This window comes from Neglectibacter caecimuris, assembly GCF_034335015.1.
GTDB classification, from domain to species: domain Bacteria; phylum Bacillota; class Clostridia; order Oscillospirales; family Acutalibacteraceae; genus Acutalibacter; species Acutalibacter caecimuris_A.
In genome coordinates this window covers 346,029-402,467 of the sequence record NZ_JAWXXK010000001.1, presented here as the reverse complement: position 1 = coordinate 402,467, position 56,439 = coordinate 346,029, and the positions used below count along the sequence as shown (strand labels likewise).

The window sequence follows — 56,439 nt, the reverse complement described above, 5'->3', positions numbered from 1 at the left end:
TTTTCTCTCTGTCCTCATCGAAATCGTACAGCTCCTCCGCGCCGAAGGCCTCTGTGCTTTCCGAGGCCTTAAAGAACACGGTGATGGTTTGGAAGATCAGCTTCAGATCCTGCCAGATGCTGTAATTTTCAATATACATCAGGTCCATGACCAGCTTGTCCTTGGGGGAGGTATTGTACTTGCCGGAGATCTGGGCAAGTCCCGTAAGCCCCGCCTTCATGCGCAGGCGATAGGAAAATTCCGGCAGCTCACCCGTGTATTTTTCCACATTTTCCAGCATTTCCGGGCGAGGGCCGACGACCGTCATATCTCCCTTCAGGATATTGAGCATCTGAGGCAGCTCATCGATCCTGTATTTCCGAAGGAGCTTTCCCACCTTCGTAATGCGGTCGTCGTCAGCCGTAACGGATTTGTGAATGGAATTTTCTTCCTTCATGGTGCGGAACTTGTACACCTCAAAGACCCGGCCGTATTTGGTAAGCCGCTTCTGCTTGTAGAACACCTTGCCACCGTCCTCCAGCTTAATGGCCAGAGCACAGCCCAGCATAATGGGGCTGGTGAGGATCAGAGCGATCAGGGAAACGCCGAGATCCATCAGGCGCTTGACGATGCGCTGCTCCATGGTCAGATCCTTGGCAACGTGCATCACCAGGGATTTGTCGTCCAGGGTCATATATTTTGCGCCCTGAGAGACCACATCGGACATTTCAAAATTGTAGTAGATGTTCTTCTGCTTTTGATAGCAGTATTCCGTCAGCACAATGCGTTCCCGCACCGGCACGTCATAGAGGAACACCGTGTCGTTTCGGGCGATCACGTCCAGCACGTCCGGCGCGTCAAAACGAATGATCTCGTCCACCTCGTACTGCTTTTTGAATTTATTGATCTTGGGGATAATGTTCCCCAAACTCTGCCGGGAGGAGGAGATCACGCAGCATTTTTCCGGCGGCTCCAGAGAGAAGTATACAAAATTGCCGAAATAGGCAAAAAAGATGATCACAAGCACCTGCAGCACAATGACCAGCAACAGCAAATGGGGCGTTTCATAAACAAAATAGGGATTGTTTTTTTCACTGGTGTTCATAATGGAAAGCTGCAAATGTGTGACCAGATCCGTGATGATCGCCGCCAGAGACATGGAATACACAATGGGCTTGCTCTTCTGTGTGCCAATGGCATAACCGCCGTACACGGACATCAACGCAATGCCCAAAACCGCGAAGGTGAGCATGGTGACGCCGGTGGTACGGTTCAAATTGAAAAGCCAGGGGTTGTTGATGCCGAAAATGCCGAAGAAGATGCCGAACAGGGAAACAAACAGGGCCAGCTTCAAAATAAATACAATGGTTCGCTTCAGCTTTTTGATAGTACGCAAAACGATCCACCTCGTTTCAAAAAGAATGCCTGCAAGGAAATTTTTCCCGAAAAGAGCGCGGGTTCTTTGCGGCTATCATAGCATAAGCTGGAAAAAAAGTAAAGCGCAGGCGGCGGGCAAAGGGCAATTAGAAATTAGGAATGAGGAATGAAGGGCAGAAGTAGAGCGGTAAATTATAGTTTAGCGAACTAGTCGTTAGCTATTAGTTGTTAGTCGTTAGAGAGGGGCGAGTTCTCACTTTTGTCATTCTGAGGAACGAAGAATCTCGTCCTTCATTTCCTGAATAGAAGGGAAAAGGGCGAGATTCTTCACTTCGTTCAGAATGACAGGAGGAAAATAAGCGAATCACTATTGGTCGGGTCAGAAACCGATTTCCCGCACCAAACAGCTTCACGAGTGGGTGCAGCGGTACGCTGCAAATTCCAATTTATCGCTCAGTTTGCGGTCGGGTCAGAAACCAAACTTCCGCACCAAGTAGGGACACGAGTGACGGCGCCTCGCCGCCGCAGGCAAAGTGAAACTCCGGCGCGGCAGAGAAGCCGCGCCGGAGTTTGCGTTGTGATTTAAGAATTCTTGGAAATATCCCGGCCGAAGTACTTTTCGGAAAGCTCCGTCAGCTTTCCGTTCCCGCGCATTTCCTCCAGCGCGCCGTTGATAGCTTCCAGCAGGGTGGCGGTGTCTTCGCCCTTGCGCACGGGAATGGCGGTCTCGTCGGCCTCCTCCGTCATGACGGCGATCTTGAGATCCGCGTCGGGGTGGGCCTTCATGTAGTCGGCATAAGTCAGCTCGGAATTCAGGGTGGCGTCGATCCTGCCGCTTAAAAGCAGCTCAAAGGTCTGGTTCAGATCATCCACACCGGTGACCTCCGCTCCATAATCCTCCGCCACCTTGGCATAGGTGCTGCTTAAAGTATTGGCGGTCTTTTTTCCCTGTAAGTCGTCCAGGGTCTGGATCTCATTGTTGCCGCCCTGCACCACCACCGCGGTGTGGTCATAGGCATAGGGGGTGGAAAGGCTGTATTTTTCCCGGCGCTGATCGTCCACGGTCATGCCGTTTATCATCACATCGTACCGCCCGGATTCCAGGCCGGCCAGCAGACCGTCCCATTCGCCCTCCACGAAATTGGCCTTTACGCCGATATAATCGGCGATATACTGGCCGATCTCCACATCGTAGCCCACCAAGGCGTCGTTTTCATCGTGGTAGGTCCAGGGCGCCCAGGTGCCCTCCATGGCAATGGTGATCTCCCCTTTTTCCTTGATCTGGGAAAGCAGATCCCCGGCTCCGGTTTTTCCGCTTTGAGCGCAGCCGGACAGCGCTGTAAAGCAGATCAGTAGTACCGTGAGAAGCAGAGCCGCAAAATGTCTTTTCATAAAAATGATCTCCTTTTGCAAAGATTTATTCGGCGGGCGTGATGCCGCCCACCATTTGCAGGAAAGCCCTGGTGCGTTCTTCCCTGGGGGCTTCAAAAAGCTCTTTGGAGGGGCCGGCCTCCACCACGACGCCGTCCTCCATAAAAACCACCTTGCTGGACACATTGCGGGCAAAGCCCATTTCATGGGTGACCACCAGCATGGTCATGCCCTCGTCCGCCAACTGCCGCATGACGGAAAGCACCTCGCCGGTAAGCTCCGGATCCAAAGCGGAGGTGGGTTCGTCAAAATAAATGATCTCCGGCTCTGAGGCCAGGGCTCTGGCAATGGCTACCCGTTGCTGCTGGCCGCCGGAAAGCTGGCTGGGGTAATACTCGTACCGGTCGGAAAGCCCCACCTTATCCAGGCACCGTTTTCCGATCTCCCCGGCCTGGGCCTTTGGCATCTTTCGGGCTACGATCAGCCCCTCCGTTACATTTTGCAGGGCGGTTTTGTTCAAAAACAGATTATAGCTTTGAAACACAAAGGCGGTCTTTTTCCGCAGCCTTGCAATATCCTTTTTGGAAACATGGCCGAAATGAAATTCCTCACCGTCAAAGTTCATCACGCCGTTGTTTGCCGTTTCCAGAAAATTGATACAGCGCAGCAGGGTGGTCTTTCCGGAGCCGCTGGGGCCCAGGATCGCCACTACATCGCCCTTTTCCACCTTCAGGTCCACTCCCCGGAGAACCTGAAGGCTCCCAAAGGATTTTTGGATACCCTTGATCTCCAGCATAACGCGTCAATCCTCCTGCCTCATATGAGCGCTGAGCTTTTTTTCTCCCCAGGCTTGCAGCTTTGTCAGCACTGTGGAGAACAGCAGATAGATCAGGCCCACCTCAATATACAGCGCCAGCGGTTCATAGGTGCGCGATACGATGCGCTGGGTGGCCATGAACATTTCGGTCACGGTAATGTTGGCGGCCAGAGAGGTGTCCTTTACCATGGCGATCACGGAGTTGGCCAGGGAGGGGAAAGCGGTGCGCATGGCCTGGGGCAGAATGATCCGCCGCATGGTTTGAATGTAGGACATGCCCGTGCAGTACCCGGCCTCCAGCTGTCCCTGGGGAACAGCCTCCAGCGCCGCCCGAACGATCTCCGCGCAGTAGGCCCCCTCGTTCAGGGAAAAGACCAGCACTGCCGCCGGGAAGGGGTCGATCAGCAGACCGACGCTGGGGAAGCCGTAAAATACCACGAAAAGCTGTACCAAAAGGGGAGTGCCCCGGAAGATCCAGATATAAAAACGGGCAAGCTGCTTGAGCACCTTTACATTGGCAAACTGTACCAGCGCCATACAGACCGCGATCACCATGGCAATGGAAAAGGCGATCACGGTAAGGGGGATCGTGGTGACAAGCCCCGGCAACAGGATCTTCCAGAAGGAGTCCAGCAGGATCTCCCACAATCTTTGATTTATCATGCTGTCACTGCCTTTCCGGGAGAGGCGGGAACAGGTATGAGGCGTGGGCGGCCCCGTACTTCCCTATAAAAACTCCCCGTTTTTGCCGTCTGGCTAAGCCGGCAAGGATTTCCAATTTATTATCTCAAGCCTATGATACTCTGCGTTTATAAACTTGTCAAGAATTTTTATAAAGATTTTATGGGTTTCACAATTCGAGGGGGAAGGCGCCGCTTTAGAGAGAAGGGATTTGAAAATCAGGGAAAACAAGGCGCATGAACCTCCGGGAATTGGGAAGGATAGCTCCATAAAAACCTGTTCGGAAAGGAGAATTTTTTTGAAAACAGTTTCCAAACAGCAGTATGACCAGCGGGTAAAGCAAGCTTCCCCCAATTCCCCGATAGGAAAGGACTGTCTTCTGGCCTTTTTATTCGGCGGGCTGATCTGCACCATGGGCCAGGGACTGTTTCAGCTTTATCAGGGCTGGGGCCTGGAAATGAAGGACGCCCGCATGGCGGTTTCCATCAGTCTGATTTTTATTTCCGCCACTCTTACCGCCTTGGGCTGGTATGACAATATCGCCAAGCACGCCGGGGCCGGCACGCTGGTGCCCATTACCGGCTTTGCCAACTCCATGGTCTCGCCCGCCATGGAATTCAAAAGCGAGGGCTTTATCACCGGCCTGGGGGCAAAAATGTTCATCGTTTCCGGCCCGGTGCTGGTGTTCGGTATCACGGCCAGCGTGGTGTACGGGCTCATTTTGTTTGTATTTCAGCTATAGGAAAAACCGAATTTTGCGTTTCAGTCCCCAGGTGCCGCGGCACCTGGGGACTGTTTTATGATCCAGGTGTTTTTTTCCAATTTTTCCTATACAGGCGGCGGGTTTTATGATATGCTGTGCAATAGAGAAACAGCCTGTAGCTCAGCGGCTGTGGTCTGCTGAACCATATTGTAACAGGAGGTACATCATGTCGGAAACAGTATCTGAAATACGAAGGGAGCTCACGGAGAGAATTCTTCCCTTCTGGCGGGGCCTGCGGGACGATGAGCGCGGCGGCTACACCGGCCAGGTAGAGTTTGATCTGACCCGCCGCCCGGAAGCGGAGCGGGGCTGTATTTTGAACAGCCGGATCCTGTGGTTTTTCTCGGAAGCGTACCTGCTTTTAAGGGAGCCCGCCCTGCTGGACGAGGCAAAGCATGCCTATGAAATGCTGTGCAAAATGCTGGATCGGGAGCACGGCGGGGTGTACTGGTCCATGAACGCGGACGGAACCGTGGCCGACAGCACCAAGCACACCTATAACCAGGGCTTTGCCATTTACGCGCTGTCCGCCTACTACCGGGCCGGTGGAGAACAGGCGGCGCTGGAGCTGGCCCGGGAACTGTTCCGGCTGGTGGAGGATAAATGCTTTGACGGCGAAGGCTACCTGGAGGCCTTTACCGCCGGCTGGCAGCCCGCCGGGAACGATAAGCTCAGCGAAAACGGTGTGGAGGCTGGGCGCACCATGAACACCCTGCTCCATGTGCTGGAGGGCTATACCGGCCTTTACGAGGCGGGGAAGGATCCCGAGGTGCGGGAAAGGCTTTTCTGGATCATGAACACCTGGGCGGAAAAGGTCTATAATCCTCGGAAATGCCGGCAGGAGGTGTTTTTTGACCTTCAGTACCACACCCTGATCGATCTGCACAGCTTCGGTCACGATATCGAGACCTCCTGGCTGGCGGACCACACCCTGGAGGTGCTGGGCGATCAAGTGCTGACGGAACGGCTTCGCCCCATGCTGCTCAGTATGGCGGACCATACCCTGCGGGCCGCTTATACCGAGGGAAACGGCTTCTCAAACGAAAGCGAAAACGGCAGGGTGGACTTCACCCGGGTCTGGTGGGTGCAGGCGGAGGCGCTGGTGGGCTTTTTGAACGCTTATGAGCATACCCATGAACAGCGCTATCTGGACGCGGTTCGTTCCCAGTGGAAATACATCAGGGAAAAGATAATCGACCCCCGGGAGGGCTCGGAGTGGTTCTGGTCTGTCAGGGAGGACGGCACGCCTATTGAAAAGCCCATTGTAGAGCCCTGGAAGTGCCCGTATCATAACGGCCGCATGTGTATTGAGGTGCTGCGGCGAAATCCGGAGCTGTAGCCAGACGGCCCACAAATACAGAAGGAGTGATCACAATGACCTATCAGGAGCTGAACGAGCGTTATGAAGCGCTGATCGCAAGGAAAAACACGGTGGACGAGAGCCACCACAACGGCATTTACGAGCGCTGGGTAAATCCTGTGCTCACCCGGGAGCATGTACCGCCCTTCTGGGTCTATGACCCCAACCCGGAGACCAATCCCTATCTGCTCCAGCGGCTGGGAATAAACGCCGCCTTTAACAGCGGAGCTATTCTGTTGAACGGCAAATACACCCTGGTGGCCCGTATAGAAGGAAGCGACCGCAAGTCCTTCTTTGCCGTGGCCCAAAGCGACAGCCCCACAGAGGGCTTCCGTTTCTGGGATGAACCCATTCTGCTGCCGGACACCTGCCCGGAGGAGACCAATGTGTACGACATACGCCTGACCCAGCACGAGGACGGCTGGATCTACGGCGTGTTCTGCTCCGAAAGCAAGGACCGCACGGTGGGCGACCTGTCCGCTGCTGTGGCCGCCGCGGGCATTGTGCGCACCAGGGACCTGAAAACCTGGGAACGCCTGCCCAACCTGGTGACAAAGCGCTCTCCCCAGCAGCGCAACGTGGTGCTGCACCCGGAGTTTGTGAACGGCAAATACGCCTTCTACACCCGCCCCATGGACGATTTCATTGAGACCGGCAGCGGCGGAGGTATCGGCTTCGGCCTGTGCGATGATATCACCCACGCCGTTATCGATGAGGAGCGCATGACCTCCATTCGGCGCTACCACACCATTACGGAAAGCAAAAACGGCGCGGGCGCGGTGCCCATTAAAACAGAAAAGGGCTGGATCCATATTGCCCACGGCGTGCGCAACACGGCGGCGGGGCTGCGATATGTGGTCTATGCCTTTGCCACCGCTCTGGACGACCCGGCGAAGGTGATCGCCGAGCCCGGCGGCTTTTTGATCGCGCCCTATGGCGATGAGCGGGTAGGCGATGTGAGCAATGTGGTGTTCACAAACGGCGCCATCGTCGATAAGGACGGCAGGGTGTACATCTATTACGCTTCCTCCGATACCCGCCTGCACGTGGCCTCCACAGACCTTGCCCGCCTGACGGACTATGTGTTCCACACGCCCGCCGATCCCCTGCGCAGCGTGGACTGCGTAAAGCAGAGAGTGGACTTCATTCGGAAGAACCTGGACTATTTGAGGAAGTGAGCTGGCTGTGAGCCGGAAGAGAACCTGAGCCGGCAAAAGAATGAAACGATCACTTTTTGGGAGGGAACCGTATGCTTCGCACCTTAGACCCGTCCATGCTGGGGCTGTCCCAGCCGATCCGGGAATTGGCCCCCTGGGCTGCCAGGTATGGCTTTCAGGCCGTCAGCGCGCCGCAGGAGGTGCTTCGGGATAAGAACGCCGCCCGGGAGGCGGCCGCTGTTATGGCGGACTGCGGCCTTTCCTGGGGCCTGATGCCTATGCCCGCCGATTTTTATCATTGGGAGTTGGACGACGCCGCCTTTGAAAAGGCCCTGGAGACCCTCCGCCGTGATGCCTGCGCCGCCCGGGTGCTGGGCGTGACCCATGCCTATAATCATGTGTGGCCTTGCAGCCCCAGGGAATTTGAAGAAAATTTTTCCTGGGTCGTAAAGCGGATCCGCGCCGTAAACGGAATTTTGCGGGAAAACGGCATTTTCTACGGTTTGGAATTTTTGGGCCCGCAGGAGCTGCGCACCTTGGCGGAGCATGAGTTTATCCACTCTCTTTCCGGCGCTCTGGCCCTGGCCGACGCCGCAGGCGATGGGGTAGGGATCGCCTTCGATGTATTTCACTGGTACTGTTCTCAAAACGGCGCTTTGGACGATGTTGTGCTGATGGAGCGGCAGCTTCACCGCCTGGTGGCCCTGCACCTCAGCGACGCCGTTCCGGGCCGGGAATACCGGCAGCAGCAGGATATGGACCGCCGCCTGCCCGGCGAGACCGGAATCATCAACGCGAAGACGGTGCTTTCCCGGTTCCGCCGCCATTCCTGCAATCCCCTGTATATGGCGGAGCCCTTTGAGCCCTGGCGTACCCGGCTGGGCAACATGACGGCGGAGGACGCCGTGCGCACCGTCTCCCAGGCGCTGACCGGGGTGGAGGAGGCTCCACTTCCATAAAATTCGGCAGTGAGACGGCTTTGTAAATGAGGAATGAGCAATGAAAGGGCAAGGACACCACTGAACTATAAATTTATTGCATTCCTTGCGGTCAGGCCAGAATTGCCCTTACGCGCTGAGCAGGCTCCGCCGCAAAACAGATGTTTTTGTTGACTTCTTCACGATTCGCTCTAACTTGTAGCTTTCCAAAAGCCGGCCCTGCCGCTTAGTGAAAAGTGAAGATTGAATAGGGAAAAAGTAAAAATCGGCAAGTCTCTTTTGAGACTTGCCGATTTTTGGCGCGCTCGAAGAAAAAAGTTCTTGAGCAACGCTCAAGAACTTTTTGGGAGCTTCGTAAACGAAGCTCCATCAAATTAAAAAACGAATCTTTTCCGGGCAGAGATAGCCCTCGAAACCGCTCAATATCTACTGGGCCATTCTTCCATTCAGATGACCGCAAATATTTATACCCATATGGACAAAGAGGACGCCGCTTCCTCCATTGCTCAACTGGAAAATTATCTTTCTGACGGCAGTCAGGAAACCGGAAAAAATCCAGAAAGTAGTCAAAAGGTAGTCAACGAGGGAATTTGAAGGTATTGAGGAAAAAAGAAAACCCTCAGAAATCGCATGATTCCTGAGGATTTTATGGCGCGCCGGAGAAGATTCGAACTCCCGACCTCTTGATCCGTAGTCAAGCGCTCTATCCAGCTGAGCTACCGGCGCACAGGGGAGGAAATGGAACATTTCCTCACAGCTTTATTATTATAGACAGTGTTGTTTCAAATGTCAAGGGGTTTCTGCTTTATTTTGGGTCTCGTTTGTCTTCTGTTTCCAGGGCCTGAGAGAACCTTGTGAGGGAACAGCCGAAGGGGGGAAGAACTCCGAAGGGCTTCAGGGGTTCTCCCAGCAGCGGGGTTCCCGGCTCCTTCGGCAGGGGCAGCGGGGGGATATTCTGGGAGCAGTCGCTGCGGTTGACAAGAAGGACCAGGCTTTCCCGCTTGTTCTCCACGATGGCGAAGCGCTCAAAGGCCAGCAGGTTTCCGTCCGCCAGCAGGGTGCGGTAGCCGCCGTGGCTCAAAATGGCTTTTTGCCCGGCGCGAAGAGCGCCCAGGGTCTCATACCACCGCAAAAGCTCCTGATCCTCACGGCCCCAGGGATAGCAGGCCCGGTTGAAGGGATCCCGGTAGCCCTCCATGCCGGCCTCGTCTCCATAATACAGGCAGGGAACCCCCGGCAAAAGATACTGGATCAGGGAGGCGAGCTTCAGGCGGCGCTTTCCCAGCTCCCGCTGCTCTGCAGAAAGCCGCTGGGCGCTTTGCCATTCTCTGCCCCGGCCTCCGGAGGGCTCGCCGCCCAGAACCGTAAGGGCCCGCTCCGTATCGTGGGTGCCGATATGGTTCATCAGAAGATGCAGGCACTGTGCGGGGTAATTTTCCACCAGGTTTTCCACGATCTCCGCAAAATGCCGGGGGTCGTTTCCCAGAAGAAAGCCGAAAATGGCGTCCCGGAAGGGGTAATTCATCACTGAGTCCAGCTGATTTCCCAGAAGATACCGGCGGCGCACGCCGTAGGCGGACTTGTTGGAGGCGTCCTCCCACACCTCGCCCAGCACCAGGGCGTCCGGCTTTTCCGCCTTGGCGGTCTCTGCAAGGCGGTCGATAAACTCGTCGGGCAGCTCATCGGCCACATCCAGCCGCCAGCCGGAGGCCCCGGCCCGAAGCCATTTGCGGACGATACCGGCTTCGCCGTTGATGTAGCTGTTATAGGAAGGATCAGTCTCCCGCACGTTGGGGAGGGTATCGAAATTCCACCAGCAGTCATAAGAATCCGGCCAGCTGCGAAAGGAGTACCAGGAGGAATAAGGGGTTTCCTGAGACTGATAGGCCCCCGGTTCCGGATAGCGCCCTTCCCGGTTGAAATATACGCTGTCGCTGCCTGTGTGGCTGAACACGCCGTCGAGAATGACCCGGATCCCCAGCTCCTTGGCCGCCGCGCAGAGCTCGGAAAAATCCTGCTCGGTTCCAAGCTGCGGGTCTATTTTGGAATAGTCCGCCGTATCGTACCGGTGATTGGAATGAGATTCAAAAATGGGATTGAAATAAAGGCAGGTAACGCCCAGCTTTTTCAGGTAGGGCAGCTTTTCCCGCACACCCTTTAGGTCGCCGCCGAAGAAATCGGAATTTGTCACCTTGCCTTGCTCGTTGGGCTTCCAGTCCGGCTGATCGTACCAGTCCCCGTGCAGCGTGCGGTCGGAGGGAATGTTCGCCTTCGGGAAGCCAGAGCGGGCGAAACGATCCGGAAAGATCTGGTAGAAGATCCCTCCCGCAAGCCATTCCGGGGTGGAGAGCGACTGGGAATAAACCGTCATTTGCCAGCGGGCTGTGCCGCCGCTGACGGCCTCTCCGGAAAAGCCCCGGGCAAGGCGCAGGCTGCCCCGGCAGGTGCGGGCCTCAAAATAATAGAAATACAGGCCGGGAGCGGAGGGGGTATAATGGCACTCCCACCACTCCTTATCCTCCCCGTTCATACCGCACCAAAACAGGTCCAACCGCTGGGTGCCCACCCCCTCCTGCTCCATGACCAGCTGAGCCGCCGAGGCGGAAAGCTCCCTTGGCAGCGTAATGCGGAAGTGAACGGGAACCCCTTCCGGGGAAGCGCCTACCGGATCTTTATACAGGGGATCTCTGGAATGAAACATACTGGGGAAACCTCCTCATTTTCAAGGGCCGCTGGTATTCAGCGGCCCTTAAGCGTGTCGAAAATTCTTTTCGCCACGCTTAAACTTACTTGAAAAAATCAAGGATTTTTCCAAGTAAGTTGTGATTGAAACGCGAGAGAGGGACCCTGATGGTCCCCTCTCACACTCTTCCCCCTTCCGTTTCTTACGTTAGAGGGTTTAACGACAGTCTGGGGCCGCTGGTACCCAGCGGCCCTTACTTGCAGATGAAATTTGTGGGAGAGCTCACATTACTTTTTTGCCCCGCTGTTCTTTACAGGGGGCACCGGGGAAGCGTGCCAGATATTTCCGGCATAGTCCCGAATGGCCCGGTCGGCGGCAAAGCGGCCCGCGCTGGCGGTATTGATCAAGGACATGCGGTTCCAGGCCTTCTGGTCGGCGTAAAGCCGTTCCGCTTTCTGCTGGGCGCCGCGGTAGGACTCAAAATCAGCCAGGGCCATATAGCGATCCTGATTTAAGAGAGCGTTGTAGATATCCTGGAACTGCTGGCCGTCGATGCCGGAAAGCAGCTCATCCATGGCCCGGTGAATGACGGGATCGTTCTGGTACTGGAACATGGGGTTGTAGCCGGAGCGCTTTAATTCCTCCACCTGAGAGGCTGTCATGCCGAAGAGCAGAATATTGTCGTCCCCCACAGCCTCGTGGATTTCCACGTTGGCGCCGTCCAGGGTGCCCAGGGTAACCGCGCCGTTTATCATAAACTTCATGTTGCTGGTGCCGGAGGCCTCAGTACCCGCCAGGGAGATCTGTTCGCTGATCTCAGCAGCGGGGGTGAGCAGCTCCGCCCAGGTGACGCAGTAGTTTTCTACAAAAACCACCTTCAGCTTTTTGTTGACCCGCTCATCGGCGTTGATTTTCTTTGCCAGCGCGGCGATAAATTGAATGATCTGCTTGGCGAAGTAGTAGCCGGGAGCGGCCTTTGCCCCGAAGAAGTAGGTGTGAGGCGTAAAATCGGCATTGGGATTTTCCCGCAGCCACTGATAGGTGGCAAGGATATTCAAGGCGTTCATGTGCTGGCGCTTATACTCGTGAAGCCGCTTGACCTGCACATCGAAGATGGAATCGGGGTCTACGGTCTCGCCCTGTATTTTTTTCAAATAGTGCGCAAGCCGTTCCTTATTGGAGCGTTTGATTTTTTGCAAACGATCCAGAACAGCGGCATCGTCCTGATATTTCAACAGGCCGGAAAGCTTGTCGGCGTCATAAATGTAGTCCTTTCCGATCAGCTCGGTAAGCAGGGAGGCAAGCTCCGGATTGGATTGGTTCAGCCAGCGGCGGTGGGCGATGCCGTTGGTGACGTTTGTAAATTTCTGCGGCATTTCCTCATAGAAATCGTGAAACACGCTGTCCTTCAGGATCTCGCTGTGCAGGGCGGATACGCCGTTGACGTTGTGAGAGCCGATGACCGCCAGGTTTGCCATTTTCACATAGCCGTCGCTGATAGGGGCCATACGGTAAATTTTCGCTTCGTCCACGCCTTTTCTCCGCATTTCCTCCCAGAAGCGGTGGTCGATTTCCTCCACGATCTGATAGATGCGGGGCAGCCGCATGCGGAACAGATCGCAGCTCCAGGATTCCAGCGCCTCGCTCATGACGGTGTGATTGGTATAGGCGACGGTGCGCTTTACGATATCCCAGGCGGCGTCCCAGCCGTAGCCACACTCGTCCAGCATGACCCGCATCATTTCCGGGATAGCCAGCACGGGGTGGGTATCGTTCAGATGGATCGCGGCAAGCTTCGGCAGGTCGTCTAAGCTGCTGTGGGCAAAAAGATGGCGGCGGATAATATCCTGAATGGAGGCGGAAACCAGGAAATACTGCTGAGAAAGACGCAGGAGCTTACCGTCGGTGTGGTTATCCTCCGGGTACAGCACCTTGGTGATAACCTCGGCCATGGCCTGCTGTTCCATGGCCCGCATATAATTGCCGCCGTTGAAGAGGCTCATATCAAATTTGTTGTTTTCCGCCTTCCAGATCCGCAGAAGGCTGATGCCCTTGCCGTCCATGCCGGCCACGCACAGGTCGTAAGGCACGGCGGTGACGGAGGTGTAATCTCTGTGGCGGACGGAATGATACTGCTCGTGCCACTGCTCTTCAATGTGTCCGTCAAACCGGACCTCCACCGAGTTTTCCGGAACCTCCTGCAGCCACACGGACCCCCCGGGCAGCCAGAAATCGGGCAGCTCAGTCTGCCAGCCGTCTACCAGCTTCTGCCGGAAGATACCGTATTCGTACCGCAGGGAGTAACCCATGGCGGGATAGCCCTGGGTGGCAAGACCGTCTAAGAAGCAGGCGGCAAGACGGCCCAAGCCGCCGTTGCCTAAGCCGGCGTCCGGCTCCTTTTCGTAAAGATGATCCAGTTTAATGCCGAAATCGGACAGGGCTTTTCTGAAATTTTCCTCCAGGCCCAGATTGAACAGGCTGTTGCGCAGAGAACGGCCCAGCAGAAACTCCATGCAGAGATAGTAGACCTGCTTAGTTTCCGTTTTTTCGGCGTTTGCCACAAACTCGGCGCGGCCCTTGGTGAGCAGCTCCCGAACGATGAGCACTACGGATTTGTAGTATTCCTCATTGGTGGCGTTTTCCAGGGAAACGCCGAAGGCATGGGCCAGTTTATCCTGAACAGCCTCCTTGATCTGGGATACAGACATTTTGTAATTCATGAAAAAGCCTCCATTATTGTATAAAAATCCTGAAATGCGAAAATGGAAGAAGAAATTTCCCGCTATAATATAGGCATTATACACTAAAATTTTCCAAAAATCAATCATAAGAAGAAGCGGAAAGCAAAACAATAGATTTTCCGTCCGCGCTTTCTTCTAAGAATAGAATATCACAACCGGAGGAAAAGGACAATATGTATATAGAACAGTTCGGCAATTTTCTGAAAATCCTTTGTGCCTTAGCCAGACGGCGCGAATTTGAACCCGCTGAAAACGGTCAATATATTGCCGCTTTTCAGTTTATCGTCCTAGGCAAAGGCGCAAATGTTCCGCAAGCGGAACATTTGCCTGCCGTCGTCCGGAGCTTGCGAAGCAAGCTTTTTGCGCTGAAAATCGACAACATCTCACCAGTTTTCAGTTCGAAGAAGTTTTGCCGGAGTGGATTTTTGTCCGACCTAGGCAAAAGCGGAGTGAGTCCTTTCAGATTCACGAGTATTTTAACGACGGGCGGGCGAAAATACGCCCGGCAAAACCATGGTTCAAATTTGTGCCGTCTGGCTAGGAGTTCTTCTTTTTGGCGCAGGGAATTTCAGGAATTTTTAGGGGAAAAAGGAAAAGGGACTTCCCGAAATCAGAATTTTGCATTATAATGGATAAAATACCAGCGGGAAAGGATGGATCTGCTGTGGAGAAAAGACGGATCAGGCTGGAGATAAACGGCGTGGTGTGCGGCCTTATCACGCCGGAAAGCGAAGAATACATGCAGTCTTTGGCTGACGAGGTCGGAGCGCTGATGCAAAATATTTTGGAAGCCTCTCCCTATATCACCCGGGAAGCGGCCGCCCTGACCGCCGCTTTGAGCTATTGCGACGACGCCAAGAAAAATGGCAAGCAGTCCTTTGACCTGCAAGAGCGGATCGACGAGCTGGAGGTGGAGGCCGAGATCTGGCAGGAGGAAAAGGAGGAGCTGCTGAAGAAGGGGCCTGCGGGGGAAGTCGCCGCGGAGGATCCCGCTTTGCGGGAAAAGCTCTTGAAGCTGGAAGCGGAAAATACCGCTTTGGCCGAAGCCGCCGGCCGGGTAAAAGAGCTGGAGGAACAGGCGGCCAGGCTGGCAGACGAAAACGCCGCTCTGCGGGAGAACTCCGGCGGCTCTTCAGCGGCGGACCACGGGGAACTGTCCCGGCGGCTGTCTGAGGCTGAGGAAGCGAACCGGGCCTTGCGGGACAAGCTGACGGAAAAGGACGGGGAGCGCCAAAAGGCCGAGCAGGAGAAGCAAGGCGCCATCGCCGCGGCGAAACGCGCGGTGGAAGAGGCGAAAAAGATGGTGGATCAGCTTCGCCTGGAACTGGAGGAAACCCGGAAGGAAGCCGCAGAGGCTAAAAAACGGGCGTCCTCTCCGGCCCTGGACCTGCTGGAAAAGGAGGTTCGGGAGCAGGGAGAGGAAAGAAAGCCCGCCCCCTCCCAGCCTGCTGGAGGGAAGAAACGGAAAAACCCCATGCGCTACGAGGAAGAATATGAGCAGGAGGGCTTTATCAGCTTTTTTGAAAAATCATGAGTGAAAAATCAATAGAAGTGCTGGCCCCCGCGGGAGGGCCGGAGGCGCTGCGGGCCGCGGTTTTTGCCGGGGCTGATGCGGTATATCTGGGCGGTCCTTCCTTTGGGGCCAGGGCTCACGCGAAAAATTTTACCCTGGAGGAGCTGGCGGAGGCGGTAAGCTTCTGCCACGCCAGGGGAGTGCGCGTTCATGTAACGGTGAATACTCTTTTGAAGGACCGGGAGCTTCCGGAGGCGCTGGGGCTGGTTTCTACCCTGTGTAAGCTGGGGGTAGACGCTGTTTTGGTGCAGGATATGGGGCTTTTTTCCCTGCTGCGGGAAAGGGCGCCGGAGCTGCCCCTGCACGCCTCTACGCAGATGGGCCTGCACACGCCCGGCGGCGCGCAGCTGCTTTTTGAGCTGGGCGCCCAGCGGGTGGTGCTGGCCCGGGAGCTGTCCCTTTCGGAGATCCGGGAGATCGCCCAGAGCTGCCCGGTGGAGCTGGAAAGCTTTGCTCACGGCGCGCTGTGCATGTCTCTTTCCGGGCAGTGCTATTTCAGCGCTGTGCTGGGCGGGAGAAGCGGCAACCGGGGCATGTGCGCCCAGCCCTGCCGCCTGCCCTTTTCCGCGCCCGGCGGTACGGGGCACGACCTGTCCCTAAAGGATCTTTCCTTTCTGCAAAGGCTTTCCCAGCTGGAAGAGGCGGGGGTCTGCTCCGCAAAGATCGAGGGCAGAATGAAGCGCCCGGAATATGTGGCCGCTGCGGTTTCCGCCTGCCGGAAGGCAGCGGACGGAGAAACGGTTCCGGAGGAGCTGACCCGAAACCTGGAGGCGGTTTTTTCTCGTTCCGGCTTTACAGAAGGATATCTTACCGGACGGCGGGGCAGGGAAATGTTCGGTGTGCGTACCAGGGAAGACGTCACAGACGCCACGGCGAAGGTGTTTTCTTCTCTGCGGGGCCTGTATCGGGGAGAGCGGCAGAGCGTTCCGGTCAGTTTGGTTCTGGAGCAGCGGGAGGGAGAGATTTCCCTGACTGCCCGGGACGAGGAAGGGTCGGAAGGCACCGCAGTGCTTCCCGCCACGCAGGAAGAGCTTCCCCTTTTGCCTGCGGAGCGGTGTGAGGCTCAGTTGAAAAAAACAGGGGGCACACCCTGCTTTGCAAAACAGGTCGCTGTGCCGAAGGGCGGCGTGCGGGCAGGGGTTTCCCAGCTGAACTTGCTGCGCAGGCAGGCCTTGGAGGCGCTGCTTTCCAGACGTGCCAAAAGGCGGCCCATTCCCTTTTTGAACGCTTCCTGTCAGCCTTTTCCCCGGCACGGGACGCGGAACACGAAAGAGCTTCCGGTGCGGGCTTATTTCCGCAGCCCGCGGCAGGTGTGCGGGGAGGCGCTGCGGTGTGAAAGCATCGCGTTGCCGCTGGACACAGCGCCCGAAGAGCTTCACCGCCTGCGCGAAAGTGGCTTTTCCCGCATTCTGCTGGAACAGCCCAGAGCGTTTTTTGGGGCGGAGGACAGGGTAAAAGCCTTGATGGCCGCCAGAATAGAAGATGGGTTTCGGGAATTCACGGTGGGAAATTTGGGCGGCCTGTGGCTGGGGAAGGAGCTTGGAGCCACACTGCACGGATCTTTTTCCCTGAATATTTTTAATACCGCCGCACTGGAGCAGTTTCAAAGGCTTGGCCTTTCCTCGGCGGAGCTTTCCTTTGAGCTCACCGGCAGAGAGGCTTCCGCCCTGAGCGGAACGCTGCCGAGAGGCGTGATGGTTTACGGCAGGCAGGCGTTGATGCTGACCCGAAACTGCCCCTTGGCCAATTCCCCCAGGGGCTGCCTGCACTGTAAAAGCCCCGGCTGTCTCACAGACCGGCTGAAAAAGCGTTTTCCTGTGGTGTGCACCGGCTCCGGGCAGGCCAGATATTCAGAGGTTCTGAACAGTGTTCCCCTTTGGCTGGGAAACCGGGCCGACGCCTTTGCGGATTTCGGTGTGCTGCGGTTCACTGTGGAAAACGCTGTGGAATGCGGGCAGGTGCTGGAAACCTTTTTTCGACAGGAATCTCCTGGTTTTGACTGCACCCGGCGTATGTTTTCCGAGGGCGTGGAATAACGGTGGAAAACTCTGTGGAAAATGTGAATTGGCAGCGTAAGAAAACTGATTTTTTAAAAGAAGAAAAGGAGTATTTTTATGGGTGAAGGACAAAAGCTGAAGATCAAACGGCTGCGGGAAGAGGCGGTGCTGCCGGAGCGAAAAACGCCGGGCAGCGCGGGCTATGACCTGTGCGCCTGCATTGCCGGAGAATTCACCATAGAGCCGGGGGCGTTGGTGATCCTGCCCACTGGTTTGGCGGCGGAGGTGCCGGAGGGCTGCGCCGGTATGATCTTTACCCGCAGCGGGCTGGGCGTAAAGCATGGCATTACTGTTACCAACGGCGTGGGCGTCATCGACAGCGACTACCGGGGAGAGATCCACGTGGGCCTGCGCAATTCCAGCCAGACCGCCTATACGGTGCGCCCCGGCGAGCGCATCGCCCAGCTGATCGTACTGCCGGTGTGCCTGCCCCAGGTGGAGGAAATACAGGAGCTTTCCGAAACCCAGCGGGGTGCGGGAGGCTTTGGCAGCACAGGGCTTTGAGGGCGTGTAAGGGTAATGAGCAATCAGCAATGCGGAATGAACAATTTAAGGGCAAGGGTACAAGCGTTGTGACCAACACAAGCGTTGTAAGCAACGCTGGTAAATTGGAGTTTGGCGTACAAGTTGTTAGCCATTAGTAGTTAGTTGTTAGAGAGGGAAACGGCCTCCAAATTGTCATCCTGAGTCACCAAAGGTGGCGAAGGATCTTGTCCTTTGTCCTTTTTCCCTGGAATTAAGGACGAGATTCTTCGTCACTATGTTCCTCAGAATGACAGGAGGAGGCTATTTGCTAAATTGGAATTTATTGTACTAACGAATGGCAAAAGCCCCTTGCCTCCCCTGAAAGGGGAGGTGGCGCGGCGAAGCCGTGACGGAGGGGTTCCAGCTTAGTGAACATTCAGATAGAACCTGCGTTTTACCAACTTCCCGGCAAGAACACCTCAGTCATGCTAATAACGCATGCCAGCTCCCCTTTCAGGGGAGCCAAGGGGTGTCATATAAACTATAATTTATCGGTGTCCTTGTGGTCAGGTGAAAAATTATTCTTCCGCACCAAGCAGGGACACGAGTGCCCGCGGCGGCCCGCCGCTGCCTGCGGTGTAACCGCAAAAACCCCAGCGCGACTTTTTGCCGTGCTGGGGTTTGGCATTACTTCAATTTTAAGAACCTGCGCACCTGACTGCTGAATTTTCGGAAATACAGGGCGATCAGGCCGTTCAGGGCCCTGTCGTACAGCACGAAGACCAGGTTTGCCAGAAGCAGCAGTACAAGGGGCGTGGCTTTTCCCAAAAACTCAACGGTTTCCCAGGGGATCCCCAGCACGAACACGGCAAGCAGGGTTTCCGTTACCACGGCGGCGTTGAAAATCAAAAGCTTCAGCACATAGCGGAGCGTTTTGTTTTTCACCCTGTCCAATACGCCTGTCAGCACGGGATAATAGCCGAAAAACAGCAGATAAAGCAGGGCCGCTTCCCGGTCCGGCGCCAGCAGAAAGGAAAGTCCGGCGCACACGGCAAAGGTGCCGAAGCCCCAGGAAATCCCCACCTCAGCCACTACCGGGATCAAAAGACATCCGGCAATTGCGGGCAGAGCCAGAGTAGCTACGGGAATGATCCCTGTAAAGAACATCACCACCGTGGACAGCGCCGCTAAAATACCGCAGAGAGCCGCTTTCATGGAATTTTTCGTAATATCACTTCCCGAAACAAGAACGGCGAGGGCCGTAAAAGCTTCCCTACACCGATCAAAGGATAGGAAACAACAAAGAGAAAGATAAAAGGTTTCTTTCATCAACGACTGCCGCAACGGAAAATCGGAACCCGATTTTCCGTTTTAGAAACTACGCAGCAGCTGCCGCAGTGAAGAAGCCCAGTGTTTTTCGTGAGAAAAACCGGTCGCTTCGTGACCGAGGGCTTCTTCCAAAGCAAAATTCGAAACGAATTTTGCGTTTTAACAATCTTGTAGTAACTGCCGCAGTGAAGAAGCCCGGTGTTTTTCGTGAGAAAAACCGGTCACTTCGTGACCGAGGGCTTCTTCCAACGCAAAATTCGAAACGAATTTTGCGTTTTAACAACACGGAATCAAGTCTCCGCCCATGCACTCGCAGCAGCAATCGGCACAGATCAGGGAGGAACACAGATCGCAGGAATTACAGCTGCCGTCCATGCCCCGGTTGGGGTTATAGCCGCCGTATACGCCGCTTCTCTGGTTCATGGTCTGGTTCAGGGCCGCGCTGTACTCTCCGTTTCCGGGGTCCATCTGGCAGGCCCGGGAAAAGTGGTCCTTCGCTTCCTCCAACCAGCCCCGGCGGTACAGCACCGAGCCCTTCAGGAAATACCATTCCGCGTTGCGGCGCTCCGGCGGCACACCGTTTAAGATCTGCTCGGCGTCGGCAATACGGCCCGCCATGATCAGGCTTCGCACATCGCGGAACCCGGAAGCGGCGTTGTTCCCCACAGGGTTGTACCCGCCTGCGGCATACCCTCTCTGTCCCCCGGCTTTTCGCTGGGCGGTGATGGCGTCGTAAGCCTCGTTGATTTCCTTCATCTTCTCGTCGGCAAGCTCTTTTAAGGGACTTTCGGCATATTGATCCGGGTGGTATTTTTTGGCCAGGTTTCGGTAGGCTTCCTTTACCTGTTCATCGGTGGCGGAGGGCGATACGCCCAGCACCTTATAGGGGTCTGACATGCTCATTCTTACGTTCCCTTTCCTCTCTCATTTCGGACTGCTGTTCAAAAAGCGAATTTGCGTTTTTTCTGATAATCGCAAATCGCGTTTTTTCCTTTTTAGGTTCCTTCTTTTCCGGGGCGCTTCCGCCGTTTTTTCTTTACGTGCAGAAACAGGATCTCCCGTTGTATCTCAGGCAAGCCCTTTTGCGCCACATTTTCTATGATCGGGCCGAAAAGCTTTAAATCGATCAGGTTCAAGGGGGGCAGCAGCATGGCCGCCGTGGCGTTCAGGGCCTCGTTGCAGGCAGCTTCAGCGGACCGGAGTTCTTCTTCCGAAAGCTGCCGCTTTTCAGAAAGGCCCAGCCGAAGCAGGAAGGGGTTGAATTTCCCCTGCCTGGCGTCCTCCCGCAGATCGTCGGAGGCGTCCATTAAATAGACCCAGCGCCCTAAAAAATAACCGAACTGGCCCAAAGCCAGTTTTTGGCCTTGTGCTGACTCTTGGCCCTCGGCTTCTCCGGCAAGCTCCTCAAAAAGCCCCTGCAGCAGCTGGGCAGTAGGCTCCGCGCACTCATCGGGGCCGGCCCTTTTTTCTTCCGCCGCTTTCTGCCCTTCCATGGCGGCTTGCGCAAGCTCCGCCAAAAGGGGATATCGCCCCGCCGCCCTTTTCGCCTTGCGGGAAACCAGCGGCAGCAGCAAGGCGCAGCCGAGAGATTTGAAAAAGCCCTCGTCCTCCCGGTCATCCCGCAGCTTGTGCCAGGTCAGCAACACGGAAAGGGCCGCCGCCTTTTGATAGGCTTCCCCGTCCGCCTTCAAATATCGGCATTTCTTCATGGGGTTCGCCGCGCACCGTCCCGCTTCCTCGCAAACCGTTTGTCCGGAAGCGGCCAGGGCCAGCATGGCGTAAAAGGTACAGTCGTAGCTTAGGGAAAACCGGGCAAGCCATCCGTATTCCTTTCCCAACACCCGGCAGAGCTGGCAATAAATTCCTTTATACTGCTCATATTCCTTTACCAGCAATTCCGATTGGAACGGGCGCACATACCCAAACATATCCCTGCCCCTTTTTGCCGCTGTTGCACGTCACTTGCGGTGGGCGATCGAGAAGCTTCTCTGTGCAAATCGAAGCCACACCGCCCGACTATGACTTTTGCCGTTATTGTACTCCACCTGCGGTGGGCGATCGAGAAGCTTCTCTGTGCAAATCGAAGCCACACCGCCCGACTATGACTTTTGCCGTTATTGTACTCCACCTGCGGTGGGCAATCGAGAAGCTTCTCTGTGCAAATCGAAGCAACGCTGCCCGACTATGACTTTTGCCGTTATTGTACTCCACCTGCGGTGGGCAATCGAGAAGCTTCTCTGTGCAAATCGAAGCAACGCTGCCCGACTATGACTTTTGCCGTTATTGTACTCTATTTGCCCGGGAAGTTGTTGAACACACTGTAAATAATTATAGTCAAAGCCGTAAGAAATCGCAAGGGAATCTCCCTGCGAGCTCTTACGGCTTTTCTTTTTTCCCTATTCTCAGAAAACTGTCTTTTTTCCTCAAACCGGCGGAGCTCCTATCAAAAATTCTCAAAACAGGAAATTGCTTTTGCGTTTTTCTTTCGGACCCGCCTTATTTCGGACGAAAAGCCGGCATTACTTCGGTACCAAAGGCAGATTTTAATTGAGCTTATCCAATTCTTTTTTCATGGTTTCCCAGAATTGTTCTATGAGATCGTTAGAATCCAGTTTTTCCTCCAGCATGCGAAGCCTGCTGATCAGCGCCCTTTCCCGCATGCGCAGATCACCGATCTGCTCCGGCGGATCTACCGGCTTGCGCCTGACCCGGATCCCGATCTCCTTTTCCGGATACTGTTCCGGCTGGAAAAAAGCTTCCAGCGGCAAGTTGAATACCACGGCAAGCTGCTGCAGATCCTCTATGCTAAAGGCACATTTTCCCCCCTCCTTATAAGAGTAGGCGGAGCGGGAACAATCCAGAGCCTTTGCCAGGGAATCCTGAGAATACCCGATCTCCATGCGAAACTTTCTCACGGTTTCGCCAAGTGTTTGCCGATCTACAAATCCCATAATAAGTCATCTCCTTAGTGAACATTCGCCACATTACTGCCATTTTACCCTATTCTGGGGCGGAAGTCAATCTTTTTGGAAAAAATTCAGAGTATATAACTCTAAAAACGCTTTCTTAGAGTTTAATCCGCTAAAATTTTGACGTAAATAATTCCAAAAGGAGGCACCCTACATTGCCGTACAAATACTACGAAAAAATCAGAGAAATGCGGGAAGACAGAAAGCTGAGCCAGCAGGATATTGCCGACCTGCTTCACATCGGCCAGCGCACTTACTCAGACTATGAGACCGGAAAGACCCGTATCCCGGTAGAAAGCGTGATCGCGCTGGCCAAATTTTACGATGTAGATCTGAATTACCTCACCGGAATCAGCCAGGAAAAGAACCCTTTTCCCGAAAAATAGTTGTTGGCTGCAAGTGGCCAGCTGTCAGAAAAAGCAGGGGTGGCATTTCTTGACTTTTCTCTAAAAAGAACTGACTGCTTACAGCGCAATAACTCTAACTCCATGAATAAGAACACCGCCTGATGCTTATATATAAGCAGGGCGGTGTTTTTTATGGGAACAATCCGAAAAAGGCGGGGGCTGTATGGACTGGTCAAGGTGAATTGGAAGGCGGTTTCCGGCGCGTTATTGGGAATTGCGGCAATTTTCGCGGCCCTGTTTACCGTCAGCGCCGCCACAGTGGAGCAGGGAGTGGCGCTGCCTGTGGTGATGTATCATTCTGTGCTCAAGGACGAGGCCTATCACGGAAAATACGTGATCTCCCCCCAGGAGCTGGAAAGCGATATGCTTTATTTGAAAAGCCAGGGGTATACTACTATCTTGCCGGAGGAACTGCTTGCTTACGCCCAGGGAAAAGAGCTGCCGGAAAAACCTGTTTTGCTCACCTTTGACGATGGCTACTACAATAACTATCTGTACGCCTTTGAGCTTGCGAAGAAGCACGAGTGTAAATTTCTGATCGCGCCTATCGGCTACTATTCGGATTTTTATACGCAAACCGGAGAGAAAAATGGGTATTATACCCATTGTACTTGGGAACAGCTTCGGGAAATGGCCGATTCCGGCCTGGTAGAGGTGGGAAACCACAGCTATAACCTTCATAAGGGGAGCGGAAGCCCCGTAGGGGTAAAAAAAGCCTCCGGAGAAACTGAGGAGGCTTACCGGGAAAGGCTGACAAAGGATCTTCTCAGCGCCCAGGAAGCGGTGGAAAAGCACGTGGGGAAAAAGCCCCGGGTCTTTGTATATCCTTTCGGCGCGGTGAGCAAGACCACTCCGGAGCTGGTGCAGTCTCTGGGATTTTCCATGACCCTGACCTGCGAGGAAAAGATCAGCTATGTGACACGGGACCCGAATTCCTTTTATGGCCTGGGCCGGTACCTGCGGCCCTCCGGCATGAGCTCTCAGGATTTTTTCACAAAACGCATGAAACTGGGAAAGAGCTGATTCGGGCCTGATGGAAAGGAGAAAATGATATGGCAAAGCTTTATCTCAGCCTGCCCTCACAGCCGGGAGAGGAATACCCCAACGGTGGAGAGGAGCAATATTGGATCGGCAAGGTTGCCGACAGCCTGGAAGCCGCGCTTTCCAATTCCGGGGTCAAGCCCTTTCGGATCCCCGGAAGCGTGAAGGAAGGCAGATTGCTCCGGGCCGCGAACAGGGGAGAAAACTGCCTGTATCTCATGCTTTGCTCTCAAACGGCTCCGCCGGATTCCGCCGGGCAGAGAAAGGGCTCAGACGTGTATTATCGGGAACAGTGCGGTGTGGAAAAGGCGGCGGCAGAGTTGTTTGCCGCCCGCCTGAAGGAGATCTATCCTCAACCGGAGCTGGCGGGCACCAGACCTGTTTCGGAAACGGAGGAACAGGAGAAAGATGCTTCCCCCACACTTTTGATCAAGCTGGCTTATCGGGATAACCCTCAGGACGAAGCCTGGCTGGTAAATAACACCATAGAGATCGGCGAAAAGCTGGCCCAGGCCGCGGCGGAAGCATTGGGGCTTCCTTTTTTCCATGCTTGAGGCGCTGCGGGACGCCCTGTGGGGCTGGCATGTGCTGCTGCTGATTTTGGCGGCGGGAATCTTTTTTTCCTGCTCCACCGGCTTTTTCCAGCTTCGCCGTCTGGGAAGCTGGCTGAAGGTGGCGGTACTGGGCTCCCGGGAACAGAAAAAACAGGGGGGTGTGACCCAGTTCCAGGCGCTGACAGCGGCGCTGGCCGGGTCCATCGGCACCGGAAATATCGTGGGGGTGGCGGCCGCCATCACAGTGGGCGGCCCCGGGGCTCTGTTCTGGATGTGGGTGTCCTCCCTGTTCGGCATGATGACGGTATTCGCGGAAAATCTTCTGGCCGCCAGGTACAAAAACGCGCCGGGGGCGCTGGGGTATCTGGAAAAGGCTGGAAAGTGGGGAAAGCCCCTGGCAGCTTTCTACGCCGTGGGCTGCTGCCTTTCCTCCTTCGGCATGGGAAACATGACGCAGACCAACGCCTGCGCGGTTTCCCTGGAAAGCTTCGGACTTCCCGCCGCCGTGACCGGCATTTTTTTAGCGGCACTGGTGTTTTTTGTAGCCAGGGGCGGCCTGCGGTTCGCCGTAAGGATCACAGAGCGGCTGGTTCCCGCTATGACGCTGCTGTTTTTTGCGGCCTCCCTGGGAGTGCTGTGGGTCTTTCGGGAAAATCTGCCGGGGGCGTTTCACAGCATTTTGGAGGGGGCGTTCTCCCTGCGGGCCGGTGTGGGAGGAACCGCTGGAGCGCTGCTGGCCTTGAAAACGGGCGTATCCCGGGGCGTGTTCACCAACGAGGCGGGGCTTGGCAGCTCGGCCTTCGCCTATGGGGAGGTAAAGGGGAAAACTTCCATAGAGCTGGGGTACTTAGGGATCTTCCAGGTGTTTGTGGATACCATCGTCATGTGCACGGTGACAGGCCTGTGTATCCTGTGCTGCCGCTCCCCCATGCTGGAGGGGGCGAAGCTTACATTTTTTGCCTATGAATCCGCCTTGGGGCCCATAGGAAGCTGGGCGGTTTCCCTGTGTACGGCGCTGTTTGCCCTGGCTACGGTGATCTCCTGGTGCTGTTATGGCCGGGAAGGCTTATTTTATTTGACAAAGGGGAAGGGGAAAACTTTATTTGCGTTAGCCGCGGCGGCAGCCGCCTATTTCGGCTGCATTCTGCCTTTATCTGCCGTATTTCAACTGGGAGACGCCTTTAACGGACTGATGGCGATCCCCAACATTTTGGCGCTGTTCCGGCACAGAAAAGAGGTGCTGGACGTAGTGCGGGAAGCGGAAACAAACCGTGCCAAAGCTGGAAAAAGGCGGCTTTCACAAAATTTTCAAAAAACCTAGCATTTTTCCCGGTCTTATGCTATACTGAATGCAGAAGGAAGCACATGCTTCGTTTCTCTGTTTCTTTGTTGGTTTCCCCCGGCTGACCCTGCTGCTGGCAGGAGGGCCGGATCGTTCAAAATCCATACGGGCAAAGAAAAGTTTTCCAAACGGCCCGGAAAGGCAGGTATTTTTATGAAACTGATCCTTGCGATCGTAAGCAATGATGACAGCGGCGCGGTGTCCTCCGCGCTGACCCGGGAAGGCTATTCCGTAACGAAGCTTGCCACCACAGGCGGGTTTCTGATGGCGGGCAACACCACCTTTATCTCCGGTGTGGACGATGAAAAGGTGGACGATGTGATCAGCCTGATCTCCAAATACAGCAGCCGCAGAACTCAGATCGTACCCAGCACCTCCACTATGGACGTGGGAATGTATTCCTCCTTCCCTGTGGAGGTCACGGTGGGCGGTTCTACCATATTCGTGCTGAATGTGGACCGCTTTGAAAAGGTCTGATGGATCTTTCCGGTTTTTTAGGGAACGAAGAGGTAAAAGAGGCCTTATCCGCCGCGTTTGCTCTGCGGCGGTTTCCCCATGCCATTGTACTGCAGGGGGAGGCGGGCTGCGGGAAACGCACCTTGGCAAGGCTGATCGCCAAGGCCTTGGTGTGCAGGAACCGGGAAAAGGCTCCCTGTGGGGAATGTCCGTCCTGTATTCGCGCGGACGCGGGCTCACATCCCGATATTCGGATCGAAGAAGGGAGCGGGGCAACCCGCTCCCTTAGTGTTGATACTGTCAAGGCCGTCACCGCCGACGCCTACAGAATGCCGGAGGAGGCGGAGCTCAGCGTGTATATTCTGCTGATGGGCTCCCGTACCTCCGAAGCGGCGCAGAATAAGCTTTTGAAGATCATTGAGGAGCCGCCGAAGGGTGCGGTGTTTCTGCTGGTGTGCGATTCGGCGGAGCAGCTTTTGCCCACCATTCGCTCCCGGGTGCAGAGCTTTACCCTGAAGCCCCCTTCACCGGAAGAGGCCGCGGCCTATGGCAGAGAACATGCCGGGCTGGAAGCGGGGCAGGCGGAAAGGCTTGCCGACCTGTGCGGAGGCAATATCGGCAGAATGCTGGAGGAGGCCCAGGGCGGAACCGCCGCACAGGCCGCGGGCATCGCGGCGGCAATGGCGGCTGGCATGCTGGATAAAAATGGGGACGCTCTCTTAAAGGCGGCGCTTCCCCTGCAAAAGGACAGAAAGCTTTGCGGAGAAGCCTTATCCCGATTGACCGTGATCTTTCGGGACGCCTGCGTTTTGCGGGCGGGCGGGACAAGCCTGCTTTCCGGCGCCGCTGGGGAAGCCGAGCTGCTCAGCGGTCTTCCCATGAACCGGCTGTGTAAGCTGCCGGAGATCGGGGAGGAATTCCGGCGGAAGCTGGAGCGCAACGCCAATATGTCCCTTTTGGTGTCCTGCTTGTGCTCCCGGCTGCGGGAAGCGGCGGGCAGATAAAGGGTGGCTTCGGGAAAACCGGGGTGATCCCTCTTACTTTTATAAAGGAGAATGTGTATGGCCGAGGTAATTGGCGTGCGGTTTAAGAATACAGGAAAGGTCTATTATTTTGATCCCGGCCAGGAAAAGCTTTCCTGCGGGGAGCGGGTGATCGTGGAGACCGCTCGGGGTGTGGAATGCGGCGAGGTGGCTATGGCGAACCGTGAGGTAAACGACAGCACCATCGTGCAGCCTCTGCGCAAGCTGGTACGCAAGGCCACCAAGGACGATCTGCGCCGGGCGGAGGAAAACCGCCGGAAGGAAAAGGACGCTTTTCGGATCTGCGAGGAAAAAATTGCCGAGCGCGGCCTGGAAATGAAGCTGGTAGAGGTGGAATACACCTTCGATAACAGCAAGATCCTGTTCTATTTCACCGCCGATGGGCGGGTGGACTTCCGGGAGCTGGTAAAGGATCTGGCAAGCCAGTTCCGCACCCGGATCGAGCTGCGGCAGATCGGCGTGCGGGACGAGGCGAAAATGCTGGGCGGCATGGGAATTTGCGGCAGGCCTTTCTGCTGCGGCTCCTTTTTGGGCGGCTTTCAGCCGGTATCCATCAAAATGGCAAAGGAGCAGGGCCTTTCCCTGAACCCGGTAAAAATCTCCGGGGCCTGCGGCAGGCTCATGTGCTGCTTGAAATACGAGCAGGAGGCCTATCAGGATCTGCTGCGCACCACTCCCAAGGTGAACGCGCTGGTCTCCACCCCGGAGGGCAAGGGCGTGGTGATCGATCAAAATCTTTTGACCAGAAAGCTCACCGTTCGGCTGGATAAGGACCCGGAGGCCGCGCCCAAGGTGTTCCACGCCTCAGAAGTAAAGCTGCTGCGTGACGGAAGGATCAAGGTGGATAAAAAGGAAGAAGAGCTGAAAAATCTGGAATAAGGCAAAGATCGGCCAGATAGGAGTTGTGCCGTAAAAAATCTTCCTTTTCTACTTGCGGAACCGGGAGATTTGTGATAGGATCATCTTGCGGCACAACAGGATAGAAACACAGTATAAGTGTGTGTGTTTGCTTTTTTGGCAAAAATGCAGGCTTCGTTTAGCATACTTGTACTGTGTGTTATAGTTGTGTCGCAGCAATAGAAGCTGTGCATTTTTCGGTGCGTGGCTTCAGCTGCGCACTTTTTTGTTGCGCAGAAATTTTTTCCTGTAAGGAGAGATGTCATATGAAAAAGATCGTAAGCACGGTTTTGGCTTTTTGCCTGGTACTGAGCTGTCTGCCTGTATCGGCTGCCGCGGCAGGAAGCTTCCGAGATGTTCCTTTCGGCCAGTACTATACCGAAGCGGTCGATTGGGCTGTTGAGAACGGGATCACTTCCGGTACCGGCACCAATACCTTTAGTCCTAATTCCAAGTGTACCAGAGGGCAAATAGTTACATTCCTGTGGCGCGCTGCCGGAAAACCTTCTTCTTCCTATCCAACGCAGTTTTCGGATGTCCATGAAAAGGAATATTATGCAGAAGCGGTAAAATGGGCAGTTGAGACAGGAATCACCTCGGGCACCAGCCGCACTGCCTTCAGCCCGAATGCCGGGTGTACCCGGGCTCAGGCTGTTGCCTTTCTGTACCGTGCCGCCGGTGAACCCGTTTCTGCAGGAACAAATTCTTTTGGAGATGTACCTGTCGGGGCCTATTATTCCAATGCTGTAGGCTGGGCCGTTGAAAACAAAATCACTGCCGGGACAAGCGCTACCTCCTTTAGCCCCAATTCAGGCTGTACCCGCGCGCAGATTGTGACGTTCCTGTATCGCTTTTTAGGCGGCTCGAACGAGCCTGACAAACCGGAGTTGACCCGCAGGGATAGGATTCAAAGGGTTTGCGATATTATTGAAAAGAACGGATTGCTGAGCGCAAACAGACGCCATAAATTTATAGATTTTATGCCGGCGGAAGATGAATATGTAAGTTTAAATTATGACAAAGCGGAAAGCAGCTTTGAGCTCACATATGAAATCAGCCGCAATGACGGAGTGAGCACTGCTGTGTTTGTCCTGTTTGATTTACAGCGTGATGGCGTGGAGGATATATTTTGCGGGATTGAAGATGCAAATGGCAGAAGGACATTTCTCAATCCGCAAATCGAGCTGAGTGATTTTAATCTAAATAGGAAAAACTTTTCTTATGCTATCACCAGTGGCAGCAGCAACGGTTTGGGATGGAGCTTAGCCGATTTACGCAGTTTTGCAGATCCTGCCACAGCTTTAGCCTTCCTTCGGTGGGAATATATGCTTGAAAAGTTGGGATCCAGCTTACAGGATTTCGGATTCAGAAATTACAAAAATATTGGCGTTGAGGAAGGTCCGCTCAGCGGCAACGAGTTTTTGAGTGTCGCAAACTAAGATAAAATGCTCCAACGCAGCGCCCTCCGGTATTTGATAATCCAAAACGCCCTTCTCTAACAACTAATAACTAACAGCTAACAACTGCAAGATAGGTCTTGCTTTTTCCCCGAAATGTGTTAGAATAGGGGTGTAAAAATCTTGTGGAGGTGTTACCCCATGCCTTATGTAATCAGTGACGAATGTATTGCCTGCGGTGCTTGCGCCAGCGAATGTCCTGTAGGAGCTATCTCTGAGGGAGACGGCAAATATGTGATCGATCCCGATACCTGCATCGATTGCGGCGCTTGCGCCGGAACATGCCCGGTAGGCGCTCCTCAGGAGGGCTGATCGGCTTTCGGGCCTTACCTACGGACGAGCCGTCAGGCTGTCAATTCGGAAAAGCGGGATCCAGGGCGGCACGGCGCTTGCCTTGGGTTCCACTTTTTGTTTCTTAGGAAAAAAGGAGGGAAAGCTGGTGTCGATCAGCGAGAAGGAGGCTCGGCCAGCGCCGGAGAATTCTCATTGGGAGCCCTTTGGAAAAAACTGCCGGGTGCTGGTAACAGAGGAACATAAATTTACCACCGATACGCTGCTGCTGGCTTGTTTTTCCATGCCCCGGGGGAAAGAGGATTGCGCCGATATCGGCACGGGCTGCGGAACGATCCCCCTGCTCTGGTGCGCCCGGGGGGAGCCGGGCTTCTGTATGTCGGTGGAGGTACAGCGGGAAGCGGCTCATCTGGCCCGCCTGTCCATTGAGGAAAACGGCTTTGAAGGCAGAATGTATGTGGTATTGGGGAATATCAGGGAGTATAAGCTGCTGTATACCCACCAAAGCCTGGATCTGATGGCCTGTAATCCACCCTATTATCCGCCGGAAAGCGGATATCAGCCCAAAAAGCGTTCCAGGAAGATCTCCCGCCACGAGGACCAGCTGACTCTGGAGGTTTTGGCCGCCGCTGGGAAATACTGCCTGAAGCACGGCGGCAGGCTTTGTATTTGCCTGCCCACAGAGCGGCTGACGGAGGCCATGGGGCTTTTCCAGAAATACGGGCTGGAGCCAAAGCGGCTGCAGCTGGTGCAGTCCAAGCCCGGCAAAGCCCCCTACCTGTTTCTGCTGGAATGCCGCCGGGGCGGCAAGCCGGGCCTTGCGGTAGAGCCCACCCTGATCATCACGGACGAGCAGGGAAATTACACCAGGGAGATGCAGGAGATTTACGGGGATTACCGAGAAAAGGAGTAAGAAATGCTTGTACAATGAGGAATGAGCAATTAGCAATGGCGAGCATGGTCAAAGCGGCAAATTATAGTTTAACACGCAGTTCCCACCTGTCATTCTGAGGAACGAAGTGACGAAGAATCTCGTCCTTAATTTTCCGAATAAAAGGGGAAAGGACGAGATCCTTCGCTTCGCTCAGGATGACAGGAGAGAGGTGAGCGAATAACCGGTATATTCCAATTTATCGCTCAGTTTGCGGTCGGGTCAGAAACCAAACTTCCGCACCAAGTGGAGACACGAGTGGCCGCGGCGCTTCGCCGCCAAATTCTGATCTTGCTCTTATAATTGGTCAATAGAAACACTTTCACAACGAAAAAGGAGATCGCCATGGAGCAAAAAGCGCTGGAAAAAGGGGCGCTGTATGTGGTGGGAACGCCCATCGGGAACCTGGGGGATTTTTCTCCCCGGGCCAAAGAGACCCTGGAGCAGGCGGATTTTATTGCCGCGGAGGATACCCGGGTCACGATGAAGCTTTTGAACCACTTTGCTGTCAAAAAGCCTCTTTTGAGCTATTTTGAACACAACAAGCTGTCCCACGGGGAGCTGATTTTACAGCGCCTTCGGGCAGGGGAGACCTGCGCCCTGGTTTCAGACGCGGGTATGCCCGCCATTTCCGATCCCGGTGAAACGCTGGTTGCCGCCTGCGCAGGGGAAGGCATTCCGGTTTACGTGGTGCCCGGCCCCACGGCGGTGATCTCCGCCCTGGCGGTCAGCGGGCTGCCCACCGGGCGCTTTACCTTTGAGGGGTTTTTAAGCGTGAACAAGCGCGGCCGCCGGGAGCACCTGCTTTCTGTAGAGCGGGAAACCCGTACCATGGTGTTTTACGAGGCTCCTCACAAGCTACGGAAAACCCTTTCCGATTTTGAAAAAACCTTCGGAGGAGATCGAAAGATCGCCGTGGTGCGGGAGCTGACAAAGCTTCACGAGGAGGTCTGGCGCACTACCTTGAAGGAGGCCGCCGCCCATTACCGGGAGCGGGAGCCGAGAGGGGAATATGTGCTGGTCCTTGCCGGGGCGGAAGCTTCTTCCCCGGAGCGGGAGGAGTACACCCTGGAAGACGCCGCCGGCCTTGCCCGGGAGCAGATGGAGCGGGGCCTTTCCGCCGCCGACGCGGCAAAGGAGGCGGCAAGGCTGACCGGACTGAAAAAAGGGGAAATTTACCGGCTTTTAAGTGGAAAATAACACGGCAGGCTTTTCTGAACGATTGGAAAGCCCAGCTGTTTTGTGATAGAGGAAAAGGGAAATGGAGGAATTTATGTGAAAAAATTTTTGATTGCTATTATCCTGGCAGGGCTTCTGCTGCTGGAGCTTTCCGCCTGCGCGCTGCTGGCCCGGGCCCCCGTACCGGACGCCTCCGGTACGGAAAGCGCAACTGCTCCCGCGGCGGAGAGCGCTTTGGAGCTGACCCTGGAATTTTCCTTCGGAGAGCGCACCGGCAGCTATCGCGGAGAAGTAAAGGACGGCCTGCCCCATGGGCAGGGCTCCTTTACTTCTCAGAATGCCGATGGCGGAGCCTGGACCTATACCGGAGAATGGGACATGGGCCACTGGAACGGGAAAGGGCGGTCAGAATGGGAAGACGGCACCTACCATGAAGGGGAATATCAAAACGACGTAGCTGAGGGACAGGGCGTGCGGGGCACGGAAACCGAACGCTATGAGGGAACCTTCCGAAACGGCGTTATTGCGGAAGGAAAGTATTATTATAGAAACATACCTCAAGTTACCTGCTGTTAAAACCCTTTAATTGCAGGGTTTTCGAGGTAGTTAGAAGTGGTTGCAAGTCGAGAAATGTAGGTAATTTGTGCATTATTTCTATACTACTTCTACACCTATATTCCTACAAAATAAAGAAGCCTCTTCATTGCGGGGGTACCTTCGGGTGCTCCTTCTTTGAGGAGGCTTTTTCTTTGAGGAGGCTTTTTCTTTTATTTTACAAGCTATTTTATTTTTTCCATTTCCGTCTTCAACCATTCGAATTCTCTCTGAGTATATACCTTTTCAGTGATATCAGAGATCTTATGCCCAACCATGTACTTAATAGCATACTCGTCAAGTTTATATTTCTTAGCCATTGTAACAAAGTGCTTACGACCATCATGAGGTCTATGATCCGGATTGAGATTCAATTCGTCTCTAATCATTGCAAAGCTCTTTTGATAGCGAGCATAAGTTAACGCTGTACTCTTCAGACGAGCATTTGGGTTGACATAGTTAAACAAGTACAGGCTACCAAGCTCCTGAGCCTCTTTATATTTACGCTCTACCAGATGTCTTATTCGAGAATGAATAGGCACTACTCGTCCGGTACCAGCATCAGTCTTCATACCACCACTGAAAGTCCAGTTCTCTAAATTCACATCTTTCAATTCAAGCAAACCAATTTCTTGTGGACGCCAACCCGAATAACATTGAATAAGTAGTACATCAACCATCATTTTATCATCTACATGCTGCCAAAGCAAGTCCATCTCCTCGTCTGTGAATGGGATATGCTCCTGCTTAACAGTTACAATCTCTTTTATTGTTTCCTCACTGAGATTGAATGTACGAGAGTAATTGCGGTCTACAAGTTCATATTCAAGTGCGTAATCCAGCATCAGGTTAAACAATGACTTAATTTGGTTCTTCATTGATGCCGTAGGAGTTCGAGTCTCACCTCTATAAGTTGATGTACCCTCTTCCATACAACCTTTGACATGACGAGCTCGTAGATCCTTAACTCGCATATCGTACACAGCCGTGCAATAAGACCATGCTGATTCAATAGCTCTGGTGCTCTTCACAGTCTTCTCGTATTCCGGAAGCCATTTGTCGTAGAGTTCTTTTACCGTTATAGACGGCTCCAGGTCATATGGATTCTTGTTATATTCTACGAGTGCAGCGTAAGCGTCATTGTAAGTAGGAAAATACGACTCTGGTTTAAGAGGTTTGCATATAGGTCGTCCGTTCGCGTCCTTACCCACGCTTACCATGGCTCTGAAAGGATTGCGGAGATTCCTATTCTTAATCTCGCTAATCTGTCCGAAACCATTTGGCAATCTACGACGTTTGTTGTTCTTATTTCGAGGTTTCCTTGGTTTTATATTTGGCTGCAATGGAAAACCACAATGCGGACAGGTTATAGCTTTATCGCTTACTTGCAATTCGCATTCGGGACATTTCATAAGCATTGTTTATCACCTTCCTATTGATTTGCTATTAGTAATCATATATCATTATGTAGGAATTGTCAACTCCTACACTAACTTTTTTTAATTAAACGAAAAGAGATGCGATATGATTAGCAATAACGAATCAATCTGCCCTAAATGCGGCGGTGAACTTAAATACTATGATAGCGTGAAAAGAATCGTAAGGACAAAATACGGGCGCAAATCTAAAGTGAACATCAGGCGTTTTCGATGCAAACAATGTGGATCTATGCACCGAGAATTGCCTGACTTTATATTTCCATACAAACAATACGAAGCCGATATCATTATCGGTGTTATAGAGGGTTTAATTACTTGTGAAACTTTAGGTTTCGAAGACTATCCATGCGAGATGACTATGTTTCGTTGGCGCCTACTTCCACCGAGGTTGTTTTTACTAAAAGCAGTTTCTAACCTAGAATAGCGGTTGAAAGGAGGCGAAAGCCAATGAATGAAATAACATTCGCATCAGGATCTGTCCCGGTAGCCGTTGCAGCAAGAGTTTATGGTAAGGATGCATCCTGGATAAGAGCCGGCATAGTGTCGGGATGGCTGCCAATCGGTAAAGCCACAAGAAACGGTAAGTTAGTTACCAAGTTGGAGGAAATGAATTCCAAGTACGGGCGCATCAACTTCTATATTTCGCCCAAGCTTCTTTGGCAGGAAACGGGTTTCATATGGAGGGGTGAACGAGCATGAGTACATCAATCAGACCTGAATTATCTCCTAAAAACTGCTACTGGATTGAGAAGCATCGTTATTACGAGTTAAAACACTTCTGTCTTCAATACCCTACTTGGAGGCGTAAGTACAATTCGTTAATATGCTATCCGAGCGGTTGGCCTCAACCAGTACCACCAACAAAAACCAATGTTATCAATGATCCGGTTACCAAGTGTGTTGAAGAGCGTCTATTCTATGCTAATCGTATGGATATGCTGGAGCGTGTAGCCAAGGAAACGGATGAAGAGCTTGCCAGTTATATTCTCAAGGCTATAACCGAGGGCATATCTTATGACCACATGCGAGTAAGAACCGACATACCTTGTTGTAAGGATACTTACTACGATTTGTACAGACGCTTCTTCTGGCTTCTGAGTAAGGAGAGACAATGATGAAAATAGTGGATATTGCAGTTAAGAAAGTCTATCGCTTCAACTGTCCGAATTGTCAGAGCAGACTTGAAGCAGATAGCAGCGAACTCTTAGACATAGGCGGTAAAGTGAATAAGTTCTACTGCCCCGTCTGTAGGAAAGACCGTTATATTTCTTGGTCAGATCTGAGGAAGAAGATAGTGTATGAGGGTTCGCAGAATTAACAGGCTCCTTTATGAAAGGAGTGGATAATCATGAACAAAATTATTAAAGGCTGTATTACTGGAGCTTTGATTATTGGAGCATTTGAATTGGGAGGAAAATTTGGAACAGGTCATGCATTAGGATGTATGGCAAAATCACAATTATCCGCCAAGGAAATACTCCAAGACTTAAAAAAGTCCAATAAGCTTTCGGCATGGTTTGTTTGTGATGTTGCAGAATTTATTGAGAAGAAGGAGTCCTAACACGGGCTCTTTCTTTTTATATTTCTAACCTAGATTAAAATCCGGACGAAGGTGACCAAAAAAGATGCTAAATTTGTATTTGGAAAAATTCCCGGGTTGAAATTTTTGAAAAACATTTTAGAAAGGAGGTCCACTTATGGAAATCGTAATTGGTATCATTGTAGGCATCATTGTAGGCATCATTATTGGAGCAGTTCTTACTTGTCTGATATTTGGTGCTTTCAGTGTAGGCAGCCTGCGAGTCGATCAGTCCATTCCGGAAGACGAACCGTATTTGTTTCTTGAGCTGACAAGGAATGTAAGTACGATTCTTCGGAAAAAGTTTGTGATGCTGAAAGTACGAGCTGAAGATTTTATTCCGCACAAATAACACTTCCTTTTATGGAACCCAGAATATAACGAAAGGAGAAATGAATATGGGCGAAGAAATTAAAGAATTGTTGGAGGAAGAAATCAAGTCTGAAATTGAAAACTTGAGTTCTCTCGAAGCTGGAAGTCAGCAACATTCCGCAGCAGTGGAAAGTTTGGCTAAGCTGTACAAGCTGAAGATCGAGGAAGACAAATCATCGATGGATTACTATGAGAAAGAGGAATCCCGTAACACGGAGATCGACATCAAGCGTAATCAGATGGATGAAGCTGTTAAGGATCGTTACTTCAGACTCGGTATTGCTGCCGCTGAATTGATATTGCCGCTGATGTTCTATGGCATCTGGATGAACAGAGGATTTAAGTTCGAGAAGGACGGAACTTATACTTCCCAGACATTCAGAGGTTTATTCAGTCGATTCAAGCCGACAAAGTAATAGGCCGGTTCTAATGCGGAGAGATCGTGTATAACGCATGGTCTCTTCGTTTTTGCCCTGCGAAATTTACAATCTCTATTGTGAGAGATGTAAAAGTGCTTTTTATCTCTTGATAAATTAGTAGTGGTGAGTATACTTAAAGTGCCACACAATCATCAAGGAGGTAATTTGCAATGAGCTTTTTTAACGATGCGCAGAAAGACGCTTTACTTACAGGACGGTATGTTTGTAGTGAATGCGGGGCCCTCATGGAATTTGAGGATGAATGGGAAGAAGTATTGATCTGTCCCGAATGCGGTCATTCCGTAGATTTAGAACATTATGGATTCGAGAATGACGAGGCATATGAAGCACTATATCCGTCTAAGGAAGATGTCTGCGAAGACTAAATAAGATTATTAGCAAGGGGAAGGAGTCCTGACGAGGGCTCTTTCTCTTTTCTTTTTATAGGTGGTATATATGCGTTATCATTTTGACAAACCAGCAATCTATCTCTCAATGTATGGTTCTCGATATGTATGTGAGCATCCTGTATACGATAGTTGCACTTTATATTTAATAGAGGATAAAGGTCTTGCTGTAATTCAGCAGCGTTTTGACCCGAATACAAAAAGTACATGGTGGAGTGAGGTTGACCCATGGATTACTGATGCTTTATATTTGCATCCTGACTTCAAGGAATACTTCAATAATCGTGCCGGGACTTGTACGGACGGACTCTACCCTACTGTAACTGTCCGACAAATAATGTGGGCTCTTAAGATGAAACCCATTAAGCGAGAACGCTGGGAAACAGTATTTGATAGACGAGATATTTAACCGCTAAAATCACATCGCCCTTTATGAAAAACCAAAGAAAATTGAAGGGAGATACGAGAATGAAAACTTGGAAAAATAAACTATCTGCTATTACATTATTAGGATGTGGGTGCATGGGCGTACTCATTGATAATGATGCTACGGCATTGGTATTCTTTATCATGGTTGCAATTCCGCTGTTCTTTGCAAAAGAAAATTGGATTTACTAAGATTAGGGCCGCTAACAACGGCTCTTTTCTTTTTCGCCAAAAATACATCGTCCTTTATGGAAACAACTTGAAAGGAGTTAAAGGAGTATGGACGAAATGAAGATTGGATCTAAATTCACAACGGGCATCATTTCGAAGTTGGTGAGTATGGTAATCCGAAAGAAGCTTGGGTATGAAGTAGAACTCAAACTTAACGAGGTTAATGCCACAGTTATCGATGGAAAAACGCATGTTCATCTGGATGTAGATGCCGAACTCGACAAGGAAGAACTCATGAAGATTCTTACGAGTATTGGTTTATAAGATTAGGGCCGCTAACAACGGCTCTTTTCTTTTTGCCGCGCGAAATTTACAACTCTCTTTATGAGAGACGGGTTAGCTCAGTTGGTAGATCACCACACTTCCGTGGAGGTCGTCGGTTCGATTCCGATACAGTCTCTCTTACTTTTTATTTTAACGAAAGGAGAAACCATGAGCATCGAACAGCTTAGACTTATTCTTTGCGACATGTACCAAATGGACCTATGGTACCCGCCGTTGTTTGGAAAGTGGTCCGATGAATTCAAGAAAGCGAGTTACTCGCAATGGGCTGTCGACGAGCTCTTAGATTATATCGCCGAGCATATTTACCCTCGTATGAACGGGTCTGTAAAAGAATTCTGTGAATTAACACACGAATTTATGATGACAACGGCTCGATATTCAAGGGTAAACCCTAAAACACGCCAGATGTTTCAGACTGCTAGTAATATAGCTTCTGATATTTTGGACCTCTTGCACGCTATGCAATAAAGCATGAAAGGAGATGTGAATCTTGGTGGGAGGTTATTACACAGCCATTGAAACCGTAAAAAACTATGGCTACTACATTGAAGATCTTTATGATTCATGTCCATTAGAGTATTCATTTGACGAAGTGAGTTATTCGAAATGGGCAATATCCATGCTTTTAGAGCGACTTGAATATTGCTTGCCCGGTGAAGAACTATTAACTATGGAAGCATTTGGTCATGAAATGGTCGAGTATGCTCGTTTGAATCAAAGAACCAGTCGCATATTTTTAGTTGCGTACGATGTTGTATGCAATGCGATTGATTTATACATGTAACGAAAGGAGAAAAGAAACATGAGTAAGAACCAAGCAATCTCAACGGTGTTGCACAAGTCGGGGCTTTATATTAGGAAATATTCTCCTGTAGCCCTATCTTGTATAGCATCTGTAGGTGTTGTGGTGACTGCTGTCGTGGCTGTTAAGGCTACTCCAAAAGCTGTGGTTAAGATCTACGCTGATAGCCGAAAAAATCACGATGGCGATCCATATGCCTACACCAAGAAAGAAGCTGTTGCATCAGCATGGAAATGTTATATTCCGGCTGTGGCAATAGGAGCTTCTACAATCGCCTGTATTATGGGTGCGAACGCTTTGAATAGGCGTCAGCAGGCAGCACTCACAAGTGCCTATGCACTCGTCCAGAATTCCTATAAGGAATACAAGGATAGCTATCAGAACGGTCCCAACTGTTCTTAGGATTACGCATACCCTCGACAACGATCTCATACTGTGCGGGGGACATAGTTACAAATTTTTCAATTTTCAGCATAACGATTTCCTTTCTTTGAAATATAAAAAGTGCCCTAAACTGCTTTTACACAATTTAGAGCACTTATTTTTTTGTTGCTGACATTAGAACTCCAGCTCAGTAATGTCGCTCCAGATGTCCTTCAGAGACTTTCCATCGAAGAAGTTAATATCCATAACCTTATCGATAGAGTCCACAGTCATTTCATCAGTACCGTACCACATATTAAACTCGTCCTTAGCCAATGGGTCAATACCACAATCATAACCGTTGTAGCAGAATGTAACATGACTGGTTAGATTTGCAAGATAATCTTTAACCTCTGCGATTGTCATAATATATCACCGTTTTCCTTCTGAACACCGATCTTATCCTTATAATTTTTACGAACTACGCCCACCTGACCAGTGAAACGGTTAGCGTAATCTGCACCAGGCATAATAGCCACTTTAGTACCAGCAGTAATCATAATTTTTTCTCCTTTCAAATTTTACCCATTAACTGGGGCATTTTACGAACCCAATAAAGCTGGAAGCCATCCTTAACAATAGGCGTAGCACCATACTTCTTCTCAAAGAGTCGTACAATGGCATTCCACTTCTGGTTCATTTCCTTAAAGATAGGGAAGGTACCCGCGTCAGTCTTGACATGGCGAACCTTCAAAAGATTCTGTACTTCAGAGTTCATCTCGTTCAGCATCTCAGCGATTGCAGTAGAGCACTCGTCAGAGTTATCAGATGCGAGAGCCTGTTCGTACTTAGCGAAATAGTCTTTAGCTTTCATAATCAATTCTCCTTTACAGAATCCACATGATGAACTTTACGGTAATAGCGATAACAATCGTAGCAACGCACATACAAGCGATGAGTCCGAGAGCCTCGCCAACGACCTCAGTGAGTCGGCTTCTGGTAGACTTACGAGTCTCTGTATGTCGAGGGGTTGCATCATACACTTTTACCATTTCCTGATTTCTCATTGTTTTCTCCTTTCAGCCTCCGAATTGTAAACCAAGTCCGGAATATAAATGTTTGTAAAGTTCTTTCTTGATTTCGTCCTTATATACTATGGTTGGATTTCCATTAACCATAATAGTCATGGTTTCTCTGAGTATAGGCTGGACTAAATCTGCGGCACTGGATTCAGCGGTTGGTGCCATAGTCTATTAAGGTTACCCTTTTCCAAAAAAATCTTTTTCATTTTCCTCTTGACATATTACCAAATTGCTTTCGGTTAAGCAGCCTTAGCAACTATTCTGTTAGGTTCGTACTTAAGCGTACTCTTCGAGTAGCTGCTGACATATTTGGTTTCATTGAAGTTGCGCTTCTCATTCAATGCTCGACTGATAGCTAAGTCGATAGCAGAACGAGATTTCAAATGATAGTAGTACAGATCTTTGAAAGGCGTATTCAATCTGTCTGTTCGACCTGCCGATTGCTTCATAATCTTGTAAGAGTAATTCTGCGAGTAGAAGACAATGGTGTCCGTACTTATGCAGTTCCAACCCTCAGCTCCGGCGTTGTACTGAACCAGATAGACCCAGCTATCACAAGTAGGAATAGGCTGGTGTTTATGACCGTTCCACTCCGCAATCTCAACATCCTCGCCATAGTAAGCACTTTTCAGAATATTAAGCTCGTAGTCGAAGTTATAGAAAACGATCATTTTTGGATGCTTTTCAAACAGCTCCAGAAGAGCAACCAGTCGGGAATCATCTTCATTTACAATGCGACGCCAAATATAACAGAGCTCACTCGCAGTAGCGATAGGTTCGTTCTTATACGGATTCCATCGTTTTCTGCCAGCATCTTTGTATTTAGCAATATCGTACTGCACATACACATCCTCATGGTGTGAACAGGTTTCCCTCTGGAAATCCATCTCCACCAGAATAGAGTTGCGCAATCGGATGAGTCGCCCAACATTCAAATATCTGTCTACCTTGGGGTACTTGCCATTTACCCAGGTCATGACCATGTGCTGTTCTTTGAAAGCTGTTCGATTCTTATAGAAACCGTTAGCTACAAAGACAGGAATATAATCTTCCCAGGTATCTCCGGGAGTAGCGGATAGTAAAATCCACTCGTTGAATTTTGCGATTTTCAGAAATGCTTTTACCCATGCTCCAGAGCCAACCACTCGCTGTTCATCAAATATAAAGAAAGCGTCCGTAATCGTTGCGTACTTACCGATGTTATTCCATGAGTCCACAACAATCTTATTGGAATAAGCACTGACTTCCGGATGGGTAGAAAGAAGGAAGGGCGAAAGCTCACCCTCCCATTCCAAAGTATCTCTTTTTCTCGCAGTGGTGATGATGTAAAGATCTTTCGGGGTACCTGGCATTCGAACATAATTCTTAGTACCCAATTCACCACCATTTTGTTTGTAATAATAAGATAGTGCTGTTCGAGATTTACCGCTTCCAACACCGCCACAGAGAATACAGCCATTTTTCATTCTGTTGACAGCGTCAAGTTGATAGTCTCGTAGAGATATGCCAGCCATTTACATCGCTCCAAATATTCGTCGCATCGACCAAGCTGGAAAGAAGTACATGGGCGTATACCAATAGTTTTCTGTGGAATCGTTTGTGGTTATTGGGTCTGTAAGCGAATTACCGACTTTGACATATCCAGCAACTCCGAGAAGAGACAACTGAATATAACACATTATTGAAACACAAATGCTCATTGGACTTGCTCATGATCGTATTGTCTACCTTGGTATGCAGTATGTTGAACGAGGCTACATCACACAAGACGAGTACGAGAATTTGTATGAATACTTGTACAAGCCTTATGAGAAACTTGGCGGTAATGGCTCTGCCAAGAGGATCATGACGGAAGTCAATAAATTACCCATTCACAAATCTACTTATACAGAACATAAGGAGGATCTATAAGAATGTGAAAGACTCTGACGGCACAACCATAGAGGATAGTGACGGTGACACTGTGATTGGCAAAGTCGTATATGCTATTCGATGACATTAGAAGCAATTAAATGTAGATTACTTCTGCATTATTCCTACACTTTGGCTGAAAAAGCCTGTAAATACGGGATATTTTGCTTCTATAATAAAGACGTGCTGCTGTTCGAGGGGGAATTTGACCCGGCCACCGGCAGACCGGTAAAGGGGCGGCTGTACGATTTGGACGGAAGAGTTTACGAGGGCGAGATCGACCCCGAAACCGGCGAGCCCAACGGCCAGGGAAAAATTCTGGAGGCGGACGGCACCGTAAGCTTTGAAGGCACCTTTGTTCAGGGAAACGCGGAGATCAGAATAACCGCCGTGCCCTATGAGGAACCGGTGGCCGAGGGCGAGCTGACCCGGGCGGAGCTTTCGGACCTTTACGCCCACACCGATGGAACCGGAACGGATTATACCGGCAGAAAAGCCACCGTTACCGGCATTGTCACTGCGGGCTTTACCACCACGGAGGGAGAGCTGCGCTTTGAGATTTGCCAGAATATCGGAGAGCGGAAAAACCCCACGCTGATCGCGGCAAAGGAGATCCCGCTTCAGAAGGGGGATATCATAAAAGCTAGCGGAACCTTCACAAACCAGGCCATAGAGCCAATCCTGGAGGCGGATACGCTGGAGGTGATCTCTCTGGAGGAAGGGGACGACCCGCCGCTGTTTTGCAGTGAAGCGCCGGCTTCTCAGACCCTGGGAGACCTGAAGATCACCGTGGAAAAGGTGGAATTCTGCGAAAAGCGGTTTTTGGTGTTCCTGTCTGTGGAGAACCTGGGGGAAGAAGAGGCCTATCTCGGGCGGAACGGCAGGGTGGTCCAGGGGCAGACCCAATATGAAAGCAGCTATGATCCGCTGTATCTGGACTATCCCCAGCTGCAAACCGCGATTCTGCCCGGCGTAAAGACCGCGGGCGTGATCCCCTTCCCCGCCATAGACGCCGAAGACTGCCGCTTCTATTTTGATGACGCTGTGTTTGAGATCGGGGTTCAAAAGTAAGAGCTTGTACCGCCGCCGGTTCCACTGGCGGTTTGCGCGGCTCGAAGCTCCGTATACGTATTCTATCGGTATAAGCTTTAAGAACAGAGGAAACCATGAAAAAAGGAAATTATCTCGCGGAGGCGCCGCCGGAAAAGCTGGCCGCCCTAAAGCCGGTTTGCGCGTTACTGGGGCTGGAATGGAACCGGGTAAAAAATGCCCGGCAGTTCCACGAGGACGGCGGCGGGGCGGACAGGGCCTATTCTGTGTACCGTGTGGAATATGACGGGCGGGAATACGTGCTGAAGCAAAGCGTACCGGCGGAGGCGGAGCTGTACCATACCTATCTGGAGCGGGAGGCCTTTCCCGTTCCCAGGCTGTACGCCGCCGCGCAAAGGGGAAAAAGCTGCTGGCTGCTTTTGGAACATATTCCGGGCGGAGATTTGCGGGATTTTACCCGGGAGCTGGCGGAAAAAGCGGCGGAAAGCCTCAGCGCCCTTCATAACGCTTATTGGTGGGGAAAGCCCGAAAACGGGAAAGAAAACAGCGGAGAGCGCTTTGTAAGATATTGGGAACGGATCACCCGCCGGGCAAAGTGCCTTGTGAGATATCCGGCGCTGCGGGAGGCCTATGAGGTGTTTTTGCAGCGGCAGAAAACCTGTCCGCTTACTCTGTGCAACGGAGATTTTCTCCAATATAACGCCCTGTTTGACGGGGAAAGGGTGGTGCTCATCGACTGGGCCTTCGGCGGGGAAATGCCCTATTCCCTGGACCTTGCCCGGCTGATCGCCCATGGCAGCGAAAAACGGGAGGCTTTTCCCTTTTTTATGACGGAGGAGCTGCGCCGGAAATTTTTACAGGCCTATTACCGGCGCATGAAAGAGCCGCCGGACTATGCGGATTTTCTGTGGGACACGGTGCTTTCGGCGCTGAACGAGTACATAGAATTTCTGGAAGAGGATTTTCTGAAGCAGGAGGAAGAGCCTGACCCGTTTTACCTTCGCCGGGCGGAAGAGACCGCGGCGGTGATCCGCCGGGGGAAGCAGGCTTTTTTACCATAGACAGCACCGCAAAATTTTGAAAGGACGGGAACGATATGCTGAGAAAAACCAAGATCATTTGCACCCTGGGGCCCGCGACCGACGACGAGAGCGTTCTGCGCCGCCTGATGCTGGGGGGCATGAACGCCGCCCGGTTCAATTTTTCCCACTGCACCCATGAGGACGCTTTGAAAAAGCTGGAGGCGGTCATCCGCCTGCGGGGAGAGCTGGGTCTGCCCATTGCCACCATTCTGGATACAAAGGGGCCGGAGATCCGGGTGAAATCCTTTGCAAACGGCCCTGTCGAGCTGAAAAAAGGAGATACCTTCACCCTTACCACCCGGGAGGTGGAGGGAGATGAAACGATCGTTTCCATCACCTATCCCGATCTGCCGAAGGATCTGCAAACCGGCGCCCGGGTGCTCATCGACGACGGCCTGGTGGAAATGAGGGTGCGCAACGTTTCCGATACGGATATCGTCTGCGAGGTGAAAAATGGCGGCAGGGTATCGAACAACAAGGGCATCAACGTTCCCGGCACCAAGCTTTCCATGCCCTTTATCAGCGAGAGGGACCGCTCCGATATCATTTTCGGCATTGAAAGCGGTTTTGATTTTATCGCCGCCTCCTTCACCCGATCCGCCGCAGACATTCTGGAGATCCGGAAGATCCTGGAGGAATACCACTGCCATTCCATCAATATCATCGCCAAAATCGAAAATATGGAGGGCGTGGAGAACATCGACGAGATCCTCCGGGTGGCGGACGGCATCATGGTGGCCCGGGGCGATATGGGAGTAGAGATCCCCTTTGAGGACGTGCCCGTGCTACAAAAGCAGCTGATCCAGAAATCCTATCATGCCGGAAAGCAGGTGGTCACTGCCACTCAAATGCTGGACTCCATGATGAAGAACCCCCGCCCCACCCGGGCGGAGGCCACCGACGTGGCCAACGCCATTTACGACGGCACCAGCTGTATCATGCTGTCCGGAGAAACCGCCGCGGGCAACTATCCGGTGGAAGCCCTGGAAACCATGGTGCGCATTGCGGAAAAGGCGGAGCAGAGCATCAATTACATTCAGCGGTTCAACTCCCGGGATAATTCCGATATCGCCTTCGATGTGACCAACGCCATTTCCCACGCCACCTGCACCACCGCCCACGACCTGGGGGCCAAGGCCATTATTACCGTGACGAAATCCGGCGGAACGGCCCGGCAGCTTTCCAAGTTCCGCCCGCTGTACCCCATTGTGGGCTGTACCATTCATGAGCACGTCTGCCGCCAGCTGAACCTTTCCTGGGGCGTTTCTCCCCTGGTGATCGCCGAGGAAAAGGATACCGACACCCTGTTTGACCACGCGGTGGACGCGGCGGAGCAGGCGGGCATTGTAAAAAGCGGCGACCTGGTGGTGATCACCGCCGGTATGCCCCTGGGGGTATCCGGCACCACCAATATGATGAAGGTCCATGTGGTGGGCCATGTGCTGCTCACCGGCCAGGGCGTTACGGAGAAAGCGGTTTCCGCCCGGCTGTGTGTGGTAAAAAAGCCGGAGGATCTGAAGAATTTCCGGGACGGAGACATTCTGGTGGTCTCGGAAACAGACAACACCATGGTGGATTACCTGCGCCGTGCCTCCGGCATTATCACCGAGCAAAAGGGTCAGAACACCCACGCCGCCATTGCCGGCCTCGCCATGGATAAGCCGGTGATCACCGGAGCCGAATACGCCACCGATATCCTGAAAAACGGTGCGGTGGTAACGCTGGACGCCCAGACCGGCAGGGTCAGCGCGTGCTGAAAGCCGCCGAAAATGGGAAAAGCCGAGGCTTTTCGTAAAAAACAAAAAAGAAGCCTTGCTTTTTCAGGCTTCTCAGAGTAAAATGAAACTGGAAACATAAAAATAGCGGCAGGACATGAAAAGCGCCAACTTTCCATGTCCCTGTGATGAGTGATGAAGCCACTCAACACAACAGTCTTTCGACTGCACCACGCTCCTATTATATCCATTTTCCGGTATCATTTCAAGTCCGGCAATGGGGATAAAGGGTTTCTCGTGTTGCGCTTTGATTTTTCAGGCGGTGTTGAGTTTTACGCTCAGCGCCGCCTTTTATGTTTCCGGCACGGCATGGGCGGCGGCAGGCGCGGTTTTCGCGTTTTCCGCCGGGCCGCTCGCCGGAAACAGCTTGTTAGGAGGAATGGAAATGAAAAAAGGAAAGAAACTGGTGCGCTCTATGTTGGCGCTGCTTCTGCTTTTGGCGCTGGGCTGCCCGCGGCCGGCGGCGAGGGCGGCGGAAACCATCACAGCGAAAGAGCTTATCCCGCCTAACTATGATGACGTGATGGATTTTTCCGAAGGTATGGCTGCCGTATGTATCGGGGAGGATTGGGGCTTTATCGACACAACAGGACAGGAGGTCGTACCGCCCCGATATCTCGATGTAAAGTCTTTTTGCGATGGCCTGGCCATTGTACTTACGGGAAGCTACCCTGATGAAAAATGGGGCGCTGTTGACAAGACCGGGGCGGAAGTGGTGCCCTTAAAGTACAACGAAATGAGAGACTTTTCCGAGGGCATGGCCGCTGTAGAGCTGGACGGGAAATGGGGCTTTGTAGACAAAACCGGTGAGGAAGTGATTCCGCCTCAATACAATGCGGTGAAAAGCTTTTCCGGCGGTTTGGCAGCTGTATGTACGGGAAACTACCCTAACGAAAAATGGGGCTTTATCGACACGGCAGGACAGGAAGTGACCCCGCAGAAATACGAGCAGGTGCGAGAGAGTTCCGAAGGCCTTACCGCTGTATGCATGGGAAAACACCCTGATGAAAAATGGGGCTTTGTTGATACGGCTGGGCGGGAAGTGGTCCCCCTTCAGTATGATTATGTGAAGAATTTTTCCGAGGGCCTTGCCGTTGTGAAGCTGAACGGCAAATGGGGCTTTGTAGATCAGACCGGCGCAGAGGTTATCCCCTTGCAGTATGATGGTGGAGTAGGCTCCTTTTCCAACGGTCTTGCCAGAATAACGCAAGACGGCAAGTGGGGCTTTATTGACAGAACCGGCGCCATAATGGTTCAGCCGAAATATGACATGGTAATGGATTTTTCCGAAGGCATGGCCGCCGTATGCGTAGGGGAGGGACGCGATAAAAAATGGGGCTTCATCAACACGGTCGGCGAGGAAGTGGTTGAACCCAGGTATACTGCGGTGGAGAGCTTTTCCGAGGGCATGGCCGTTGTACATACACACAGCCTGTTGTTTATTGACGGACCTGCATGCTCTGGCTTTATTGACAAAACCGGAGCAGAAGTGATTCCGGTGAAAGGAAACTACTGTGTGGAATCTTTTTCTCATGGTCTTGCTTTGGTAAGAAACGGCACATTTTTCGGAGAATACGGCTTTCTGGATAAAACCGGAGAAGAAGTGGTTCCCCTTATCTATCAGGAGGCACGCTCTGTTTCCGGGGGCTTTGCGGCCGTAGGCGTGGGCGAGTCCAGAGGATACGCCGACAAATGGGGATTTTTGATGGTAGAGACCTCTACAGAGCCCGATCCAACCCCGACGATTACACCTGCCCCTGCACCACCGTCAGCTCCCACGCCAGCCCCCGGATTTTTCATTGACGTGAAGCTTGGCAGCTATTACTATGATGCAGTGCAGTGGGCCGTGGAAAACAATATCACCAGCGGTGTTGATAGCGTTCACTTCGGCCCCAGCCAAAGCTGCACCCGGGCCCAGGCTGTGACCTTTTTGTGGCGGGCGGCGGGGGAGCCGGAGCCCCAGGGCGCTGCCGCCGGATTTACCGATGTAAAGGCCGGGGCCTACTATGAAAAGGCCGTGCAATGGGCGGTGGAAGAGGGCATTACTGCCGGTACCGGCGCCGGGAAATTCGGCCCGGAGGTTCCCTGCACCCGGGGCCAGATCGTCACCTTCCTTTGGCGAAAGGAGGGTTCTCCCGAAGCTGTGGGAGCAGCCTTTGGCGATGTACCGCCCGGCGCGTATTACGAAACCGCGGTCAAATGGGCGGTAGAAAAGAAGATCACCGCCGGTACCAGCGCAACCGCCTTCAGCCCGGAAAGCAAATGTACCCGCGCCCAGATCGTCAGCTTCCTGTACCGCAGCGAGGGATAAACGCTCTGGCTGGAATAAGAAAAAACGAAACCACCCCCGGCTCAGCAATACGCTGAGCCGGGGGTGGCCTTTTGCGCTTAAAAACTGCCAGCGCACAAGGATCGGCGGCTGGGAGGGAATAGGGTATATGGCAAGATAAGAAAAGGGTTTCTGCTGGCAGGGAGCAGTCTGCTTCGCAGCCCGCCGACATAACGCGTGCTGGCGTAGATGCTAATCTATAGAAAGAAGCTACTTGAGTGAGAAAAATTTCTAAAAAGTGTTAATAGTGTAAGATTTTTATAGTTGCGCTAAAAAGAAATCGGTGTTATTATAGAAAATAATAGATAAGTTGACGTCGCTGTACCGAAATGCGTCTTGCGGCTTAAACTTTTTCCTCAAAGTAATTTCGGAAGGTGTGCTGTATGAAAAAAGGAAAACGCTTGATAAGCTTATTGTTGGTTTGTTGTTTGCTGATGGGGTGTATGCCTATGGCGGCTAGGGCGGAGGAAACGACTGAACCGGGATCTGCTTCGGGAACCTGCGGGGAAAATGCCACCTGGAGCTACGATGCAGAAACAGCGACCCTCACCATCTCCGGCACAGGAGAGATGGAGGATTATGGGGAAATTTCCCCGCCTTATAACCATTGGCGCGAGTTCGCAAAAACGATCACAATTGCTCCGGGCATTACCTCCATTGGGCCCGGCGCGTTCGCGGGGTTTTCCGTTTGTACCGCTGTGAATATTCCCGACAGTGTGAAAAAGATCGGCAAAACTGCGTTTTTTAGGTGTTATAAGCTGCCATCGGTATCGATCCCTGATGGAGTGGAGTATGTTGGAAGCGGTGCGTTTGATGAGTGTGAAGGCCTGACCTCTGTGGAAATGGCCGACAGCGTTACCGAGATTGGTGACAGTGCGTTTGGGTTTTGCAGGCGCCTGGCTTCTGTGAAGCTTTCTAAGGGCTTGAAAAAAATCGGTGTGTGGGCGTTTTGCGGCGCTACGGCTTTGACTTCTGTGGAGATTCCGGCCGGGATCGAGGAATTATCCGGGTTTAATAGCTGCTATAACCTGACTACCGTAATAATCCCGGAAGGAGTTACCTCGCTGGGACCGGCTGCGTTTTCCGGCTGCAGGGATCTATATGCCATAGAGGTGCCAAAAAGTGTCAAGCAGATCGATGTTACCTCTTTTGAAAGCTGTGGGTGGCTTACGGTTTATGGAGAAAAGGGGAGCTATATGGAGACCTTTGCAAAAGAAAATAATATTCGTTTTTCTGTTGGGAAGATTCCCGATTCCAGCAGTGTCCTTTCGCAGTTCAAGGATGTTTTCGCCGGCGAGTATTACTCCGATGCTGTGATATGGGCGTCTCTGCGTAGTATCACGGCCGGGACAGACGATACCCATTTCAGCCCCAACGGCTCGTGTACCCGCGCTCAGGCCGTCGCCTTTCTGTGGCGGGCGGTAGGCAGACCGGAGACTATGGGAGAAGGCAGCATATTCAGTGATGTAAAAAGCGGCGAGTATTACGAAAAGGCCGTGCGCTGGGCGGCGGAAAACAACGTCACAGCCGGAACGGGAAGTGAGAAATTCAGCCCGGATGCAGTTTGTACCAGAGCCCAGATCGTCACCTTCCTGTGGCGGGCTGCCAGAGAACCTGCACCTGAGTATTCAAAGATTATCTTTACCGATATAGAAGCTGGGTCATATTACGAAAAAGCTGTTCAGTGGGCGGTAGAGCAAGGCATCACCGCCGGTACCGGTGCTGGGAAATTCAGCCCGGATAGCAAATGTACCCGCGCGCAGATTGTCAGCTTTTTATATCGCAGCAAGGGTTAAGAGCTTTGTATATAGTATGAAAAACAGAACCGCCCCCAGATTAGCGTATTGCTGAGCCGGGGGTAGTCTTTTGCACTTAAAAACTGTCAGCGCACAAGGATTGGCGGCTGGGGGGAATACGGTATATGGTAAGATAAAAAAAGGACTTCTGCTGGCAGAGAATAGTCTGCTTCACAGTAACGTATGCTGGCGTAGATGCTAGATTATAGAAATCAGCATTTGAGTGAGAGAATTCCTAAAAATTGTTAATCGAATAAGATTTTTATAGTTGCGTTAAAAAGAGATCAGTGCTATTATGAAAAGTAACAGATAAGCTGTCGGCGCTGTATCGAAATGCGTCTTGCGGCTTAAACTTTTTCCTCAAAGTAATTTCGGAAGGTGTGCTGTATGAAAAAAGGAAAGCGCTTGATAAGCTTATTGTTGGTTTGTTGTTTGCTGATGGGGTGTGTGCCTATGGCGGTCGGGGCGAAGGAAGTAGCCTTTTCAGGAACTTGTGGTGAGGGTGTGACCTGGAGTTATGACGCACCTACTAAGACTCTGGTCATTTCAGGAACGGGGGCAATGGAGGACTATCCTGCGGAAACTCAAATCCTGGACAAAAGACCCTGGGAATCCTTTCAGCAAGATACCCAAGTAGTTATTGTAGGCCCCGGAGTTACCGCAATTGGTGAATTTGCATTTTATTGGTTTAAGAATCTTGCTTCTCTTACCATTTCAGACAGTGTAGAAAAAATTGGGACTTCGGCGTTTTCTGCATGTAAATCTCTCATGTCTGTGAATCTACCCAGCAGTGTTAAAGAGATAGGAAGCAAAGCATTTTCATATTGCGATAATCTGAATTCTGTGACCCTTTCCGATGGCCTTTCAGAAATCAGGCAGGGTATGTTTGAAAGTTGTGGACGATTAACCTCCATAACAATTCCCAAAGGCGTTACCATAATCCATTCCCGGGCATTTGCCTGCACTGCTTTAAGTACTGTAGCGATTCCGGACACCGTTACAGAGATTCGGGATTCTGCGTTCTGCGATTGCAAAAGTCTGACCTCTGTTTCCCTTCCCGCTAGTGTTGTCATGTTGGGGAACGAAGCGTTTTCTCGTTGTGGCCTGACCTCTGTCACTCTTTCTGGGGAGATTAAGGCTATTGCGGACTATACCTTTTCAGAATGCTACAACCTGACCACAGTTTCTCTTCCTGACAGCGTTACGGAAATCGGAAACTGGGCTTTTGCGAGTTGCAGCAAGCTATCCTCTATAACAATTCCTGAAAATACTTCCAAGATAGGAGAAGGCGCGTTTTACGATTGCACGAGCCTTACATCTCTTACCATTCCTGACAGCATTACGGAAATCAAAGACTGGACTTTTGCGGATTGCAGCAGGCTATCCTCTATCATAATTCCTGGAAATGTTTCCGAGATAGGACAGGCCGTGTTTTCCGGCTGCACGAACCTTACAGCCCTTACCATCCCTCCCAGTGTTTTGAAAATAAAACCCACAGTATTTTCCTTGAATGGGCTTGGAGAGGTTCCGTCGATGGATTTGACCATTTATGGAGCAGTGGGCAGCTACGCGGAAGCTTTCGCAAAGGAGCATAAGCTTCGTTTTGTGGCAAAGGCTTTTCCCACGGAGAAATTTCCCACCGGGTTTGTGGATGTGCCCGCAGGGCAATACTATATCAACGCCGTGCAGTGGGCGGCAGAGCAAGGCATAACTGCGGGTACAGATGATATCCATTTCAGCCCCAACGCTTCCTGCACCCGGGCCCAGGCCGTGACCTTTCTGTGGCGGGCGGCGGGAGAGCCGGAGCCCCAGGGTACTGCCGCCGGATTTACCGATGTAAAGGCCGGGGCCTACTATGAAAAAGCCGTGCAGTGGGCGGTGGAAGAGGGCATTACTGCCGGTACCGGCGCCGGGAAATTCAGCCCGGAGGTTCCCTGCACCCGGGCCCAGATCGTCACCTTCCTCTGGCGAAAGGAGGGCTCGCCCGAAGCCGCGGGAGCCGCTTTCGGCGATGTACAGCCCGGCGCGTATTATGAAACCGCGGTCAAATGGGCGGTAGAAAAGAAGATCACCGCCGGTACCAGCGCAACCGCCTTCAGCCCGGAAAGCAAATGCGTTCGCGCCCAGATCGTCAGCTTCCTGTACCGCAGCGAGGGATAAACGCTCTGGCTGGAATAAGAAAAAACGAAACCACCCCCGGCTCAGCAATACGCTGAGCCGGGGGTGGCTTTTGCAAAGCTAACTGTTCAAAAACCGCCGGGCAGATGTGAGATACTGCTCAAAATCAACGGCGGAAAAGTCCGTGGTGTCGATCTCTATGGTTTCCCCGCCCAGGGTAAAGCCGTCCAGGTTATGGCACCAGCCGTCAAAATCCGCTTGGGAAAAGGGAACCCCCATGGTATTCGCTTTTCCCCGCTCCGGGCTATTTTCCCGGGCGGTAAAGCGCTGAAAGAGAACCCGGGTGTCTCCGGTAAAGCGGAAGGCGAGGGAGCGGCAGTGGTAACGCCGCAGCAGGGCCTGCAAAGCGCCGGCCTCGTCCTTCTTTTTTACGCCCGGGGGAGTGAAGTTCCCCTCTAGGATCAAAGGCTGCCCTGCCTCCAACATTTGCTCGGCGATATACAGCAGGCCGTCAAAGGTCACGGCGGAAAAACGGCTGCTTTCCTCCCGGCTGGCCAGCTCGATGCTTTCGCACAGAGCGGATTTGAAGGTGTCCTTTACAAAGCAGGGAACTTTCAGGGCTGTGGAGAGCTGTCGGGCAAAGGTGGATTTTCCGGCGGCCAGATAGCCCTGGATCACGATCAGCTTGTTTTCCATGAGGCGCTCTCCTTTGTAGCTGCTGGGGCATGCTTGTCCGCATCTCTCCAAAAACTAGGTTTTTTCCCGAAAATCCTTCAGCCGGGCCTCATAAGCAGCCTCCAGCTCCTCTGGAAAGGCAAGGGAGGCGGCCTCCGCGCCCATGCAGAAAAGGAGATACCGGGTAAAATCGGGATTTAAGAGCAGCAGCGGCCCCAAAAGATAGGTGCCGAAGAAATTGCGGTAATGAATGCCCTCAAAGGGGCATTTGGGGTTCAGGCCAACGCCCTTTTTCACCGGGAACAGACCCGGAAGCTCCCCTTCGGGATAGGCAAAGGTAAACTGAGATTTGAAGCCCATGAGCTCCTTGCCCTGGAAACTGCCCAAAAAGGTGCTGTTGTGCCGGTGCATCATATCCCGTTTGGCATAAAAGGGGAAAAGGTTTAGTGCTTCGATTTGTTTTCCGGTATCGGTTTCAATGCGGCTTCCCAAAATCTCCAAAGCGTTTCCGGTGAAGAAAAAAACCGTGCCGCCCTCTATCAGAGTCTGAAGCCTTTTCCGGAAGGGAAGCAGCTTTTGGATCACCCGCTCCTGAGTGCGCTCCGTCATGGGGCCTAAATAGACAAGCTCCGCAGGCTCGGAAAGAAACAGGGGCTCCTGATCCAAAGGGGTTTCCAGAAACTCCGCCTCCGGCAGGCATTTTTTCAGATATCGCATGTTGCTCATATCTCCGAACAGGTTACAGACTTCCGGGAAAAGTATCTCAATCCGCATGGGACGGTTCCTCCTTCTTCTCCGGCAGGCCCGCCAGAATTTCCTTGACCTGCTCCTTTACGTGGTTGGCCAGGCCGATGGTGTAAACATCGTACAAAATAAACACGGCGTCCGCGTTTTCGGCCCGCAGCTCTCCGGCAGCCGCCTCGTTTTCCCGGAGATGGGAGAGCTTTTCCTTGGGGAGCTCCGCCAGAAGCAGCCGCAGGGCAACGTCCCAGTGGCGGGCTCCGGCGGCAATGACCTGCACGATGCTTTCGTCCCGCAGGAATTCAAAATCCGTATCAAAAAGCCAGGCAGTGTTTTCCACGGAATGGGCGGCGTCGAAATAGTCGTCTAAAAACAGAATGACAGCTTTCTTTCCGGGGTAGTCCCGAATATTTTCAAAGGCCCGGGAGCAGGCAATGGGGTTTTGTCCCTTCGCCAGGTGCAGAATGACCTTCCGCCCGTTTACCTCTTCTTCGCTGTACCGGGTGGCGCTGATGGAAAGCTTGTCCATAGAGGCGGCGATCTCCTCCGGGGCAAGCCCGAATTCCGAAAGCAGGGCAATGGCGGAAAGAGAGTTATACACGTTGATGGTGGCCTGGTTCGGCAGAGGGAATTCCCGTTCCTTTCCGCCAAACGTTACGGTCATGCGGTGATGCTCGCCGTCTATTTTTGACGCGCGGTACTGAGCCTCCGGAGAGTGGAAGCCGCAGGCGGGGCAGTGAGCTCTGCCAATGTGGTGATACCGCACAAACTCCCAGGAAAGCTTTCCGCCGCACTGAGGGCAAGCGGTGATATCCCGCACCAGGTTATGGCATTCCGTCTGATCGGAGGGCAGCCGGTCAATGCCGAAATAGGCCCGGGGATTTTCCGGCTTCAGCCCGGCGCAAAGCAGGTCGTCAGCGTTCAGCACCAGCCGGGTATTGTCGGGAATATAGCCGTTCAGAATATCCACAATGAATTCAATGTGCGCGTTGCGCTTGAAGGAATCCCGAAACAGATTGGTGCAGAGCAGGAGATCGGGCTTGAGATAGGGCAGGATCTTTGGGGAGCTGCGCTCGTCCAGCTCAAAAATGGCAAGGTCTTTTTTGGGCTTGCCGAAAAAGGTGGAATTGGCGATCAGGGCGGAGGCCACGCCGGTATTCACATTGGTGCCGGAGCGGTTGCACACAAAATCGTACCCCCGGTCGGAAAGCACGTCCTCCACCATATTCGCCACGGTGGTTTTCCCGTTTGTGCCCGTGATGCCGATCACGATTTTCGGCCTGGGCATGCGGCCCAGAAAATCCGGACAAAGAATAATGGCCCAGGAGCCGGGCATGGAGGTGCCCTTCCGGCGGATCAGCTTTAATACCAGCGCGGTTCCCTTGGCAAAGAACAGCGCAAAATAAAACCGGAGATTTCGCTTCATAGTAAGATCCTTTCGCGTGACAGAGGGGTTAATAAGGGCAAAGTGCGGTAAATTGGAATTTGGCATGTTAGTTGTTAGTTGTGAGTAATTAGTTGTTAGAGAGGTTCGGGCCTTTTCTAACGACTAACGACTAACAACTAGTTTGCTAACCTGTTATCGCATCACAATTCCCGCTCTTTCTTTCCGTGCGCTGCGCGGCAGCGCCGCCGTTGTCTGGCATCTGGTATCCGGAATCCGGCATCTGCCCTTTAGTATAGCAATATATTGTGTAATTTTCAAGCCCGGCCTCTTGACCTTTCGGTGTTTTTGCACTATGATAAAGTTGTCAGTTACTTTTCAGTTTGGAGGAGTTTCTTATGAAAACTTTGCCCGTTGCAGTACAGGTTTATTCCGTTCGTGACGACGCGGAAAAAGATTTTCGCGGCACTATGAAAAAGATCAAGGAAATCGGCTATGATGGCGTGGAGCTTGCCGGACTTTACGGGCTGGCCCCCAGTGAGATCAAGGCTGCTATCGAGGAGGCCGGTTTGGCGGCTGTTTCCGCCCACGTTCCTTTCCAGGAGTTGGTGGCCGATATGGAGGGCACCATTCAGAAGTATGTGGAGATCGGCGTGAAGTACATTGCCATTCCTTATCTGATGGAAGAGGACCGTCCCGGCACTCCCAAGTTTGAGGGGAATGTAAAGCTGTTTGAAGAGATCGGCAAGGCCTGCAAGACCCACGGTATTCAGACTCTGTATCACAACCACGATTTTGAGTTTGTGAAAATGCCCGATGGCCGCTATGCTCTGGATTACATTTACGATACCATTCCCGCCGACCTGCTGCAGACCGAGATCGATACCTGCTGGGTCAACGTGGCCGGGGAGGACCCCGCCGCCTATGTCCGCAAGTATACGGGCCGCGCGCCGGTGGTTCATCTGAAGGATTTCCACAAGGAGGGCAAGCCCGCCAACATGTATCAGCTCATCGGCACCGATGTGGAGGAGCAGGAGAGCCACGGCACCTTTGAGTTCCGCCCGGTAGGCCACGGCGACCAGCATTTCCCCTCCATTCTGGAGGCTTCCGTGGAAGCGGGCGCCCAGTGGGTGGTGGTGGAGCAGGATCAGTCCATCGGCCGCACCCCCATGGAGGCCATCACCCTGAGCCGCCAGTACCTGAAGGAGCAGGGCTGGTAACAGGGCAGTTGTTAGTAGTTAGAGGTTAGTTGTTAGTTTTTAAGGACTTTGAAAGGGCCCGCCGCAGTTTTTCCGCGGCGGGCCCTTTTTAGCTGCCGGAGGGAGGCATAAGCAATGAGAAATGAGCAATTAGCAATTAGAAATGAAGGGCAAAACCATGAATTGTGACGTGATAAGTTATAGTTTAGCGAACTAGTCGTTAGCTGTTAGTTGTTAGAGAAGAACAAGCCCTCTCTTTTGTCATTACTGAGGAAAAGAAGCTTCGCTTCTTTACGAAGAATCTCGCTCTTGATCCCTTGGTAAAAGGTCAAAAGACGAGATCCTTCACTTCGTTCAGGATGACAGAAAAGGGGCCATTTCCTTTTCTAACAACTAACTACTCATGACTAACAACTGACATGCTAAATTCCAATTTATCGTACTATGCCTTTAAAATTGCTCACTACTCATTCTTCATTGCTCATTGCATGTGTCTGCCGCCTGACCTTCGGCGCCAAAAAC

General features: G+C 52.3%; 56 protein-coding genes, 1 tRNA gene and 2 pseudogenes (1 of these 59 cut by a window edge). 40 read left to right on the top strand and 19 right to left on the bottom strand.

Features of this window, described 5'->3' with window-relative positions; genetic code table 11:
- The 4 genes from U8T64_RS01850 to U8T64_RS01835 form a co-directional block, all read right to left on the bottom strand.
- On the bottom strand, positions 1-1,375 hold the 5' portion of the coding sequence (locus U8T64_RS01850) for a sugar transferase (protein ID WP_322180374.1). It extends 119 nt beyond the left edge of the window; 1,375 of the gene's 1,494 nt are visible here — the first part of the coding sequence; the start codon lies at positions 1,373-1,375; its stop codon lies off the left edge, out of view.
- A 563-nt stretch (positions 1,376-1,938) separates the two neighbouring features.
- Positions 1,939-2,748, bottom strand: a complete 810-nt coding sequence (locus U8T64_RS01845) for a transporter substrate-binding domain-containing protein (protein ID WP_322180373.1) — start codon at positions 2,746-2,748, stop codon at positions 1,939-1,941.
- Positions 2,749-2,773: 25 nt separating this feature from the next.
- Complete coding sequence (locus U8T64_RS01840) at positions 2,774-3,523, bottom strand: amino acid ABC transporter ATP-binding protein (protein ID WP_322180372.1); 750 nt, start codon at positions 3,521-3,523, stop codon at positions 2,774-2,776.
- 6 nt (positions 3,524-3,529) lie between these two features.
- Entirely contained in the window at positions 3,530-4,207 is a 678-nt protein-coding gene (locus tag U8T64_RS01835) for an amino acid ABC transporter permease (protein WP_322180371.1), read from the bottom strand.
- 316 nt (positions 4,208-4,523) lie between these two features.
- On the opposite strand from U8T64_RS01835, the gene spoVAC reads away from it, so the two are divergent.
- The 5 genes and pseudogenes from spoVAC to U8T64_RS01810 form a co-directional block, all read left to right on the top strand.
- Positions 4,524-4,967 carry a stage V sporulation protein AC gene (gene spoVAC / locus U8T64_RS01830; protein ID WP_322180370.1) on the top strand — a complete coding sequence of 148 codons (444 nt, stop codon included), beginning with the start codon at positions 4,524-4,526 and terminating at the stop codon, positions 4,965-4,967.
- A 187-nt stretch (positions 4,968-5,154) separates the two neighbouring features.
- The gene (locus U8T64_RS01825; RefSeq protein WP_322180369.1) at positions 5,155-6,327 is read left to right on the top strand and encodes an AGE family epimerase/isomerase; all 1,173 of its coding nucleotides are present in this window, start codon (positions 5,155-5,157) and stop codon (positions 6,325-6,327) included.
- A 35-nt stretch (positions 6,328-6,362) separates the two neighbouring features.
- Positions 6,363-7,526, top strand: coding sequence for a glycoside hydrolase family 130 protein (locus U8T64_RS01820; RefSeq protein WP_322180368.1), 1,164 nt, complete (start codon positions 6,363-6,365; stop codon positions 7,524-7,526).
- A 71-nt stretch (positions 7,527-7,597) separates the two neighbouring features.
- Positions 7,598-8,464, top strand: coding sequence for a sugar phosphate isomerase/epimerase family protein (locus tag U8T64_RS01815; RefSeq protein ID WP_322180367.1), 867 nt, complete (start codon positions 7,598-7,600; stop codon positions 8,462-8,464).
- 372 nt (positions 8,465-8,836) lie between these two features.
- Positions 8,837-9,037, top strand: a pseudogene (locus U8T64_RS01810) (hypothetical protein); the annotation flags it as partial.
- A gap of 55 nt (positions 9,038-9,092) precedes the next feature.
- Here the strand turns inward: U8T64_RS01810 and U8T64_RS01805 are convergent.
- From U8T64_RS01805 to U8T64_RS01795, 3 genes are all read right to left on the bottom strand, one after another.
- Positions 9,093-9,169: transfer RNA gene (locus U8T64_RS01805), tRNA-Arg, on the bottom strand.
- Between the two features lie 79 nt (positions 9,170-9,248).
- Entirely contained in the window at positions 9,249-11,144 is a 1,896-nt protein-coding gene (locus U8T64_RS01800; protein ID WP_322180366.1) for a glycoside hydrolase family 13 protein, read from the bottom strand.
- Between the two features lie 269 nt (positions 11,145-11,413).
- Positions 11,414-13,846, bottom strand: coding sequence for a glycogen/starch/alpha-glucan phosphorylase (locus U8T64_RS01795; protein ID WP_322180365.1), 2,433 nt, complete (start codon positions 13,844-13,846; stop codon positions 11,414-11,416).
- A 194-nt stretch (positions 13,847-14,040) separates the two neighbouring features.
- Here U8T64_RS01795 and U8T64_RS01790 point away from each other — a divergent pair, with 194 nt between their 5' ends.
- From U8T64_RS01790 to dut, 4 genes are all read left to right on the top strand, one after another.
- Positions 14,041-14,496 (top strand): hypothetical protein, encoded by a 456-nt coding sequence (locus U8T64_RS01790; protein WP_322180364.1) that lies wholly within the window; start codon positions 14,041-14,043, stop codon positions 14,494-14,496.
- Positions 14,497-14,531: 35 nt separating this feature from the next.
- Complete coding sequence (locus tag U8T64_RS01785; RefSeq protein WP_322180358.1) at positions 14,532-15,401, top strand: cell division protein ZapA; 870 nt, start codon at positions 14,532-14,534, stop codon at positions 15,399-15,401.
- On the top strand, positions 15,398-17,476 hold the full coding sequence (locus tag U8T64_RS01780; protein WP_322180357.1) for a peptidase U32 family protein: 2,079 nt from the start codon (positions 15,398-15,400) through the stop codon (positions 17,474-17,476). Before U8T64_RS01785 ends, U8T64_RS01780 begins: the two co-directional genes overlap by 4 nt.
- 78 nt (positions 17,477-17,554) lie before the next feature.
- On the top strand, positions 17,555-18,001 hold the full coding sequence (gene dut / locus U8T64_RS01775) for a dUTP diphosphatase (protein ID WP_322180356.1): 447 nt from the start codon (positions 17,555-17,557) through the stop codon (positions 17,999-18,001).
- A 648-nt stretch (positions 18,002-18,649) separates the two neighbouring features.
- Here the strand turns inward: dut and U8T64_RS01770 are convergent.
- The 4 genes from U8T64_RS01770 to U8T64_RS01755 all read right to left on the bottom strand — a co-directional run bounded on the left by U8T64_RS01770 (position 18,650) and on the right by U8T64_RS01755 (position 22,242).
- The gene (locus U8T64_RS01770) at positions 18,650-19,177 is read right to left on the bottom strand and encodes a hypothetical protein (protein ID WP_322180354.1); all 528 of its coding nucleotides are present in this window, start codon (positions 19,175-19,177) and stop codon (positions 18,650-18,652) included.
- 390 nt (positions 19,178-19,567) lie between these two features.
- A complete protein-coding gene (locus tag U8T64_RS01765) occupies positions 19,568-20,194 on the bottom strand; it encodes a J domain-containing protein (protein WP_322180352.1) in 627 nt (208 codons plus the stop codon).
- Positions 20,195-20,286: 92 nt separating this feature from the next.
- Complete coding sequence (locus tag U8T64_RS01760) at positions 20,287-21,219, bottom strand: DUF5685 family protein (RefSeq protein WP_322180350.1); 933 nt, start codon at positions 21,217-21,219, stop codon at positions 20,287-20,289.
- A 615-nt stretch (positions 21,220-21,834) separates the two neighbouring features.
- Entirely contained in the window at positions 21,835-22,242 is a 408-nt protein-coding gene (locus U8T64_RS01755) for a helix-turn-helix transcriptional regulator (protein WP_322180348.1), read from the bottom strand.
- Positions 22,243-22,415: 173 nt separating this feature from the next.
- Between U8T64_RS01755 and U8T64_RS01750 the strand changes: the two genes are divergently transcribed.
- The 12 genes from U8T64_RS01750 to U8T64_RS01695 all read left to right on the top strand — a co-directional run bounded on the left by U8T64_RS01750 (position 22,416) and on the right by U8T64_RS01695 (position 32,434).
- Complete coding sequence (locus tag U8T64_RS01750) at positions 22,416-22,646, top strand: helix-turn-helix domain-containing protein (protein ID WP_322180346.1); 231 nt, start codon at positions 22,416-22,418, stop codon at positions 22,644-22,646.
- Positions 22,647-22,799: 153 nt separating this feature from the next.
- On the top strand, positions 22,800-23,690 hold the full coding sequence (locus U8T64_RS01745; RefSeq protein WP_322180344.1) for a polysaccharide deacetylase family protein: 891 nt from the start codon (positions 22,800-22,802) through the stop codon (positions 23,688-23,690).
- A 29-nt stretch (positions 23,691-23,719) separates the two neighbouring features.
- Positions 23,720-24,262: a peptidoglycan hydrolase gene (locus tag U8T64_RS01740; RefSeq protein WP_322180342.1), complete on the top strand. Its 543-nt coding sequence runs from the start codon at positions 23,720-23,722 to the stop codon at positions 24,260-24,262.
- Positions 24,255-25,583 (top strand): alanine/glycine:cation symporter family protein, encoded by a 1,329-nt coding sequence (locus tag U8T64_RS01735; protein WP_322180340.1) that lies wholly within the window; start codon positions 24,255-24,257, stop codon positions 25,581-25,583. Before U8T64_RS01740 ends, U8T64_RS01735 begins: the two co-directional genes overlap by 8 nt.
- Positions 25,584-25,757: 174 nt before the next feature.
- The gene (locus U8T64_RS01730; protein ID WP_322180338.1) at positions 25,758-26,081 is read left to right on the top strand and encodes a cyclic-di-AMP receptor; all 324 of its coding nucleotides are present in this window, start codon (positions 25,758-25,760) and stop codon (positions 26,079-26,081) included.
- Positions 26,081-27,064: a DNA polymerase III subunit gene (locus U8T64_RS01725; protein WP_322180336.1), complete on the top strand. Its 984-nt coding sequence runs from the start codon at positions 26,081-26,083 to the stop codon at positions 27,062-27,064. The genes U8T64_RS01730 and U8T64_RS01725 overlap by 1 nt, the downstream gene beginning before the upstream one ends.
- Before the next feature lie 57 nt (positions 27,065-27,121).
- On the top strand, positions 27,122-27,982 hold the full coding sequence (locus tag U8T64_RS01720; protein WP_322180334.1) for a PSP1 domain-containing protein: 861 nt from the start codon (positions 27,122-27,124) through the stop codon (positions 27,980-27,982).
- A gap of 284 nt (positions 27,983-28,266) precedes the next feature.
- Positions 28,267-29,439: an S-layer homology domain-containing protein gene (locus tag U8T64_RS01715; RefSeq protein WP_322180332.1), complete on the top strand. Its 1,173-nt coding sequence runs from the start codon at positions 28,267-28,269 to the stop codon at positions 29,437-29,439.
- A gap of 159 nt (positions 29,440-29,598) precedes the next feature.
- Positions 29,599-29,769 carry a 4Fe-4S ferredoxin gene (gene fdxA, locus U8T64_RS01710; RefSeq protein WP_177894382.1) on the top strand — a complete coding sequence of 57 codons (171 nt, stop codon included), beginning with the start codon at positions 29,599-29,601 and terminating at the stop codon, positions 29,767-29,769.
- Between the two features lie 127 nt (positions 29,770-29,896).
- On the top strand, positions 29,897-30,661 hold the full coding sequence (locus U8T64_RS01705) for a tRNA1(Val) (adenine(37)-N6)-methyltransferase (protein ID WP_322180329.1): 765 nt from the start codon (positions 29,897-29,899) through the stop codon (positions 30,659-30,661).
- Between the two features lie 363 nt (positions 30,662-31,024).
- Positions 31,025-31,879, top strand: coding sequence for a 16S rRNA (cytidine(1402)-2'-O)-methyltransferase (gene rsmI, locus U8T64_RS01700; RefSeq protein ID WP_322180327.1), 855 nt, complete (start codon positions 31,025-31,027; stop codon positions 31,877-31,879).
- Positions 31,880-31,954: 75 nt separating this feature from the next.
- The gene (locus tag U8T64_RS01695) at positions 31,955-32,434 is read left to right on the top strand and encodes an MORN repeat-containing protein (RefSeq protein ID WP_322180325.1); all 480 of its coding nucleotides are present in this window, start codon (positions 31,955-31,957) and stop codon (positions 32,432-32,434) included.
- A gap of 203 nt (positions 32,435-32,637) precedes the next feature.
- On the opposite strand, the gene U8T64_RS01690 is transcribed toward U8T64_RS01695, so the two are convergent.
- Positions 32,638-33,870, bottom strand: a complete 1,233-nt coding sequence (locus tag U8T64_RS01690) for a site-specific integrase (protein ID WP_322180323.1) — start codon at positions 33,868-33,870, stop codon at positions 32,638-32,640.
- A gap of 106 nt (positions 33,871-33,976) precedes the next feature.
- Between U8T64_RS01690 and U8T64_RS01685 the strand changes: the two genes are divergently transcribed.
- The 11 genes from U8T64_RS01685 to U8T64_RS01620 all read left to right on the top strand — a co-directional run bounded on the left by U8T64_RS01685 (position 33,977) and on the right by U8T64_RS01620 (position 38,814).
- Positions 33,977-34,315: a DUF6431 domain-containing protein gene (locus U8T64_RS01685; protein ID WP_322180321.1), complete on the top strand. Its 339-nt coding sequence runs from the start codon at positions 33,977-33,979 to the stop codon at positions 34,313-34,315.
- Between the two features lie 23 nt (positions 34,316-34,338).
- Positions 34,339-34,590: a hypothetical protein gene (locus U8T64_RS01680; protein ID WP_322180319.1), complete on the top strand. Its 252-nt coding sequence runs from the start codon at positions 34,339-34,341 to the stop codon at positions 34,588-34,590.
- Positions 34,591-35,239: 649 nt separating this feature from the next.
- Positions 35,240-35,452, top strand: coding sequence for a hypothetical protein (locus U8T64_RS01665; protein ID WP_322180316.1), 213 nt, complete (start codon positions 35,240-35,242; stop codon positions 35,450-35,452).
- A gap of 136 nt (positions 35,453-35,588) precedes the next feature.
- Positions 35,589-35,822 carry a hypothetical protein gene (locus tag U8T64_RS01660; protein ID WP_322180314.1) on the top strand — a complete coding sequence of 78 codons (234 nt, stop codon included), beginning with the start codon at positions 35,589-35,591 and terminating at the stop codon, positions 35,820-35,822.
- A gap of 46 nt (positions 35,823-35,868) precedes the next feature.
- Positions 35,869-36,258, top strand: a complete 390-nt coding sequence (locus U8T64_RS01655) for a hypothetical protein (RefSeq protein ID WP_322180312.1) — start codon at positions 35,869-35,871, stop codon at positions 36,256-36,258.
- Between the two features lie 173 nt (positions 36,259-36,431).
- A complete protein-coding gene (locus U8T64_RS01650; protein WP_322180311.1) occupies positions 36,432-36,647 on the top strand; it encodes an Rpo12/RPC10 RNA polymerase subunit family protein in 216 nt (71 codons plus the stop codon).
- Positions 36,648-37,136: 489 nt separating this feature from the next.
- Positions 37,137-37,286, top strand: coding sequence for a hypothetical protein (locus U8T64_RS01640; protein ID WP_322180306.1), 150 nt, complete (start codon positions 37,137-37,139; stop codon positions 37,284-37,286).
- 87 nt (positions 37,287-37,373) lie between these two features.
- Positions 37,374-37,589, top strand: a complete 216-nt coding sequence (locus tag U8T64_RS01635; protein ID WP_322180304.1) for a CTP synthase — start codon at positions 37,374-37,376, stop codon at positions 37,587-37,589.
- Between the two features lie 168 nt (positions 37,590-37,757).
- A complete protein-coding gene (locus U8T64_RS01630) occupies positions 37,758-38,078 on the top strand; it encodes a hypothetical protein (protein WP_322180302.1) in 321 nt (106 codons plus the stop codon).
- Between the two features lie 22 nt (positions 38,079-38,100).
- A complete protein-coding gene (locus U8T64_RS01625) occupies positions 38,101-38,394 on the top strand; it encodes a hypothetical protein (protein ID WP_322180300.1) in 294 nt (97 codons plus the stop codon).
- A gap of 18 nt (positions 38,395-38,412) precedes the next feature.
- On the top strand, positions 38,413-38,814 hold the full coding sequence (locus tag U8T64_RS01620) for a DUF6353 family protein (protein WP_322180298.1): 402 nt from the start codon (positions 38,413-38,415) through the stop codon (positions 38,812-38,814).
- A 156-nt stretch (positions 38,815-38,970) separates the two neighbouring features.
- Here the strand turns inward: U8T64_RS01620 and U8T64_RS01615 are convergent, their stop codons facing one another.
- From U8T64_RS01615 to U8T64_RS01600, 4 genes are all read right to left on the bottom strand, one after another.
- Complete coding sequence (locus U8T64_RS01615) at positions 38,971-39,201, bottom strand: hypothetical protein (protein WP_322180296.1); 231 nt, start codon at positions 39,199-39,201, stop codon at positions 38,971-38,973.
- Complete coding sequence (locus U8T64_RS01610) at positions 39,198-39,335, bottom strand: hypothetical protein (protein ID WP_322180294.1); 138 nt, start codon at positions 39,333-39,335, stop codon at positions 39,198-39,200. Before U8T64_RS01610 ends, U8T64_RS01615 begins: the two co-directional genes overlap by 4 nt.
- 14 nt (positions 39,336-39,349) lie before the next feature.
- Positions 39,350-39,649, bottom strand: coding sequence for a hypothetical protein (locus U8T64_RS01605; RefSeq protein WP_322180292.1), 300 nt, complete (start codon positions 39,647-39,649; stop codon positions 39,350-39,352).
- 447 nt (positions 39,650-40,096) lie between these two features.
- The gene (locus tag U8T64_RS01600; RefSeq protein ID WP_322180291.1) at positions 40,097-41,371 is read right to left on the bottom strand and encodes a hypothetical protein; all 1,275 of its coding nucleotides are present in this window, start codon (positions 41,369-41,371) and stop codon (positions 40,097-40,099) included.
- A gap of 580 nt (positions 41,372-41,951) precedes the next feature.
- On the opposite strand from U8T64_RS01600, the gene U8T64_RS01595 reads away from it, so the two are divergent.
- From U8T64_RS01595 to U8T64_RS01565, 7 genes and pseudogenes are all read left to right on the top strand, one after another.
- Positions 41,952-42,839, top strand: a complete 888-nt coding sequence (locus tag U8T64_RS01595; RefSeq protein WP_322180289.1) for a hypothetical protein — start codon at positions 41,952-41,954, stop codon at positions 42,837-42,839.
- A gap of 95 nt (positions 42,840-42,934) precedes the next feature.
- On the top strand, positions 42,935-43,879 hold the full coding sequence (locus tag U8T64_RS01590) for an aminoglycoside phosphotransferase family protein (protein ID WP_322180287.1): 945 nt from the start codon (positions 42,935-42,937) through the stop codon (positions 43,877-43,879).
- A 35-nt stretch (positions 43,880-43,914) separates the two neighbouring features.
- A complete protein-coding gene (pyk, locus tag U8T64_RS01585; RefSeq protein WP_322180286.1) occupies positions 43,915-45,657 on the top strand; it encodes a pyruvate kinase in 1,743 nt (580 codons plus the stop codon).
- A 403-nt stretch (positions 45,658-46,060) separates the two neighbouring features.
- Positions 46,061-47,986, top strand: a complete 1,926-nt coding sequence (locus tag U8T64_RS01580) for a WG repeat-containing protein (RefSeq protein ID WP_322180284.1) — start codon at positions 46,061-46,063, stop codon at positions 47,984-47,986.
- A 401-nt stretch (positions 47,987-48,387) separates the two neighbouring features.
- Positions 48,388-49,800, top strand: a complete 1,413-nt coding sequence (locus U8T64_RS01575) for a leucine-rich repeat protein (RefSeq protein ID WP_322180282.1) — start codon at positions 48,388-48,390, stop codon at positions 49,798-49,800.
- A 387-nt stretch (positions 49,801-50,187) separates the two neighbouring features.
- Positions 50,188-51,294, top strand: a pseudogene (locus U8T64_RS13850) (leucine-rich repeat domain-containing protein); the annotation flags it as partial.
- Positions 51,295-51,333: 39 nt separating this feature from the next.
- A complete protein-coding gene (locus U8T64_RS01565; RefSeq protein WP_322180278.1) occupies positions 51,334-51,960 on the top strand; it encodes an S-layer homology domain-containing protein in 627 nt (208 codons plus the stop codon).
- Positions 51,961-52,038: 78 nt separating this feature from the next.
- Here the strand turns inward: U8T64_RS01565 and U8T64_RS01560 are convergent, their stop codons facing one another.
- Genes U8T64_RS01560 through U8T64_RS01550 form a run of 3 tightly spaced genes read right to left on the bottom strand, consistent with a single transcriptional unit; the run spans position 52,039 to position 54,760 of the window.
- A complete protein-coding gene (locus tag U8T64_RS01560; protein ID WP_322180276.1) occupies positions 52,039-52,614 on the bottom strand; it encodes a P-loop nucleotide/nucleoside kinase family protein in 576 nt (191 codons plus the stop codon).
- 54 nt (positions 52,615-52,668) lie between these two features.
- Positions 52,669-53,367: a hypothetical protein gene (locus U8T64_RS01555; RefSeq protein ID WP_322180274.1), complete on the bottom strand. Its 699-nt coding sequence runs from the start codon at positions 53,365-53,367 to the stop codon at positions 52,669-52,671.
- A complete protein-coding gene (locus U8T64_RS01550; protein ID WP_322180273.1) occupies positions 53,357-54,760 on the bottom strand; it encodes a MurT ligase domain-containing protein in 1,404 nt (467 codons plus the stop codon). Before U8T64_RS01550 ends, U8T64_RS01555 begins: the two co-directional genes overlap by 11 nt.
- A 356-nt stretch (positions 54,761-55,116) precedes the next feature.
- Here U8T64_RS01550 and U8T64_RS01545 point away from each other — a divergent pair, with 356 nt between their 5' ends.
- Positions 55,117-55,938 carry a sugar phosphate isomerase/epimerase family protein gene (locus tag U8T64_RS01545; protein WP_322180271.1) on the top strand — a complete coding sequence of 274 codons (822 nt, stop codon included), beginning with the start codon at positions 55,117-55,119 and terminating at the stop codon, positions 55,936-55,938.
- Positions 55,939-56,439: the final 501 nt, after the last annotated feature.

Excerpts from the sequence above, each read along its gene's own strand:
- U8T64_RS01845 (WP_322180373.1), bottom strand. The coding sequence starts at position 2,748 with ATGAAAAGACATTTTGCGGCTCTGCTTCTCACGGTACTACTGATCTGC.
- U8T64_RS01840 (WP_322180372.1), bottom strand. The coding sequence starts at position 3,523 with ATGCTGGAGATCAAGGGTATCCAAAAATCCTTTGGGAGCCTTCAGGTT.
- U8T64_RS01835 (WP_322180371.1), bottom strand. The coding sequence starts at position 4,207 with ATGATAAATCAAAGATTGTGGGAGATCCTGCTGGACTCCTTCTGGAAG.
- U8T64_RS01825 (WP_322180369.1), top strand. The coding sequence starts at position 5,155 with ATGTCGGAAACAGTATCTGAAATACGAAGGGAGCTCACGGAGAGAATT.
- U8T64_RS01820 (WP_322180368.1), top strand. The coding sequence starts at position 6,363 with ATGACCTATCAGGAGCTGAACGAGCGTTATGAAGCGCTGATCGCAAGG.
- U8T64_RS01815 (WP_322180367.1), top strand. The coding sequence starts at position 7,598 with ATGCTTCGCACCTTAGACCCGTCCATGCTGGGGCTGTCCCAGCCGATC.
- U8T64_RS01800 (WP_322180366.1), bottom strand. The coding sequence starts at position 11,144 with ATGTTTCATTCCAGAGATCCCCTGTATAAAGATCCGGTAGGCGCTTCC.
- U8T64_RS01795 (WP_322180365.1), bottom strand. The coding sequence starts at position 13,846 with ATGAATTACAAAATGTCTGTATCCCAGATCAAGGAGGCTGTTCAGGAT.
- U8T64_RS01790 (WP_322180364.1), top strand. The coding sequence starts at position 14,041 with ATGTATATAGAACAGTTCGGCAATTTTCTGAAAATCCTTTGTGCCTTA.
- U8T64_RS01780 (WP_322180357.1), top strand. The coding sequence starts at position 15,398 with ATGAGTGAAAAATCAATAGAAGTGCTGGCCCCCGCGGGAGGGCCGGAG.
- dut (WP_322180356.1), top strand. The coding sequence starts at position 17,555 with ATGGGTGAAGGACAAAAGCTGAAGATCAAACGGCTGCGGGAAGAGGCG.
- U8T64_RS01770 (WP_322180354.1), bottom strand. The coding sequence starts at position 19,177 with ATGAAAGCGGCTCTCTGCGGTATTTTAGCGGCGCTGTCCACGGTGGTG.
- U8T64_RS01765 (WP_322180352.1), bottom strand. The coding sequence starts at position 20,194 with ATGAGCATGTCAGACCCCTATAAGGTGCTGGGCGTATCGCCCTCCGCC.
- U8T64_RS01760 (WP_322180350.1), bottom strand. The coding sequence starts at position 21,219 with ATGTTTGGGTATGTGCGCCCGTTCCAATCGGAATTGCTGGTAAAGGAA.
- U8T64_RS01755 (WP_322180348.1), bottom strand. The coding sequence starts at position 22,242 with ATGGGATTTGTAGATCGGCAAACACTTGGCGAAACCGTGAGAAAGTTT.
- U8T64_RS01745 (WP_322180344.1), top strand. The coding sequence starts at position 22,800 with ATGGGAACAATCCGAAAAAGGCGGGGGCTGTATGGACTGGTCAAGGTG.
- U8T64_RS01740 (WP_322180342.1), top strand. The coding sequence starts at position 23,720 with ATGGCAAAGCTTTATCTCAGCCTGCCCTCACAGCCGGGAGAGGAATAC.
- U8T64_RS01735 (WP_322180340.1), top strand. The coding sequence starts at position 24,255 with ATGCTTGAGGCGCTGCGGGACGCCCTGTGGGGCTGGCATGTGCTGCTG.
- U8T64_RS01730 (WP_322180338.1), top strand. The coding sequence starts at position 25,758 with ATGAAACTGATCCTTGCGATCGTAAGCAATGATGACAGCGGCGCGGTG.
- U8T64_RS01725 (WP_322180336.1), top strand. The coding sequence starts at position 26,081 with ATGGATCTTTCCGGTTTTTTAGGGAACGAAGAGGTAAAAGAGGCCTTA.
- U8T64_RS01720 (WP_322180334.1), top strand. The coding sequence starts at position 27,122 with ATGGCCGAGGTAATTGGCGTGCGGTTTAAGAATACAGGAAAGGTCTAT.
- U8T64_RS01715 (WP_322180332.1), top strand. The coding sequence starts at position 28,267 with ATGAAAAAGATCGTAAGCACGGTTTTGGCTTTTTGCCTGGTACTGAGC.
- fdxA (WP_177894382.1), top strand. The coding sequence starts at position 29,599 with ATGCCTTATGTAATCAGTGACGAATGTATTGCCTGCGGTGCTTGCGCC.
- rsmI (WP_322180327.1), top strand. The coding sequence starts at position 31,025 with ATGGAGCAAAAAGCGCTGGAAAAAGGGGCGCTGTATGTGGTGGGAACG.
- U8T64_RS01690 (WP_322180323.1), bottom strand. The coding sequence starts at position 33,870 with ATGCTTATGAAATGTCCCGAATGCGAATTGCAAGTAAGCGATAAAGCT.
- U8T64_RS01685 (WP_322180321.1), top strand. The coding sequence starts at position 33,977 with ATGATTAGCAATAACGAATCAATCTGCCCTAAATGCGGCGGTGAACTT.
- U8T64_RS01680 (WP_322180319.1), top strand. The coding sequence starts at position 34,339 with ATGAATGAAATAACATTCGCATCAGGATCTGTCCCGGTAGCCGTTGCA.
- U8T64_RS01665 (WP_322180316.1), top strand. The coding sequence starts at position 35,240 with ATGAACAAAATTATTAAAGGCTGTATTACTGGAGCTTTGATTATTGGA.
- U8T64_RS01660 (WP_322180314.1), top strand. The coding sequence starts at position 35,589 with ATGGAAATCGTAATTGGTATCATTGTAGGCATCATTGTAGGCATCATT.
- U8T64_RS01655 (WP_322180312.1), top strand. The coding sequence starts at position 35,869 with ATGGGCGAAGAAATTAAAGAATTGTTGGAGGAAGAAATCAAGTCTGAA.
- U8T64_RS01650 (WP_322180311.1), top strand. The coding sequence starts at position 36,432 with ATGAGCTTTTTTAACGATGCGCAGAAAGACGCTTTACTTACAGGACGG.
- U8T64_RS01640 (WP_322180306.1), top strand. The coding sequence starts at position 37,137 with ATGAAAACTTGGAAAAATAAACTATCTGCTATTACATTATTAGGATGT.
- U8T64_RS01635 (WP_322180304.1), top strand. The coding sequence starts at position 37,374 with ATGGACGAAATGAAGATTGGATCTAAATTCACAACGGGCATCATTTCG.
- U8T64_RS01630 (WP_322180302.1), top strand. The coding sequence starts at position 37,758 with ATGAGCATCGAACAGCTTAGACTTATTCTTTGCGACATGTACCAAATG.
- U8T64_RS01620 (WP_322180298.1), top strand. The coding sequence starts at position 38,413 with ATGAGTAAGAACCAAGCAATCTCAACGGTGTTGCACAAGTCGGGGCTT.
- U8T64_RS01615 (WP_322180296.1), bottom strand. The coding sequence starts at position 39,201 with ATGACAATCGCAGAGGTTAAAGATTATCTTGCAAATCTAACCAGTCAT.
- U8T64_RS01610 (WP_322180294.1), bottom strand. The coding sequence starts at position 39,335 with ATGATTACTGCTGGTACTAAAGTGGCTATTATGCCTGGTGCAGATTAC.
- U8T64_RS01605 (WP_322180292.1), bottom strand. The coding sequence starts at position 39,649 with ATGAAAGCTAAAGACTATTTCGCTAAGTACGAACAGGCTCTCGCATCT.
- U8T64_RS01600 (WP_322180291.1), bottom strand. The coding sequence starts at position 41,371 with ATGGCTGGCATATCTCTACGAGACTATCAACTTGACGCTGTCAACAGA.
- U8T64_RS01590 (WP_322180287.1), top strand. The coding sequence starts at position 42,935 with ATGAAAAAAGGAAATTATCTCGCGGAGGCGCCGCCGGAAAAGCTGGCC.
- pyk (WP_322180286.1), top strand. The coding sequence starts at position 43,915 with ATGCTGAGAAAAACCAAGATCATTTGCACCCTGGGGCCCGCGACCGAC.
- U8T64_RS01580 (WP_322180284.1), top strand. The coding sequence starts at position 46,061 with ATGAAAAAAGGAAAGAAACTGGTGCGCTCTATGTTGGCGCTGCTTCTG.
- U8T64_RS01575 (WP_322180282.1), top strand. The coding sequence starts at position 48,388 with ATGAAAAAAGGAAAACGCTTGATAAGCTTATTGTTGGTTTGTTGTTTG.
- U8T64_RS01565 (WP_322180278.1), top strand. The coding sequence starts at position 51,334 with ATGGATTTGACCATTTATGGAGCAGTGGGCAGCTACGCGGAAGCTTTC.
- U8T64_RS01560 (WP_322180276.1), bottom strand. The coding sequence starts at position 52,614 with ATGGAAAACAAGCTGATCGTGATCCAGGGCTATCTGGCCGCCGGAAAA.
- U8T64_RS01555 (WP_322180274.1), bottom strand. The coding sequence starts at position 53,367 with ATGCGGATTGAGATACTTTTCCCGGAAGTCTGTAACCTGTTCGGAGAT.
- U8T64_RS01550 (WP_322180273.1), bottom strand. The coding sequence starts at position 54,760 with ATGAAGCGAAATCTCCGGTTTTATTTTGCGCTGTTCTTTGCCAAGGGA.
- U8T64_RS01545 (WP_322180271.1), top strand. The coding sequence starts at position 55,117 with ATGAAAACTTTGCCCGTTGCAGTACAGGTTTATTCCGTTCGTGACGAC.